The sequence below is a fragment of the Kocuria nitroreducens genome, from assembly GCF_042879195.1.
Lineage (GTDB): Bacteria > Actinomycetota > Actinomycetes > Actinomycetales > Micrococcaceae > Kocuria > Kocuria nitroreducens.
Window position 1 is genome coordinate 1 of sequence record NZ_JBHZTC010000003.1, and the last position, 57,671, is coordinate 57,671.

At 70.5% G+C, this 57,671-nt stretch carries 48 protein-coding genes and 2 pseudogenes (1 of these 50 running past the window's edge); 24 read left to right on the forward strand and 26 right to left on the reverse strand.

What is annotated here, in order from left to right; genetic code table 11:
- The 3 genes and pseudogenes from ACFYE1_RS02225 to ACFYE1_RS02235 form a co-directional block, all read right to left on the reverse strand.
- Positions 1-185 (reverse strand): annotated as a pseudogene (locus tag ACFYE1_RS02225) (hypothetical protein); the annotation flags it as partial.
- An 848-nt stretch (positions 186-1,033) separates the two neighbouring features.
- On the reverse strand, positions 1,034-2,143 hold the full coding sequence (locus ACFYE1_RS02230; protein WP_387739504.1) for an MFS transporter: 1,110 nt from the start codon (positions 2,141-2,143) through the stop codon (positions 1,034-1,036).
- A gap of 160 nt (positions 2,144-2,303) precedes the next feature.
- Positions 2,304-3,188 carry a dihydrodipicolinate synthase family protein gene (locus tag ACFYE1_RS02235; RefSeq protein ID WP_387739506.1) on the reverse strand — a complete coding sequence of 295 codons (885 nt, stop codon included), beginning with the start codon at positions 3,186-3,188 and terminating at the stop codon, positions 2,304-2,306.
- A gap of 138 nt (positions 3,189-3,326) precedes the next feature.
- On the opposite strand from ACFYE1_RS02235, the gene pdxR reads away from it, so the two are divergent.
- The gene (pdxR, locus tag ACFYE1_RS02240) at positions 3,327-4,763 is read left to right on the forward strand and encodes a MocR-like pyridoxine biosynthesis transcription factor PdxR (RefSeq protein WP_387739509.1); all 1,437 of its coding nucleotides are present in this window, start codon (positions 3,327-3,329) and stop codon (positions 4,761-4,763) included.
- Positions 4,764-5,365: 602 nt separating this feature from the next.
- Here pdxR and ACFYE1_RS02245 read toward each other — a convergent pair.
- A pseudogene (locus ACFYE1_RS02245) lies at positions 5,366-6,543 on the reverse strand (IS30 family transposase).
- A 799-nt stretch (positions 6,544-7,342) separates the two neighbouring features.
- Here ACFYE1_RS02245 and ACFYE1_RS02250 point away from each other — a divergent pair.
- The 3 genes from ACFYE1_RS02250 to ACFYE1_RS02260 all read left to right on the forward strand — a co-directional run bounded on the left by ACFYE1_RS02250 (position 7,343) and on the right by ACFYE1_RS02260 (position 10,530).
- Positions 7,343-7,687, forward strand: coding sequence for a hypothetical protein (locus tag ACFYE1_RS02250; RefSeq protein ID WP_387739511.1), 345 nt, complete (start codon positions 7,343-7,345; stop codon positions 7,685-7,687).
- A 1,748-nt stretch (positions 7,688-9,435) separates the two neighbouring features.
- Positions 9,436-9,858: a hypothetical protein gene (locus ACFYE1_RS02255; RefSeq protein WP_387739513.1), complete on the forward strand. Its 423-nt coding sequence runs from the start codon at positions 9,436-9,438 to the stop codon at positions 9,856-9,858.
- Positions 9,859-10,176: 318 nt separating this feature from the next.
- Positions 10,177-10,530 carry a nuclear transport factor 2 family protein gene (locus tag ACFYE1_RS02260; RefSeq protein WP_387739516.1) on the forward strand — a complete coding sequence of 118 codons (354 nt, stop codon included), beginning with the start codon at positions 10,177-10,179 and terminating at the stop codon, positions 10,528-10,530.
- Between the two features lie 72 nt (positions 10,531-10,602).
- Here ACFYE1_RS02260 and ACFYE1_RS02265 read toward each other — a convergent pair whose 3' ends face one another.
- The gene (locus tag ACFYE1_RS02265; protein WP_387739518.1) at positions 10,603-11,043 is read right to left on the reverse strand and encodes a nuclear transport factor 2 family protein; all 441 of its coding nucleotides are present in this window, start codon (positions 11,041-11,043) and stop codon (positions 10,603-10,605) included.
- Positions 11,044-11,874: 831 nt separating this feature from the next.
- On the opposite strand from ACFYE1_RS02265, the gene ACFYE1_RS02270 reads away from it, so the two are divergent.
- On the forward strand, positions 11,875-12,147 hold the full coding sequence (locus ACFYE1_RS02270) for an antibiotic biosynthesis monooxygenase (RefSeq protein WP_387739521.1): 273 nt from the start codon (positions 11,875-11,877) through the stop codon (positions 12,145-12,147).
- Between the two features lie 126 nt (positions 12,148-12,273).
- Here the strand turns inward: ACFYE1_RS02270 and dnaB are convergent, their stop codons facing one another.
- Positions 12,274-14,874, reverse strand: coding sequence for a replicative DNA helicase (dnaB, locus tag ACFYE1_RS02275; RefSeq protein WP_387739900.1), 2,601 nt, complete (start codon positions 14,872-14,874; stop codon positions 12,274-12,276).
- Positions 14,875-15,024: 150 nt separating this feature from the next.
- Between dnaB and ACFYE1_RS02280 the strand changes: the two genes are divergently transcribed.
- Together ACFYE1_RS02280 and ACFYE1_RS02285 are read left to right on the forward strand one after the other, a co-directional pair.
- Positions 15,025-16,455, forward strand: a complete 1,431-nt coding sequence (locus ACFYE1_RS02280) for an amidase family protein (protein WP_387739523.1) — start codon at positions 15,025-15,027, stop codon at positions 16,453-16,455.
- Between the two features lie 166 nt (positions 16,456-16,621).
- Positions 16,622-17,596 (forward strand): ABC transporter substrate-binding protein, encoded by a 975-nt coding sequence (locus ACFYE1_RS02285; protein WP_387739525.1) that lies wholly within the window; start codon positions 16,622-16,624, stop codon positions 17,594-17,596.
- Here the strand turns inward: ACFYE1_RS02285 and ACFYE1_RS02290 are convergent.
- Complete coding sequence (locus ACFYE1_RS02290) at positions 17,593-18,702, reverse strand: patatin-like phospholipase family protein (RefSeq protein WP_387739527.1); 1,110 nt, start codon at positions 18,700-18,702, stop codon at positions 17,593-17,595. The two genes, ACFYE1_RS02285 and ACFYE1_RS02290, sit on opposite strands and share 4 nt — an antisense overlap.
- A gap of 451 nt (positions 18,703-19,153) precedes the next feature.
- The gene (locus ACFYE1_RS02295) at positions 19,154-19,462 is read right to left on the reverse strand and encodes a hypothetical protein (protein ID WP_387739530.1); all 309 of its coding nucleotides are present in this window, start codon (positions 19,460-19,462) and stop codon (positions 19,154-19,156) included.
- 98 nt (positions 19,463-19,560) lie between these two features.
- On the opposite strand from ACFYE1_RS02295, the gene ACFYE1_RS02300 reads away from it, so the two are divergent.
- Positions 19,561-20,178 carry a class I SAM-dependent methyltransferase gene (locus ACFYE1_RS02300; protein WP_387739532.1) on the forward strand — a complete coding sequence of 206 codons (618 nt, stop codon included), beginning with the start codon at positions 19,561-19,563 and terminating at the stop codon, positions 20,176-20,178.
- A gap of 100 nt (positions 20,179-20,278) precedes the next feature.
- On the opposite strand, the gene rplI is transcribed toward ACFYE1_RS02300, so the two are convergent.
- The 5 genes from rplI to ACFYE1_RS02325 form a co-directional block, all read right to left on the reverse strand.
- A complete protein-coding gene (gene rplI, locus ACFYE1_RS02305; protein ID WP_298587300.1) occupies positions 20,279-20,728 on the reverse strand; it encodes a 50S ribosomal protein L9 in 450 nt (149 codons plus the stop codon).
- Between the two features lie 19 nt (positions 20,729-20,747).
- Positions 20,748-20,984: a 30S ribosomal protein S18 gene (gene rpsR, locus ACFYE1_RS02310; protein ID WP_017835048.1), complete on the reverse strand. Its 237-nt coding sequence runs from the start codon at positions 20,982-20,984 to the stop codon at positions 20,748-20,750.
- 78 nt (positions 20,985-21,062) lie between these two features.
- Positions 21,063-21,701, reverse strand: a complete 639-nt coding sequence (locus ACFYE1_RS02315; protein ID WP_387739535.1) for a single-stranded DNA-binding protein — start codon at positions 21,699-21,701, stop codon at positions 21,063-21,065.
- Between the two features lie 111 nt (positions 21,702-21,812).
- Positions 21,813-22,118, reverse strand: coding sequence for a 30S ribosomal protein S6 (gene rpsF / locus ACFYE1_RS02320; protein ID WP_058873271.1), 306 nt, complete (start codon positions 22,116-22,118; stop codon positions 21,813-21,815).
- Positions 22,119-22,304: 186 nt separating this feature from the next.
- Entirely contained in the window at positions 22,305-22,736 is a 432-nt protein-coding gene (locus ACFYE1_RS02325) for an NINE protein (protein WP_387739537.1), read from the reverse strand.
- A 251-nt stretch (positions 22,737-22,987) separates the two neighbouring features.
- Between ACFYE1_RS02325 and ACFYE1_RS02330 the strand changes: the two genes are divergently transcribed.
- The 4 genes from ACFYE1_RS02330 to ACFYE1_RS02345 are packed head-to-tail and all read left to right on the forward strand — an operon-like array spanning position 22,988 to position 29,455.
- Positions 22,988-24,016, forward strand: coding sequence for an extracellular solute-binding protein (locus tag ACFYE1_RS02330; protein WP_387739539.1), 1,029 nt, complete (start codon positions 22,988-22,990; stop codon positions 24,014-24,016).
- On the forward strand, positions 24,013-25,704 hold the full coding sequence (locus tag ACFYE1_RS02335) for an ABC transporter permease (protein WP_387739540.1): 1,692 nt from the start codon (positions 24,013-24,015) through the stop codon (positions 25,702-25,704). Before ACFYE1_RS02330 ends, ACFYE1_RS02335 begins: the two co-directional genes overlap by 4 nt.
- A complete protein-coding gene (locus ACFYE1_RS02340) occupies positions 25,701-26,885 on the forward strand; it encodes an ABC transporter ATP-binding protein (protein ID WP_387739542.1) in 1,185 nt (394 codons plus the stop codon). Before ACFYE1_RS02335 ends, ACFYE1_RS02340 begins: the two co-directional genes overlap by 4 nt.
- A 23-nt stretch (positions 26,886-26,908) precedes the next feature.
- Positions 26,909-29,455 carry an AMP-binding protein gene (locus ACFYE1_RS02345; protein WP_387739545.1) on the forward strand — a complete coding sequence of 849 codons (2,547 nt, stop codon included), beginning with the start codon at positions 26,909-26,911 and terminating at the stop codon, positions 29,453-29,455.
- On the opposite strand, the gene ACFYE1_RS02350 is transcribed toward ACFYE1_RS02345, so the two are convergent.
- The 5 genes from ACFYE1_RS02350 to ACFYE1_RS02370 form a co-directional block, all read right to left on the reverse strand.
- Complete coding sequence (locus ACFYE1_RS02350; protein ID WP_387739547.1) at positions 29,430-30,557, reverse strand: hypothetical protein; 1,128 nt, start codon at positions 30,555-30,557, stop codon at positions 29,430-29,432. The genes ACFYE1_RS02345 and ACFYE1_RS02350 overlap by 26 nt on opposite strands.
- A 114-nt stretch (positions 30,558-30,671) precedes the next feature.
- On the reverse strand, positions 30,672-31,688 hold the full coding sequence (locus ACFYE1_RS02355; RefSeq protein WP_387739550.1) for an ABC transporter permease subunit: 1,017 nt from the start codon (positions 31,686-31,688) through the stop codon (positions 30,672-30,674).
- On the reverse strand, positions 31,685-32,650 hold the full coding sequence (locus ACFYE1_RS02360; RefSeq protein ID WP_387739551.1) for an ABC transporter ATP-binding protein: 966 nt from the start codon (positions 32,648-32,650) through the stop codon (positions 31,685-31,687). The genes ACFYE1_RS02355 and ACFYE1_RS02360 overlap by 4 nt, the downstream gene beginning before the upstream one ends.
- Before the next feature lie 138 nt (positions 32,651-32,788).
- Positions 32,789-34,009, reverse strand: coding sequence for a glycosyltransferase 87 family protein (locus tag ACFYE1_RS02365; RefSeq protein WP_387739902.1), 1,221 nt, complete (start codon positions 34,007-34,009; stop codon positions 32,789-32,791).
- Positions 34,010-34,271: 262 nt separating this feature from the next.
- Positions 34,272-35,684 (reverse strand): CCA tRNA nucleotidyltransferase, encoded by a 1,413-nt coding sequence (locus ACFYE1_RS02370; protein ID WP_387739553.1) that lies wholly within the window; start codon positions 35,682-35,684, stop codon positions 34,272-34,274.
- Between the two features lie 125 nt (positions 35,685-35,809).
- Between ACFYE1_RS02370 and ACFYE1_RS02375 the strand changes: the two genes are divergently transcribed.
- From ACFYE1_RS02375 to ACFYE1_RS02400, 6 genes are all read left to right on the forward strand, one after another.
- Positions 35,810-36,310 (forward strand): NUDIX domain-containing protein, encoded by a 501-nt coding sequence (locus ACFYE1_RS02375; protein ID WP_387739555.1) that lies wholly within the window; start codon positions 35,810-35,812, stop codon positions 36,308-36,310.
- 82 nt (positions 36,311-36,392) lie between these two features.
- A complete protein-coding gene (murJ, locus tag ACFYE1_RS02380; RefSeq protein ID WP_387739903.1) occupies positions 36,393-38,015 on the forward strand; it encodes a murein biosynthesis integral membrane protein MurJ in 1,623 nt (540 codons plus the stop codon).
- Positions 38,016-38,168: 153 nt separating this feature from the next.
- On the forward strand, positions 38,169-39,611 hold the full coding sequence (locus ACFYE1_RS02385) for a hypothetical protein (protein ID WP_387739557.1): 1,443 nt from the start codon (positions 38,169-38,171) through the stop codon (positions 39,609-39,611).
- 132 nt (positions 39,612-39,743) lie between these two features.
- Positions 39,744-40,775, forward strand: a complete 1,032-nt coding sequence (gene trxB, locus ACFYE1_RS02390) for a thioredoxin-disulfide reductase (RefSeq protein ID WP_387739560.1) — start codon at positions 39,744-39,746, stop codon at positions 40,773-40,775.
- A gap of 135 nt (positions 40,776-40,910) precedes the next feature.
- Positions 40,911-41,246, forward strand: a complete 336-nt coding sequence (trxA, locus tag ACFYE1_RS02395; RefSeq protein WP_387739563.1) for a thioredoxin — start codon at positions 40,911-40,913, stop codon at positions 41,244-41,246.
- 115 nt (positions 41,247-41,361) lie between these two features.
- Positions 41,362-42,570 (forward strand): peptidoglycan-binding protein, encoded by a 1,209-nt coding sequence (locus ACFYE1_RS02400; RefSeq protein WP_387739565.1) that lies wholly within the window; start codon positions 41,362-41,364, stop codon positions 42,568-42,570.
- An 88-nt stretch (positions 42,571-42,658) separates the two neighbouring features.
- Here ACFYE1_RS02400 and ACFYE1_RS02405 read toward each other — a convergent pair whose 3' ends face one another.
- The 8 genes from ACFYE1_RS02405 to rpmH all read right to left on the reverse strand — a co-directional run bounded on the left by ACFYE1_RS02405 (position 42,659) and on the right by rpmH (position 49,197).
- On the reverse strand, positions 42,659-43,843 hold the full coding sequence (locus ACFYE1_RS02405; protein ID WP_387739568.1) for a ParB/RepB/Spo0J family partition protein: 1,185 nt from the start codon (positions 43,841-43,843) through the stop codon (positions 42,659-42,661).
- Between the two features lie 621 nt (positions 43,844-44,464).
- A complete protein-coding gene (locus tag ACFYE1_RS02410; protein WP_387739570.1) occupies positions 44,465-45,361 on the reverse strand; it encodes a ParA family protein in 897 nt (298 codons plus the stop codon).
- Between the two features lie 322 nt (positions 45,362-45,683).
- A complete protein-coding gene (gene rsmG, locus ACFYE1_RS02415; RefSeq protein ID WP_387739572.1) occupies positions 45,684-46,355 on the reverse strand; it encodes a 16S rRNA (guanine(527)-N(7))-methyltransferase RsmG in 672 nt (223 codons plus the stop codon).
- Positions 46,355-47,017, reverse strand: coding sequence for a Jag family protein (locus ACFYE1_RS02420; protein WP_387739574.1), 663 nt, complete (start codon positions 47,015-47,017; stop codon positions 46,355-46,357). Before ACFYE1_RS02420 ends, rsmG begins: the two co-directional genes overlap by 1 nt.
- A gap of 85 nt (positions 47,018-47,102) precedes the next feature.
- The gene (gene yidC, locus ACFYE1_RS02425) at positions 47,103-48,089 is read right to left on the reverse strand and encodes a membrane protein insertase YidC (protein ID WP_387739576.1); all 987 of its coding nucleotides are present in this window, start codon (positions 48,087-48,089) and stop codon (positions 47,103-47,105) included.
- On the reverse strand, positions 48,086-48,526 hold the full coding sequence (gene yidD / locus ACFYE1_RS02430) for a membrane protein insertion efficiency factor YidD (RefSeq protein ID WP_387739578.1): 441 nt from the start codon (positions 48,524-48,526) through the stop codon (positions 48,086-48,088). Before yidD ends, yidC begins: the two co-directional genes overlap by 4 nt.
- Positions 48,523-48,957: a ribonuclease P protein component gene (gene rnpA / locus ACFYE1_RS02435; protein ID WP_387739580.1), complete on the reverse strand. Its 435-nt coding sequence runs from the start codon at positions 48,955-48,957 to the stop codon at positions 48,523-48,525. Before rnpA ends, yidD begins: the two co-directional genes overlap by 4 nt.
- A gap of 102 nt (positions 48,958-49,059) precedes the next feature.
- Positions 49,060-49,197, reverse strand: coding sequence for a 50S ribosomal protein L34 (gene rpmH / locus ACFYE1_RS02440; protein WP_019181680.1), 138 nt, complete (start codon positions 49,195-49,197; stop codon positions 49,060-49,062).
- A gap of 656 nt (positions 49,198-49,853) precedes the next feature.
- On the opposite strand from rpmH, the gene dnaA reads away from it, so the two are divergent.
- From dnaA to gyrA, 6 genes are all read left to right on the forward strand, one after another.
- Entirely contained in the window at positions 49,854-51,437 is a 1,584-nt protein-coding gene (gene dnaA, locus ACFYE1_RS02445) for a chromosomal replication initiator protein DnaA (protein ID WP_387739906.1), read from the forward strand.
- A gap of 631 nt (positions 51,438-52,068) precedes the next feature.
- Complete coding sequence (dnaN, locus tag ACFYE1_RS02450; protein WP_387739582.1) at positions 52,069-53,193, forward strand: DNA polymerase III subunit beta; 1,125 nt, start codon at positions 52,069-52,071, stop codon at positions 53,191-53,193.
- Between the two features lie 36 nt (positions 53,194-53,229).
- The gene (gene recF, locus ACFYE1_RS02455; RefSeq protein WP_387739585.1) at positions 53,230-54,450 is read left to right on the forward strand and encodes a DNA replication/repair protein RecF; all 1,221 of its coding nucleotides are present in this window, start codon (positions 53,230-53,232) and stop codon (positions 54,448-54,450) included.
- Positions 54,447-55,112 carry a DUF721 domain-containing protein gene (locus ACFYE1_RS02460; RefSeq protein WP_387739588.1) on the forward strand — a complete coding sequence of 222 codons (666 nt, stop codon included), beginning with the start codon at positions 54,447-54,449 and terminating at the stop codon, positions 55,110-55,112. Before recF ends, ACFYE1_RS02460 begins: the two co-directional genes overlap by 4 nt.
- 349 nt (positions 55,113-55,461) lie before the next feature.
- Complete coding sequence (gene gyrB / locus ACFYE1_RS02465) at positions 55,462-57,549, forward strand: DNA topoisomerase (ATP-hydrolyzing) subunit B (RefSeq protein WP_387739590.1); 2,088 nt, start codon at positions 55,462-55,464, stop codon at positions 57,547-57,549.
- A gap of 90 nt (positions 57,550-57,639) precedes the next feature.
- Positions 57,640-57,671, forward strand: the beginning of a protein-coding gene (gene gyrA, locus ACFYE1_RS02470; RefSeq protein WP_387739592.1) for a DNA gyrase subunit A. It continues 2,662 nt past the right edge of the window; only the first 32 of its 2,694 coding nucleotides appear in the window; the start codon lies at positions 57,640-57,642; the stop codon falls past the right edge of the window.

Consider the following 57,671-nt stretch of genomic DNA (forward strand, 5'->3'; position numbering starts at 1 on the left):
ACGGTGGCTTCGCTGCCGTGGACGTCGACCATGACGTCGCCGGTGGTGCCGGAGCCGTTCAGGGTGCTCAGCGTGGCCTGGGTCGACCAGGAGTCGTGGCCGTGAGCCATCGCAGGGGTGGCCGTCATGGCCATCGCGCCCAGGGCCAGGGTGGGAACAGCAAGAAGACGCATTTTCGTGTTCATGTCAGTTTCCTTCATCGTGCAGTGTGCGCGCACCAATGTGCGTGTGGGGGGTTCATCACCGACCACCGCGTGGTTGGGTGGGACGGCCGAAAAACTAGCCAGCCATGTAATCAGCCGGCTTACTTCCGGGGGTGATGTCAACCGTAAGTACGATCACATTGCATCTATAACCGACACGCGGGCGAACGTGATGATTTTGTGGGGATGGAGCCGCTGAGGCCGACGAAGGTGTGGCCGCGGTCGGTAAGGCGAGTGAGAGCTTCATCGAGGCCGGGGATGTTCCGGGTCCGGGGTGGTTGCCGTGGGCGACGATGACGTCTCCGCCCACGGCCGGGCTTATTCCGGCGGTGACGGTCGCGGCGGGGTAGGTGGCTCCGGCCCCGGCGGTGACGCTGCACCCTGCTGGAATGACGCCCAGGGTGTGGTAGATCCGAGTTGCCACATCACTCAGGCGGGCTGTGCCGGATCAGTAGAACCCAGGACGCACGCCCGTGCGACCGGTGATGGCAACGACGCGTCAACACTGACCCCGTAGCGTCGGGCGCATTCGATAGCGGATTCCTGGCAAAGGCGTCCCTGGAGAGCGCCACGGGTCATGTCACCGCCATCTGCAAGCCCAGGCACCGGCGCCAGGGGCGCGACACTGCCGCACGGGACTGACGCACGATCAGGTGACATCCTGAGCTGACTTGATGGCCGCCAACCGGCCATATGTAAAGCGGTGCTGTACCTGACCATGTCCGTCGACCTCGGCTCAGGACCACCCGTGGGGCGATGGATAGGTGCGCGACGGTTGGTGAGAGGTACTTTGGCCAGCGGGAGCACCACCGAAGGGGTGGTTTCGATACTCAGGTGGTTGCTGGGGTGCGCTCGAGGCGACGGTCGATAATGGAGGCGGCTACTGCTACGGCGATGAGGGTCGCGGCCAGGGCCAGGGGCAGCTGTGCGGCGCCGGTGACGAGAACCCCGGCCAGTGCGGTGCCGGCAGAGCCTGCGGTGATCTTCAGCGCGCCGATCCACACGAATACCTGGCCGCGGGCTTGGCGGGGGGCGTACTCGCTGCGCGCTGCCAGGGTGGCCGCGAAGAAGTAGGAGTTGAGGATGCCGGCCACCGTGTAGGTGGCCAGGGCCAGGGTGAAGGTGGAGGCCAGGGTGGCGCCGATCAGGGCGGCACCCACGGTCACGGCCAGCCAGGTCATGAGTCGGTCCGCGTCCGCTGTGAAGGGGCGCACCATCACCCCGGCCGATCCGGCGAGGCCTCCCAGCCCGTAGGCGGCGGTGAGCAGCCCGGCGGCGGCGGCGTCGATGTGCAGCCTGTCGGTGGAGGCGACCGCGGCGATGGGCAACGCGGCCACGGACAGCGCGACGACCATGGTCAGGTAGAGCGTGCGGCGCAGCGGGCCGAAGGCCGCCATCATGCCCAGGGTGCGCCCGGGTGAGGGGACCTCGCCCGGGTGGGCGGCCGGTGCGGCGTAGGGCAGCAGCCGCACGAAGGCTGCGGCCATGACAACGGCAGCAGCGAGCACGAGCCCGGCGGCGGCGGGGTCGGCCCAGGCTGAGACGGCCGCGACGATGCTGGGGCCGATGGTTCCGGCGATGCCGTAGGTGGCCACGTCCCAGCCCTGGGCGCGGCGCTGACTGAGCCGGTCCTCCCCGGCAATGACGGGCAGGCGGCTGCTGATACCCCCGATGAGCAGCGGGCCGACCAGCCCGGAGGCGACCAGCAGCAGCCCGGGCACGATCGGGCTGGTGAGTGGGTAGAGCAGCACGGCCGCGGCCAGGGTGGCCCCGTGGAGGAGGCAGGCGGCGGCGATGACGGTGCGCCCGTCTTTGGCGGTGTCCAGGCGGCGGGCGAGAAACGGGCCCAGCAGGTGCGGGGCGGTGATGGCAGCACCCAGTAGACCGGCCAGCCAGCCCGGTGCTCCGCTGGTGGTCACGAGCAGCACGATGGCCAGCACCGCTCCCCCGTCGGCGGTGCGCGCCAGGGTCGCCGCGACGACGTAGCGAGGCAGGCCCTTGGCCGCAGGCGTTGCCGGTGCGCCTGGTTGGGCGGGGGGCGTCTCGGGTGGGGACGGCGGGACGGGCCCGGAGGTGGACGAACGGTGGCGGGGCACGTTCTCACCCGGCCAGTCCGGTGGTGTGCAGGGCCGCCTCCAGCTCGGTGCGGCCCTTTGCGGGCAGCCCGAGCAGCGGCAGGGGCAGGCTCGGGGGCTGCACCCATCCGAAGGTCTCGGCGATGGCGGCCACCACGGGCAGGCTGCCGTAGCGCCGGAACAGCGCCCAGATCGGCTCCAGGTCCTGGGACAGCGCCTGGGCCTGCTCCCGGTGACCGGCGACGGCGGCGTCCACGATGGCCTGGGCGGTGGCGGGGAACACCCCGCCGATCACCGAATACCAGCACTCGGCCCCGGCCAGCAGCGCTTCCGCGGCCGCCCAGTCGCCGCTGATGCCCACCGAGACGCTGCCGGGCAGGACCGAGCGGAGTGCGGTCACCCGGTGGCCCACCTCAGCGGCGGGGGGCGGGATCTTGATCCCGGTGATGTTCGGCAGCTGGGTGATGCGACTGTAGAGCTCATCGGTGAAGGTGAACCCGGTGGTGCCGGGATTGTCGTAGACGAGCACCGGCACCGACGCCGCGGAGGCGACATCGCGGTAGAGCCCGTAGACCTCCTCCTCGCTCAGGCGGTGATAGGAGACCGGGGCCAGCAGCAACCCGGCCGCACCCACCGCCTGAGCGTCCTGGGCATAGGCCAGCACCTCGCGGGTGCGCAACGCCCCGATCCCGGCGATCACCGGCGTTCCGGACGCGGCGGCGACCGCCACCTCCAGCACCGTGGACCGTTCGGCGCGGTCGAGGTAGGGGTAGAGCCCGGTCGAGCCCAGCACCCCGATGGAGTTCACCTCCGCCTCGACGATGCGCGAGATGAGACCGGTCAGGGCCGACTCGTCGACACCTTCCTCGGATACCGGGGTCAGGGGGAAGGCGCAGAGCCCTTCAAGCATGTGGATTCTCTCTTTCGCTCACCCCGGGCGGCACCATCACCACCAGATGCGGGGAAGTCTCGATCGGATGGAACCCATGGTGGCAAGCCGATTGGTCCTAACCTAGGTCCAAGAACGACTGGAAGAAGAGGACCAAGAATGGCTGTCGCCGAGCTGCCCATCACCCTGGACCGCAACAGTCCGACACCCCTGGCCGTCCAGGTGGCTGCTCAACTGCGCCGGGCGATCCTCGAGGGCACGGTGGGAGCACCACACCATCTGCCGTCCTCCCGCCGGCTCGCCGCCGAGCTGGGCGTCTCGCGCGGGGTGGTCGTGCGCGCCTACGAACAGCTCACCGGGGAGGGCTACCTCGAAGGCCACGGCGCGGGAGGCACCCGCGTGGCCGTGCGGGCCGACGTGCGGGCCGACGTTCGGGCCCCGGTGCGCACCACTCCACCGCGGCCCCGCGCAGAACCGTCCCGCCCGGTCATCGACCTCACTCCGGGGCGCCCCTCGGACACCCCTTTCGAGGACCGATCCTGGCGCACCGCCTGGCGCGACGCCCTGGCCAAGCCCGGCCACGTCGACCTGCCGCTGGCGCTGGGGACCGCCCGGTTGCGGGCCGCGATCGCCGGGCATCTCGCCACGGCCCGAGGGCTGGCCGTGGACGCCGAGGACATCGTCGTCACCGCCGGCACCAGTGACGCGCTGCAACTGATCGTCACCGCCCTGCGGACCCGCTCCCCCGCACCCCGGGTGCTGGTGGAGGACCCGGGGTACCCCACCGCCCGGCGGGTCCTCGCTGCCGCCGGCGCCCAGGTCGAGACCCTGCCCGTGGGCCCGGATGGGTTGCGCGCCGCTCAGCTCACCACCGTGGACCCTGCCCCGGATGCGGTGTTGATCACCCCCAGCCACCAGTACCCCCTGGGCGGGAGGATGCCGGTACAAGAACGACTGGCCCTGCTGAACTGGGCCGCCGAGCACCAGGTCCTGGTTCTCGAGGACGACTACGACAGCGAGTTCCGCCACCAACGGATGCCCCTGCCGGCCACCGCCTCCCTCCCCTCGGAGGCAGAGGTGGTCCTCCTCGGCTCCTTCTCGAAAACCCTGAGCCCCTGGCTGCGCTGCGGCTACCTCGCCGTCCGAGGAACCTCAGGGAACCTGCTGAAAGAGACCCGCACCGGGCTGGACACCCCGGTGTGTGGTGTCCTGCAGTCCGCGCTGGCCCACTACATCGACGACGGCGCACTGGCCCGGCACACCGCCAGGGCACGCCGGGCCTACGCCCACCGCCGCGCCCTGCTGCTGGACCGGCTCGCAGACCGGCCCGACCTCGAACTGGCCGCCCTGGAGGGAGGCCTGCACGCCGTTGTCCGCCTCCCTGCACCGGTCGACGCCGAGGATCTGGCAGCGACGGCACTGACCCACGGCGTCCGTGTCGTCCCCCTGACCCCCTACTACGCCCACCAGCCACCCGACAACGGGCTCGTCATCGGCTACGGCGCCCCATCAGACCTCCAACTCACCCACGCCCTGGACATCCTCCTCCAGCTGCTCGACACCACGGTCCCGCACCGCGGGCAGAACCGCACCTGACCGATGGATCAGATCATGCAGCCTTCCCGGCCCACCGACGTCGCCTCGGCGCCGGCCGTGTCCACATCATCAACGTGGTGGGGTTCCACGGACTCCCTGATGAGGCGGTGTGCGTGTCCACGAGCTGTCCCATGGAGGTGCCGAAGTGACCCTCAAAAGGTCCTGTCGGCCGCTTCACGGACCGACGCAGAGCGGGAGAACGTTCCCGTAGCCGACATCGTCTGTGCCATCCTGCCGCCATGACGGAGAACACCACGGTCAACGCGTCCCGGCCTGCCCTGGAGGACCAGCTGCGCGTACCGTTCTGGATCGTGCTCGCCGGAGTGGGCGCCGGTGCCATCTGGGCACTGGCCGGTGTAGGTGTCGGAGCCTGGGTCCGCGGGCGCCGAAGCCACCCCGGTCATCACCGGCGCACCTGCCGCTGACCTCCTGCCGGCGACTCGAGCCGGACCCCAGGGCTCAAGCGATCGGCAGCACTGGAGCCCTCGATTCTTCACGTCCACGATCCAATGGACGGTCATACCTGAACTTGGCTTCCACCCGCTCAGACGGCGGCGGTTGGGAGCTCCCGCATCCGCTGGTAGAGGGTGGCCCTGGCGGTTTCAGGGGATCGTTGCAACAGGAGGTTCTGGTGGGTTCGAGAGTAGCTTCTGAAGGGCTTGTGCTGGGGTGATGCCGTCGAGGGTTCTCCCCGGACGCTGGTTCAGTTCGGCAGCCACATCCAGGAGCCGGCCAGGGTCGTGGGCAGAGAGGTTGGTGCCCTTCGGGAAGTATTGCCGGAGGAGGCCGTTGGTGTTCTCGTTCGAGCCGCGCTGCCAGGGCGAATGGGGATCGCAGAAGTAGATCGCCATCTCGGTCGCCACAGTGATCTCTCGGTGCCTGGCCATCTCGGTTCCCTGGTCCCAGGTCAACGATCGCCGCAGGTGCGCGGGCAGGGTGCTGATCGTGGTGATGAGGCCGTCACGGACGTTCTCGGCGCTGTGTCCGTGCGGAAGATGGACAAGCATCACATAACGGGTGCTGCGTTCGACCAGGGTTCCGATCGCGGAGCCTGAGGCGGTTCCAATGATGAGGTCACCCAATGGCCGGCAACCGCACGATCCTTGGCCTCGGCGGGTCGTTCGCTGATCATGACCTTGTCGCGGATACGGCCTTTGGCGGTGAAGTGCTGGCCGCGGGGACGCCGGGCAGCGCGTCCGGTGCGCAGGTGGTGATGCAGGTCGGCTCGGAGTTGGCCACGGCCTTGAACGAACAGGGATTGATAGATCGTCTCGTGGGACACGTGCGTGTCCTCCCGGTCCGGGAACGCCCGGGAAAGGTCGTCGCTGATCTGCTGCGGGCTCCAATTCTTCACCAGACGCCTCTCGACGGCCGCGGCCAATGTCGGGTCCTGCAACTTGCCCGGCTTGGGTCTTCGGGCCCGCAGATCGCACCGTTTCTGGGCGGCATGCGGGCGGTAAACACCGGAGCTGTCTTGGCTGTTACGACGCAGCTCCCGAGAGATCGTGCTCGGTGCCCGCCCAAGCTCCCGGGCGATCTCCCGCACGCCGGCCCCGGCCAGGCGGAGGTCAGCTATGGCGAGACGGTCGTCCTGGCCGAGGAACCGGCCTGAGCGTGGCCGGTCGACAACCGGTATGCGACCGCCGGCTGCCTTGATCCACCGGTACCCCTGGCGCCTGTTCACCCCGACAGCCTCGCACGCACCCGAGGCCGAGTGTCCTTGGCGGATCAGATTCCAGAACAGCGCCTGACGTTCTCTTCCAGCTTGGCTTGCGGGCATGAGCAAGACTCCACATCGGGTAGGCGTTGCAACGGCCCCTTGAGGCCACCCATGGGTGGTGAGTCACTTCCCTGCCCCGATGAGGCAGAAGGGTCTGCTGTGCGAGGCATAGGGATACGGGTGGGCATCAGTGCATGGAGGGGTGCGTTGGCCTTGACGACGGCATGCTGACTCTACCCCGACCACACGACAGGTGCGGGCACGGTCAGGTCCGATTCAACGCTTCGGGAAGCATGGCGTAGCCGCCCAACTCCCAGGGCTTGCGTGCAGGTGTTTGTTCCCGGCAGCTCTTGTGTCGGCGGATCGGTCCGCTGAAGGCTCAGACTCCGAGGCAACCAGCGATACCGAGGAGCGTACATCTGTCGGTGTACCCGAGAGTTCAATCTACGGATGGATGAAGCACCCGCGAACAATGGCCACGATTACATCTACCAGACTTGGACATGAGGTCCGATGAACTCGGTAAATCGCAGGTCAAACAGGGCTTAAGTCATCTACATTCCTCTGGTGCAGGGAATACGCCTCATAGTGCCTCGTCAGGTCGTCGGCGAAGCATTTCACGGATGCTATTGGTCCAAACCAGCCTCGGGAAATTTCACCCGTATCGGTCACGCAGTCGCCACGTGTACAGGAGCTCACCATCATGCGCACTACCTACGTATTGAACAACGAGACCACGTCGGGACGTCGGAGGATGTCATGGACGAAGCTGGTACTGACAGCAACATCCTTGGCCTTGGCCTCTTCTGCCCTAGCCACCGCTCCGGCCATGGCCGCCACGTCGAAGGACGGGTGCACGGTGACCGCCAAGAAACCAGTGGTGAGTGCCGCATTCACCGCCGTCTGGGCTGATTATCCGATCCACGTGAAATGCAAGGGAGGGCGAACGGCCATCATCGAACAGGAACGGTATGAAGAGGATCCGGGCAAGGACGACTTCACTGGCGCCAGCCCCTTCCAGCACACCTTTTGGCCGTTCGACGGACACACGACGAAGAACAGCAACCATGCTCTTCATGACACGGATGGGGACGGTGGCGTTGAGATCTACCACAGGGTCAGATTCCGGGTGGACAAGGACGGCCGTCTCGGTGGTGCCTCAGCGTGGGACTACAGCCCCATCACCAAATACTCCCACTTCTGAGCACCCACCGCTGACGAGTTCGACGCGGAGTTGGATAGGAGATGCATCCAACACCTTTTGACAGACGCGTTGAAATCTACGCCGGGTCGCCAAAAGACGGCAACGGCGACACAGAAGAGAGCTCACCATGACCTGTGGTCCCTCCGGTTTCTGATCGGAGGGACCACAGGTTTTGTCGCGCAGTGACCTCCGTGGCGGGGCGGACTCGCTAACAATATGAAAACGACCTCTTTCTGCCGCTTGATGCGGTCGCAGAGTCGCGTCAGTCGGGACCGACGCACGATCAGTTGTCGTCGGCCAGTGCGGCAGTCTCGAAAGGTCTGATGCACGCGTGGATGACGGCCCATGGAGGTGCTTGGGTCGAAGGGTCGTCTCGGCACGCGATAACTGCCACAGGCGCACGAGAACGAGAACCGCCGGGATCACCAGACCGCCGAGCAGCAACACGCCGAAGGCATCCAGAACCTGAGTCATGACCAGCAGTGGGGCCGCGGGGACCAGCGAGATGATCGACAGTACGATCCCTGCGGTGCGTCTGCGTCCCGTGACCAGTTCCCGGCCCATGATCGATGTCGCAACGATCAACTGGACGATGATCAGGGCGGGGCAGCCCAGCAGGGTCAGGACCTCAAGTGCGGCGAAGCCGACCGTCAACCACCCCGTTCTTGCCAGGGCGTGATCAACACTCTCCCTCACCCTCGCCACCGCCGAATCCAACGTTGGAATGCGCGACGCCGACCCCGCCCAGTGCCGTGGTGGAGCCGTCAGCGGAGATCCCTCGGCTGGTCTGATTGCGCTCATCAAAGCTCTCCGGCCGGTTGAGGCGCACCGGGACCAACACGCACACCATCCCGATGGCCACGGCGATAGCCGACAAGATGGAGCCGACCGGGGACGGCCCATTGAGGGCGTCCGTGGGCGTCTGGGGCGGCCTAGGGGTCTCCTTCGACGTGTCCCGAGATCACATGTCGGGCAGTCAGCCAATCTTGACCAGAGCCCCCTGTCCGATAGCGGCAGATAGTTCCCAGCGCAGCGCACCACACCGGGCGTGCGATCGAGTCTTATGGCAGGTCGGGACGATCACCACGGGCTCACGCCCCCATGAAGTACCGCCCGCGGCACGGGAGCGATGAGCGGCTTCGAGAACCTGCCATAGCTTCGACTGCCCATGGACCCGGTACCCGTCAGGTGTGGGCTCTGCACCGCCCGCACACCCTCGACCTGCCGCCTGGACAGAACGAAGCAATGCACGTGCCTGTCTTGCACCCCAGCCGTCCGGCACCCCAGCCGTCCGGCACCCCAGCCGTCTTGCACCCCAGCCGTCTTGCAGCCCTAGGCTTGAGAAACGGCATCCGATGCCATGGGGCCGTAGGGGTTCTGTTTCCGAGCTGCGAGGCGTCTAATAGAAGCAGGCTTACCGTGTGGCGGTTAAGCAGCCAGCGGCCAGGCGGTAGGCCCCTGCTGGCAGATGCATGGGCGGTGCCCATCAGCAGTGTGCCCATCCCGCCCGGTGTGCGTCACAATGCGCCCAACGTCCGGCAGGGGTACGACATACACCATCGGGACGGGTGCTGAGGCGCCTCCATGACCAGGCGTGGAATGCGGCACGCCGTCACATTGCTCAGCCTGCTTCGATAGTCATCGGCGGAACGCCTATTCTGTAGCATCGCTGTCGGGTTCTCTCGAGCCCGTCGGTGCGGTCCAGCCCCGGGCCGCGACGATCTTTCCACTGTGAACAGGAAGAAGGCATGACCACCTCTGCCTCCGGGGCTCTGGCAGTCGAACTCCGCCCCTACAGCCCTGCCCATAGGGTCGCCACTTACTACCCCATGGTGGACACCCCCGCGGGTCGCTGGGCCGACGTCACCTGGGAGCTGCACCAATGTCTGGTGCCCATCACCTCCGCTCCCCTGGAACCGGCACGGTGGCTGGATCTGCGCAGCCCTGATCCCGACCACCCCTGCTACGCCCACCACCGCCCCTGGAGGGCGGAGCTGGCCGCCGGCTACGCCACAGCTCTGGACGCCTACAACGCCGAGGCCGCCGAGCAGTGCCTCTCACCCCAGGAGGCACAGCAGCTCCGAGACGCCACGGTCGTAGTCCCGGCCGCACAGCTCTCGGAGTGGGTGCTCGACGATCTCGAGGAGGAGACCTCTGACATCCACGGCTGAGCCGGCGCATCCATCGGGACCAGAGCACCAAGACCTCCACTCCTGCGCCGACCCTCCAGCCGCAGGCACGGGGGATTTCCGCATCGGCTGACACCTCATCCCCACCCGGGCCCGACGAGCTCGGTGTTCACCCCGGGCCGCTGGAGCAGGACCCGACCCGTCCCGACCGGCCCGGCTGGGCCCGCCCCGGGATGCCGGTGGTCCCCCGTGAGCCCGCACCGTCTCCCGCACAGGACCCGCCCCCAAGGCTCCGCCGAGACACCCTTACCTCCCAACCCCCTGTTTCGTTCCCCGTCCGAACAGAAAGCAGGCCCCACCATGGACCCCACGATCGCCGACATCGCCTCCGCCTTCGCCGGCCACGACTTCGACACCGCCATCCCGCACATGGCGGACGAGGTGACCTGGATTCTCGTCGGAGAGACACAGATCACCGGCAAGGACGCCGTGACGGCCGTGTGCGAGGCGACCACCGCCGAACTGCGCAGCACGACCACGGAGTTCACCCACTTCAGGACCGTGCTGGGCGATGGATGCGTGGTCGTCGACAGCACCGCGGAGTACATCGACCACGACGGGCAGAGATCGCTCGTGTCCTCCTGCGATCTTCTCGACTTCAGGGACGGGATGATCACGCGCATCCGCTCCTACAACATCGAGCTGACCCCGTGACGCCGATCGGGCCGACCGGTGACCGTGGCACCATGACCCAGGCTCTGCCCCGGAGCCCGGCGGACCGGAACGTCAGGCGGACGGCCTGACGGCGGTGTAGTGGGTGAGCTCGCACAGCCAGTGGCCGTCCCGCCGGACGAACACGTCCGTGGTCCACTCGTCGGCGTCGAACCGCCGGCCCAGATAATGGGCGGTGTTGGTGACCCGGGCGGTGAGGACCGCCGTGGTCCCCAGGTCCCGGACCCGGGTGGGGCCGACGACCTCCATGGCCGAGTGGGTCAGGTCGCCGGAGGCGACCAGGTCGAGGAACCTCTTCCCCGGGGAGATGCCCGTGTCGGAGACCATGACCCAGTCCGCCGTCACGAAGGCGGCGATGCGGGTCGCGTCGTTGGCGACGATGGCTTCCGCCCAGCTGCGGACCACCGCCAGCAGCTCCTCCTCCACCGCCTCGGCGGAGGACCCGGGAGCGAAGGACGAGGCGCCCGGAGGCTGGTGCGGGGAATTCGTGGCCATACCGCAGTGTCGCAGGCGCGGGGACTTGGGGACAGGCCCCGGGGACGTCGGCGAACCCGACACTGGGCCACACCGCCGGAGCAGGCGGTCAGCAGATCACTGGGGGTGTTCTCGTTGATGTGCCTGAGCCTGCCACGGAGCCGCCGGGCTGACCAGCCCCCTCAGCGTCGGCCGAGTCCCGCCATGGAATCGCCTTGTCACCCGTGCCGACGAGGATGTCGCCCGAGTCCTCTCTGCCCTCGCCCAGGAGCGGCCACTATGTGCGGATCAGGTTCACCCTGCAGGTGACCACTGCCCCGGACGAGGCTGGGCAGGACTGCAATCCCGGCAGCGGCCCCCTGCTGTGCGCCCTGGCCGGCATCGACCACGCGTGGCGTCGCAGCAGCCGACGTGAGAGCCCGGACTACACTCGGAGGCGTCGATGCCGGCACGGGACCTCTCGGCAGCTGCGACGGACCGTTCCAAGGGGCACCGTCCGATGATCGATCGCAATGAGCAAGACGCGGGACCGAGGTTGCGCTCAGGGGGCAGCCCGCAGGTCCCCAGGGTGAAGGGGAGAGCCCGGTGCAGGAATGCAGCGCGCTCTGCCGGGTGGTGCACGAGATGTCGGGCAACGCCTCGATGACCTGATCGTGCACCGGGCTCCCGAGGTTTGCTACGTCGATGTCCGCGAGGGCGGGGAACCAGATGCGGGCCGACTGCGGTCCTGGACGGAGCGGGCCAGCGCGCTGCCCGGCGGGAACAATGCAGCCCAGCGGCTGGTCGGGTCTGAGCCCTGGGTCCGTGCTTCTCGAGCCCGCCGGCAACCGTCCACTCGGAGGAGCAGAGACAATGATCGTCACCATCGCCAAGGTCGCCGACTTCGATCAGTTCCTGAGAACCTTCTCGACGATCGGCGTCGAGAAGAGGAAGGAGCACGGGTGCCGGGGCGCCCGTGTGTTCCGGGATCCCGATGACCACAACCGGGTGTGGGTCTTCTTCGACTGGAAGATCGAGGACTACGAGAGGTTCCTCGCCGATCCCGAGATCCCGGCCATCGCGCAGGAACTCGCCCTCTCCGAGCCACCCGTGAGAATCGACGCCTTCGCGCAGTACGACTCCTGACTCCCCCGTCTCGGCTGCCGAAGGGCGGTGGAACGGGTGACCAGGCGGAGCGGATCCGGGTTGCGCGGCGGTTGCTCAGTCGTGCCTGCAGTCCGACACCCACCGCGCAGCCGCACCGCGTGAGTGTCAGAGTCCTTCGTGCGCCATGTTCGCGAACCGGGAGTAGTGGCCCTGGAACGCCACGACGATCGTCTTGGTGGGGCCGTTGCGGTGCTTTGCCACGATCACGTCGGCCTCACCGGCGCGCGGCGACTCCTTGTCGTAGACGTCGTCGCGGTGCAGCAGGATCACCATGTCCGCGTCCTGCTCGATCGAGCCCGACTCGCGGAGGTCCGAGACCATCGGCTTCTTGTCCTGGCGCTGCTCGGACCCACGGTTCAGCTGCGACAGCGCGATGACCGGGACCTCGAGCTCCTTGGCCAGCAGCTTCAGGGCACGGGAGAACTCCGAGACCTCCTGCTGGCGGGACTCGACCTTCTTGCCGGAGCTCATGAGCTGGAGGTAGTCGAGCACCACGAGCTTGAGGTCGTGCTTCTGCTTGAGCCGGCGGCACTTCGCCCGGATCTCCATGAGGGACATGTTCGGCGAGTCGTCGATGAACAGCGGCGCGGAGTCCATCTTGCCCATCGTGGTGGCGATCTTGGCCCACTGCTCGTCCTGCAGTCTGCCCTTGCGCAGGTCCTGCATGTTGAGCGTGGCCTCGGCGGAGAGCAGGCGCATGGCGATCTCGTTGCGGCTCATCTCGAGGGAGAAGATCACTGTGGTCTGGTTGTGCTTGATCGCCGCGGAGCGCGCGACGTCGAGGGCCAGGGTCGAGTTGTGCGTGGGGATGAACGTCGAGCCGGCCAGGTACAGGTGCGAGGGGTGATCGATCTCGATGCACCGCACTGGCACCGACTCGATCGGCTCCACCGATGTGATGAAGCGTTGTGAGCGCTTCGGCGTCGAACGCGCGTCCCGCTCCTTGTGCATGATCTGTTTCCGACTCAGGCCGAACACCTGGTCAGCCGTCGAGAACGTCAGGAGATAGGCGGTGGATGAGGCCTCGTTTCGCCCGTTGACTCTCTTCTCGGCCCAGCCTGATCGGTACCCCAGCGAATGGACCAGTTCACGCACGTCCTCGGCCAGTCGCCGGTTCGTCACCGCGAACTGGATGCACCCCGCGTTGGTCACGGTACCGTCGGTGTCCAGCAATCCGGCGAGCAGTTCTCGGCGCTGGGTTTCGCCGGCTCGCAGGTAGGACATGGGGATGTGCTTGTTGCCGAGCACACCCAGCGCACGCAGGCGGCCCTGGAGGGAGGCTTTTTGCTGGTGGCAGGTCCTGCACCGCAGACCTCCGGTGCAGGAACCACCGCAGTCGATGCACGTAGCTCGTACCGTGGTCGCCAGCTCGCCCTTGAGCTTGCCGCCACAGGCTTTGGAGCATGTGCGGACGTTCCTGTTCGTGTGGGTGAAGGGCTGATCGCAGATTTCACACCGACCGTGCAGAACTCGCTCTTCCCGAGGCAGACCTATGGCGTGAGTCATCCCCGACACAGGATGTACCTCATGTCCCTCCGCAGAGACCCGCATGAGGATCTCGTCGTCGGCGCTGGTGATGCGTGCCGCCGCCGAGTGACCGTCACCGAGCCATGCGCCGAGTGTGTATGGTCCGACGACGAGATCCCGGGGAGCCAACTGCAACGCCTTGGCGTTCTTCACGCTGTGGTTGAGTCTGGCTTCCTTCGTGTTGCATCGCAATGTCGAGCGAATGTCAGCCGTCGTCCGGATCTCGGCGAACGCCTGCTGCTTCTTCGTCCGGTTGTCATCGGCGATCGTGGCCTGTGCCGATCTGCGGGACGAGCGCGTATCCGTCAGCCACTGGTGCTGTTCGTCCGCGACGATCTCGGAGCCGTCGTCGAAGCTCACCCGGTAGCAGGGCCGGTCGGTCATGACCTCGGTGGCCGCGACCACGCGGGACGGCGTGCCGTCGGCGGCGATGACCTCGTCTCCCACCTGGAGCTCGCCCATGGTGGTCCACCCGGCAGGCGTGGGGATCACGGTGTCCAGGGCGAGCGCCTTGCCCATGGCCGGCCTCGCCGCGATGACGATCATCTGGCCGCCCTGGAAGCCCTGGGTCAGCTCGTCGAGCTCGATGAAGCCGGTGGGCACGCCGCGCATGCCCTCGCCGCGGGAGCCGGCGGCCTCGATCTCATCGACCGTGGACTCGATGACCTCCTTGAGCACCGTGTAGTCCTCGGAGGAGCGCCGCTCGGCCACCTGGTAGATCTCGGCCTGGGCGGCGTTGACGATGTCGTCGACCTCGCCGTCCGAGCTGTAGCCGAGCTGCACGATCTTGGTGCCGGCCTCCACGAGCCGGCGCAGCACGCCGCGCTCGCGCACAATCTCGGCGTAGAAGCCCGCGTTGGCCGCCGTGGGCACGGAGGAGATGAGGGTGTGCAGGTACGCGGGACCGCCGACGCGCTCGATCTCGCCGCGCTTCGTGAGCTCGTCCGCGACCGTGATGGCGTCGGCCGGCTCGCCGCGCCCGTACAGGGAGATCACGGCCTCGTAGATGGACTCGTGGGCGGGCTTGTAGAAGTCGACGCCGCGCAGGACCTCCACCACGTCCGCGATCGCGTCCTTGGACAGCATCATCCCGCCGAGCACGGACTGCTCCGCGACGTTGTCCTGCGGCGGGGTCCGGCCGAACTCCCGGTCGCTCCCGGACGAGCGCTCCGACACCATCGACACCTGGTCCACCTCTCCCCGCGCACCCTGCGGACGGCACGGTGCGCACACGACGACGCCGCCCCGAGCTTCCGGGCAGCCCCTCCATTCTCGCACCGACCGCGGACACCGCTTGCCGCCCGGGCCCGTCCGTGGACACCATGGATCATGACGCTCACCACAGACCTCAGCGGCCCCTGTTCGTGGGACATCCGGACCACCCGGACGGAGCTGGCGGAGCGCCGGATCAGCCACGTGGAACACCTCGACGCCCTGCTGGAGCGGCTGCCCACAGCGCAGCGGCTGGGCGCGGTGATCAGCGCGGATCCGGAGCTGGCCCGGGCCCTCGCCCACTCGCTGGACCGCCGGGAGACGCGGGGCCCGCTGACGGGCGTCCCGCTGGCGGTCGAGGACGTCGTGGACGTCGCGGGGTTCCCCACCACGGGAGGGACGCGGGCGCTCGAACAGGATGTGGTGGAGCGGGACGCCCTCGGGGTGTCGCGGCTGCGTACGGCGGGCGCCCTGTTCGCCCTGAAGACCAATCTGCACGAGCTGTCCTTCGGCATCACCTCGAACAACGGCTCGTACGGACCGGTGCACCACCCCGCGGACCCGGCGCTGAGCCCCGGTGGCAGCAGCGGGGGTTCGGCGGTGGCCGTGGCGGTGGGCCTGGCCCCGGCGGCGGTCGCCGTGGACACCGGGGGCTCGGCCCGCATCCCCGCCGCCCTGTGCGGGATCGTGGGGTTCCGGCCCACGCTGGGCCGCTACCCGTCGTCGGGCCTTCTGCCGATCGCCCACTCGCGGGACACGATCGGCCCCATGGCCCGGACCGTGGACGACGTCGTGCTGCTGGACGCCCTGCTCGCGGGCGAGCACCCGCTCGGCGCGCCCCGCGCGCGGCACCTGGAGTTCGACGACGAGGGCCCCGGCCCGCTGCACGGCGTCCGGCTCGGCGTGCCCGAGCTGTTCCTCGAGGACCTGGAGCCGGGCGTGGACACGGTCTTCGGCGCGGCCCTGCGAGCACTGGAGGCGGCGGGCGCGGAACTCGTGGGCGTCGACGTCCGACCCGCCCGCGAGCTGGCCGCCACGGCGGGCATGACGATCGCCCTCCACGAGTTCCTGCCCGACCTCCAGGCCTATCTGGACGCGCGCGGCACGGGACACTCCCTCGACGAGGTGCGGGACGGGATCGGCAGCCCGGACGTGCGGCGGATCTGGGAGCTGGCAGAGGTGTTCCGCGCCGCCGACGACGAGTACCGGGCGGCCCAGGAGGAGCGCCGGCTCGCCCTTCGGCTGTACACCGGGGCGTTCCAGGCCCAAGGAGTGACGGCCCTGGTGCAGCCGACGTGCCCGTTGACGGCCCGGCCGATCGGCGACGACGAGACCGTGGAGCTCAACGGCCGGCGCGTGCCCACCTTAGACGCCTTCACCCGCCACTCCGACCTCGCCGGCATCATCGGCACGTCCGGGATCAGCATCCCCGCCGGGCGCACCGCGGAGGGCCTGCCGGTGGGCCTGGAGCTCGCGGCGGGACCAGGGGCGGACGCCGTGCTGCTCGACCTCGCCCGCACCGTGGAGGCGCTGCTGCGCGACCAGTGAACGGCCGGGCGTCTTTTGAGGGGACAGCGCAACGATTCACAGCCACAACCGTTGACGAATCCAACGGTTTGCCTCTACGGTGAGGGTACCGATGTGCGTGATGCATCTCACAGCTGAATCGCCGGTGCCGGACGCCGGCAGGACCGCCCCGAGGAAGAGGACCACCATGAAGCACCCGTTCGCCGGAGCAGCCGCCGTCGGAACCGTCCTGACGTTCGCCCTCACCGCCTGCGGCGGCGGGGGGACCACCGGTGGGGGCGGGAACAGCGAGGAGCTGCAGCCCCTCACCATCGGCGTCATCCCCATCGCGCCGTCCGCGCCCGTGCAGCTCGCCCTCGACGAGGGCATCTTCGAAGAGCACGGCCTGGACGTCACGATCGAGACCGCCCAGGGCGGCGCGGCCATGCTCCCGGCCGTCTCGGGCGGCTCCATGGACATCGGCGTGGGCAACCCCCTCTCGGTCATCCTCGCCAAGGACCAGGGTCTCGACATGACGATCCTCAGCGGCTTCAGCAGTTCGATGCCCGAGGGCGAGGACATCACCGGAGTCGCCGCCGGCCGGGACGCCGGCATCGCGTCCTGGGCCGACCTGGCCGGCAAGCGGGTCGCGGTGAACACGATCAACGGCCAGGGCGACCTGACCATCAAGGAGGCCGTGAGCCAGGACGGCGGCGACCCGGACGCCGTGAACTTCGTAGAGATGCCCTTCCAGGACATGCCGGCCCAGCTGGAGCGCGGCGAGATCGACGCCGCCTGGGTCCCGGAACCGTTCCTGACCCAGCTGATCAACGGTGAGCAGACCGAGCTGGTCGGCTACAACTACCAAGACACGGTTCCGGGCCTCGACACCATGGTCACCTTCAGCAGCACGGCGTTCACCGAGAAGAGCCCGGAGGTCCTCGAGAACTACAACGCCGCGATGGAGGAGGCGCTCCAGTTCGCGCAGGAGAACCCGGACCGGGTGCGCGAGACCATCGTGAGCTTCCTCAACATGCCGGAGGATGTCGCCACCGACCTGCGGCTGGAGGAGTTCGACGCGGAGGTGGACCGCGACGAGCTCGAGACGCTCGCCGAGCTGATGCTGAAGTACGACGTGATCGACAGCGAGGCGAACCTGGACGAGATCGTCCGGGCGGACTAGGCCTGCGGCCCCGGCCGCGCCGGCGGGAACTCGTCGGCGCGGTCGAGGGCCTCCTCGGTCATCCGCCGGCCGAGCTCGATGAGCTCCCCCGCACGGTGGAAGTCCAGCAGCCGCCCGGCGCTCTTCGGCACGGTGATGAGCAGATCGGGCGGATAACCGGCCAGCCGGTAGCGCAGCACCATGGACTGCAGCACCTCGAGGGAGAGCTGCATGACGTCGAGCGTGCGCAGCCCCGCTGGCAGGGCACCGAACTCCTCCTGGGCGAGCTCCTCCGCGGCACCCTCGGCGGCGTCCACGAGTGCGTCCTGGACGGCGTCCGGGGCGGCGTCCTGCACGAGGGCCTCGACGGCGTCCGCCGGGGTCGCCCCGTCGGGGCGCGGGAACCGGGACGAGGCGCCGCGACCGCGCGCCTCCGCGAAGCGTTCCAGGACGCTGCGCGTCAGTTCGCGGTCCAGCACGTGCGAGGCGCTGCGCCGGAACCGCTCCGACCACTCCTCGGCGGGCCGCACGGCGGCCGTCTCGTGGGCGGGGACCCTGCCCTCCCCGGACTGCTGGCCACCGGAGAGGGAGACCGCCACCGTCACGTCCGCGCGGGTGGCGACGGTCGCGGCGATGGGCACGGGGTTCATGATCCCCCCGTCGGCGAGCAGCCGGCCGTTGAGCATGACCGGAGTGATGATGCTGGGCAGGGCGATCGACGCGCGGACGGCCACGTCCACCGGGCCCTCCTGGAACCAGACCTCCTTGCGGGCGAGCAGGTCCGTCGCCACCGCCGTGAAGGGAATGGGCAGGTCCTCGATGAGCCTGCCGTCGAGCAGCTCGCGCACCTTCGCCATGATCTTCTCCGCACGGATCACGCCGGGCGCCGAGGGGGACGGGTCCAGCAGCCGCAGCACGTCGCGCTGGCTCAGGCCCTGCACCCACTGCGCGTACGCCTCCAGCTGCCCGGCGGCGTGGAGCCCGCCCACGAGCGCTCCCATCGAGCTCCCCGCGACGGTCACGATGTCGTAGCCGCGCTCCTCGAGCACCTCGATCACGCCCATGTGGGCGTAGCCGCGGGCGCCGCCGCTGCCCAGCGCCAGGGCCACGCGCGTGCGTGGGGACATCTGCCGCTCCTCTCCCGCAGGGCCCGGCCAGGGGACCGGCCGGATGCCTCGAGCCTAGCCCGCCGCCCGCGGACGACGACGCCCGGACCGGCTCGCGGAGGACGGAAGACCCTACCAGCCGGCGGAGTTTTCCACCCTGTGGACAAGCCGTGGAAAACGCCGTGGCGGGCTGTGCACAGGTTGGGGAGAACTCTGTGGAAAGTTATGCACAGGTGTTCTCAAGGATGCCTCTGACCTGCGGGAATATCGGTGCACACCCTGTGCAGGGCGGACCCGGACCCCACGGGTGTCGTCCACAGCGCCGTGTTTCCCGCCTCGTGCTGCGGCCCACGTCGGAGGTCTGTCGGTCAGGAGCAGCAGAGGCGCTGCGGCGCGGGCGGCGGCCGTCGCCGATGCCTCCGGGAACCGTGGATCCGGGTCCCGGACCCGGGACGTCAGCCGGAACGGGCGGTCAGGCGACCGACGCGATCAGCGCCAGCCACAGCAGCGGGTGGCAGATCACCGACAGGCCGAGCAGCACGAGGAACCGGACCCGGTCGGACGAGAACCCGATGGCGCCCCCGAGGGCCACCACCGCCGTCACGGTCGCCCCCGCCGTCGCCGCGACGAAGCCCATCACGAAGAACGCCATGGAGGTTTCGGCTCCTGCGGAGTTCCCGCCCAGGAACGCCACGACAAAAGCCAGTACGGTGAAGAGAAGGCACCCCACGCCGAACCAGTACAGGGCGGACGGTGAGACGCGGGAGATCAGGGACGGCATGGTCCCATTGTCCCCCGGACAGCTCGACGCCACCGCCGCACCGCCCCACGAGTGCCTGCACGCCCGACCCACGCACCCGACCCACCCAGGAGATCCCCGTGGACGACAACCAGCGCATGTGGGAGGACCGGTACGCCTCCGGGGCGTCCTCCCCCGACGGCGCCCAGCCGCACCCGGAGGTCGCCGCCCTCCTGGACCGGACGGCCGGGGAGCGCGAGGGCGGGCCGCCGACCGCACTCGACCTCGGCGCGGGCTCCGGCCGCCACACCCTGGCCCTGGCGGTGGCCGGCTACGACCCCACCGCCGTGGACTTCTCCCCCAGCGCCGTGCGGACCATCACCGGCGCCCTGGCGGAGCGCGGCCTGCCGGGCCGCGCCCTGGTGACCGACCTGCGGACCTGGACCCCCGAGCAGGAGCAGCGCTCCGGACCCGACGCCGTGCCTCCGCGGTTCGACCTGATCGTGGCCGTGTACTTCCAGCACGACCTGACCCTGCTGCGCCACGCCGCCGAGTGGCTCGTCCCCGGCGGCCGGCTGCTGTGGATCACGCACGCCCCCGGCAGCGTCGAGGGCCCGCCACCGACCGTTCCCCGCCCGACCCTGGAGCAGACCGTCGCCGTGCTCGAGGGCAAGGGACTGGACCTGGTGCGCGCCCGGCAGGTGCGCACCACCGAGACCGCGCTGGACGTCGTCCTCGAGGCCGTCCGGCCCCGCTGACCGGTCCCGGCCGCCCCGCGGAGGTCCCCGGGAAGGCAGAGAAGGCCCCCGCGGCGAACCGCGGGGGCCTTCTCCGTGCCGGCCGGACGGGAGGAACCGATCAGGCGGGGACGACCTCGAACTCGACGTTCGCGTTGACGTCCTCGTGCAGTCGCACGGAGGCCTGGTACACACCGGTGGTCTTGATGTGCTGGTTGAGCTCGACCTTGCGCTTGTCCACGGCGCCGAGGCCGGCGGCCTCGACGGCCTTGGCGACGTCCTCGGCCTTGACGGTGCCGAAGAGGCGACCCTCGGAGCCGGCCTTGACCGGGATGGTCACGGTGGCGGAGGTCAGCTTCTGGGCCAGGGCCTGGGCGTCCTCGAGCGAGGCGACCTCGCGCGCGGCGCGGGCGGCCTTGATGCTCTCGATCTGCTTCTCGCCGCCGCGCGACCACGGGGTCGCGAAGCCGCGCGGGAAGAGGTAGTTGCGGGCGTACCCGTTCTTGACCTCGACCACGTCACCGGCAGCGCCGAGCCCCGTGACCTCGGTCGTCAGGATGATCTTTGCCATGAGTGTCTGTCCTCTCTGATCAGCGGCCGGCGCCGGAGTAGGGCAGCAGCGCGACCTCGCGGGCGTTCTTGATCGCCAGGGCGATCTTGCGCTGCTCCTGCACGGTCACACCGGTGACACGGCGGGCGCGGATCTTGCCGCGATCGGAGATGAACTTGCGCAGCAGCGCAACGTCCTTGTAGTCGATCTCGGTGACTTTGGCAGCCTTGAGCGGGTTCTGCTTTGGTTTGGGCTTACGGAGTTCAGCCTTGGCCATCGTGGTGCTCCTTGTTCTTCGAGTGGAGCCCGCGGCTGGTCACCGCGGGATGGGGTGGATGGGAAAAGTGCGGAAGGTCTAGAACGGCGGTTCGTCGTCCTGGCCGCTGCCCCAGTCGTAGTTGCCGCCGGAGGACTGGCTCCAGGGGTCGCTCTGGGGTGCGGCCTGCGGAGCGGACGGGCGTCCGCCGCCGGAGCGGCCGCCCTGGCCGAAGCCACCGCCCTGCTGACCGCCGCCGAACCCGGAGTCGCCCCCGAATCCACCGCCGGCCGGGGCACCGGCGCCGAAGCCGCCGCTCTGCTGACCGCCGCCCTGCTGACCGAAGCCGCTGCCACCGCCCTGCCCGCCGGAGCGGGCGTTGCGGTTCACCTTCGCGGACGCGTAGCGCAGCGAAGGACCGACCTCGTCGACGTCGAGCTCGGTGACGGTGCGCCGCTCGCCTTCCTTGGTCTCGTAGGACCGCGACTTGAGCCGACCCTGGACGATGACGCGCATGCCCTTCTGCAGGGACTCTGCCACGTTCTCGGCCGCCTCGCGCCACACGGAGCAGCGCAGGAACAGGGTCTCCCCGTCCTTCCACTCGTTGGACTGGCGGTCGAAGGTGCGGGGCGTGGACGCAACGGTGAAGTTGGCCACGGCCGCACCCGACGGGGTGAAGCGCAGCTCGGGGTCAGCGGTCAGGTTGCCGATTACGGTGATGACGGTGTCACCAGCCATGTGGACCTCCCGGGTCGAGGATGTTCGCGGTCGTGCGGGACGTGCTGGGATCTCTGAAGCATCTCACCGGGGGCCCGGTGGAGGCGCCCTCGGTGATCAGATGTGAAGTCCCTACTCGGCGGAGATCTTCTGCTCTTCCGGGCGGATGATCTTGGTGCGCATGATGGCCTCGTTGAGGTTCAGGACGCGGTCGAGCTCCTGGGTGGTCTGCGGGGTCGCGGTGAAGCGGACGACCGCGTAGATGCCCTCGGTCTTCTTCTGGATCTCGTAGGCGAGGCGACGACGGCCCCAGATGTCGACGTTGTCGACGGTCCCGTTGTCCTTGGTGACGACGTCGAGGAACTTCTTGAGAGTCGGCTCCACGGCACGATCCTCGACCTCGGGGTTGATGATCACCATCAGTTCGTACTCACGCATGTTCGAACCCACCTCCTTCGGGCTGAGCGGCTGCGGTCCTTCCGCAGCAGGAGGTTCTGTAGCGTCGTCCGCGCGCCGGCGCCGCACGTCGGGCGGCGGGCACACAGACCTCACAACACTACTACATCCGCGGGCCTGCGCGGAACGGGGCGCTCGGCGGACCGGGGCGCCGGCGCACCGGAGCGCTCAGTACCGGTGCGCGCTGCGGGCGATCGAGGCGTTCACGAGGGCCGTGCGGAACGGCATGGTGAAGACGTCCAGGAACATCAGCAGCACCCACGGGATCAGGAACAGGATCCCGACGCCGACCCCCGCCAGGGACCAGCCGAGGCCGCCGAGGAACAGGTAGATCAGGCCCCAGATCGGCTGGCGCAGATAGAACTTGTGGATGCCCAGCCAGCCCAGGAAGAGCCACAGGAGGTAGGCGAGGACCACGGACTTCCCGCCCACCACGTTGACCACGGGCGGTCCGGGGTGCGGAGCGCCGCTCCCGCCCCCGCCGAACGGCTGCCCGTGCGGCTGCCCGTACGACTGTCCGAAGGGCGCCCGGGAGTACCCGGCGCGGCCGGGGTCGTTGTTCAGCGGGACGGGGCGGTAGTACTCGGGCTCGGGAGCCACGGGAGGTCCTTTCGGGGCGGACGGGATCTCGGGCGGCCGTCCGCGGAGGACGACCCGACCGGTGCAACGGTCCCCCGGCGAGCGCTATTCCGGGGCGCGGAGCGCCACGGGGGCTCGGCCGGGGCCGGTGGTGGCGGCGGCGGCGAGGGGTCCCGGGCCGACGCGAGGGCCGTTGCGATTAGGATACGCTTTTCTTGTCAAATGATCGCCGCGCGGTCTCCCGATGTCCGCGCCCTCAGGAAGAGGCTCCGATGCGTCGTCGTTCCCTGTACGCCACCACCGGCATCCTGACCGCGCTGACGGTGGTGGTCACGGGCTGCGGCACGCTCGGCCTGGGCGAGCAGCCCGCCGACCTGCAGATCTACTCGGCACGGCACTACGACCTCGAGGGCGCGTTCGGCGAGTTCACCGACGAGACCGGCATCAGCGTCGAGTTCATCACCGGCGACGACGCCGAGCTCCTCGAGCGGCTCAAGGCCGAGGGGGACGACAGCCCGGCGGACGTGTTCATGACCGTGGACGCGGGCAACCTCTGGAACGCCGCCCGCCAGGACGAGCTGGCCGCACTGGACTCCGCGGCCCTGGAGGAGGCGGTCCCGGAGGACCTGCGCGATCCCCAGGGCCGGTGGTACGGCCTGGCGATGCGAGCGCGCACCGTGACCTACAACCCGGACAACGTCGACACCGCCGAGTTCGACACCGCGGAGACCTACGCGGGGCTGGCCGACCCGAAGTGGCAGGGCCGGCTGTGCATGCGGGACGCCACCTCGGCCTACACCCAGTCCCTCGTGGCGAGCCTGATCGACCTGCACGGCCGGGAGCGGGCGCTCGAGATCGTCGAGGGCTGGGTCGACAACGACGTGCAGATCATGAGCAACGACATCCTGCTGCTCGAGGCGATCGATGCGGGCACGTGCGACGTGGGGATCAACAACCACTACTACCTGGCACGCACCCTCGAGGAGAACCCCGACCTGAACGTCGACCTCTTCTGGGCCAGCCAGGACGGCGCCGGCACGCACGTGAACATCTCGGGGGCCGGCGTGGTCGAAGGCTCCGACAGCGCGGAGGACGCCCAGCGGCTCGTCGAGTGGCTCGCGACCGACGGCCAGAACGCGTTCGTGGACGCCAACCACGAGTTCCCGGTCAACCCCGCGGCGGAGCCCGCGCCCTCGATCGCGGCCTTCGGCGAGTTCGAGCGGATGCCCCTGAACGCCGAGGCCTACGGGGACCTCAACGCGGAGGCCGTCGACCTGCTGGCCGAAGCCGGATACCAGTGACCGAACCCGCCGTCCTCGCGGACACGAGGACACCGGCCCGCCGGCCGCGCCGGGCCCCCGGTTCCGGGCGCCCGGCGTGGTCGGTGCTCGTCGTCCTCGTCGCGGTGGTGGTGGCCACCCCGGTGCTGGCGGTGGTCGTGGACGGTCTGGGCAGCCTGGGCACCACCACCCCGCCGCGCGGGCTGGGCCGGATGGTGCTCACCACGCTGCTGCTGATGCTGGGCGTGGGCGCGGGCACCCTCGTGGTGGGCGGCGGGCTCGCGTGGCTCGTGACCGCCTTCCGCTTTCCCCTGCGGGACGTCCTGGTCTGGCTGCTGGTGCTGCCGCTGGCCATGCCGGCCTACATCCTCGGCTTCGTGTTCCTGTCCGTCTTCGACGTGGCCGGGCCGGTGCAGGGGGCCCTGCGCTCCGTCCTGGGACCGGACGTGTGGGTGCCCGAGGTCCGCTCGCTGCCGGCCGCGGTGCTCGTGATGTCCCTGACGCTCTATCCGTACGTCTACCTCCTGGCACGCTCCGCGCTGGTCGAGCAGACGACCGGGACCTACGACGCCGCGCGGACCCTGGGCGCCGGCCGGGGACGCGCGCTCCGGAAGGTCCTCGTCCCCCTGGCCCGGCCCTCCCTCGCGGCGGGACTGGCGCTCGTGATGATGGAGACGCTCACCGACTTCGCCACGGTGCAGTACTTCAACGTGCAGACGGTCTCCGTGGGCGTCTACCTGGTGTGGAAGGGCACCTTCGACTTCCACTCCGCCACCCAGTTGGCCGTGCTCGTGCTGCTGTTCGCCGTGGCCGTGCTGACCGGCGAGCGGCTGCTCCGGGGCCGGGCCCGGTTCCACCAGCGGGGCGGCCGCGGCCAGGGCCTGCAGCCGCGGCGGCTCACCGGCTGGCGCGCGTGGGGCGCCACGCTGCTGGCCCTCGCCGCCCTCTCCGCCGGGTTCATCGTGCCCGTGCTGCAGCTGCTCGTGTGGGCCGTCGGTGAGGCCCTCGGCAACCCCGACTCGCTCTCGGACCCGCGCTTCGCACAGTACCTCGGCAACAGCCTCGTGGTCGCCGGGATCGCCGCCGTGGCCTGCGTGGCGCTCTCGCTCGCCGTCGCGCACGGGGTGCGGATGGGCGGCGGCCGGGTCGTGGCCTCCGCGGCGCAGCTCACGACCTTCGGCTACGCCGTTCCCGGTGCCGTCGTGGGCATCGGCGTCCTCATCGCCTTCGCGGGGCTGGACACCGCGCTCGAACGGGCGGGCGTGCCCGGGGGCACGGGGCTGCTGGTGACGGGCTCGGTGCTCGGCATCCTCTACGCCTACGTGATCCGCTTCCTCGCCCCGGCCTACCAGGCGGTGGACGCGAGCCTGGCCAAGATCTCCCCCACCGTCACCTTCTCCGCGCAGAGCCTGGGGGCGTCCCCGCTGCGGGTCCTCACCCGGGTGCACCTGCCCATCGCTCGCCCGGGGGTCGCCACGGCCCTCGTCCTCGTGGTGATCGACGCCGTCAAGGAGCTGCCCATCGTGCTGCTCCTGCGCCCGTTCGGATTCACCACGGCGTCCGTGTGGGTCTACGAGCTGGCGCGCGAGAACTTCTGGGAGAAGGCGGCCCTGCCGGCGCTCGTGATCGTGGCGGCGGCGGTCGTGCCCGTGTTCTTCCTCGTCCGCCAGGCCCACCGTGCGGACCGCCACGGAGAGGTGCCCCGATGACCGTGCAGACCACGAGCACGCAGACCGCCTCCGGCAGCGGCGGGACCGTGCCCGCCCTGGTCCTGGACGGGCTGAGCAAGCACTACGGCACCTCCGTCGGAGTGAGCGGACTGGCGCTGACGGTCCCCCCGGGCGAGCTGGTGACGCTCATCGGCCCCTCCGGCTGCGGCAAGTCGACCACGCTGCGCCTCGTGGCGGGTCTCGAGCGGCCGGACGAGGGCACGATCCGCATCGCCGGGGACGTGGTGGCGGACCGGCGCCGGTTCCAGGAGCCCGAGCGGCGGCGGGTGGGCCTGGTCTTCCAGGACCACGCCCTGTTCCCGCACCTGACGGTCGCGAAGAACGTGGCCTTCGGCCTGGACCGGCTCCCGCGGGCCGAACGGCGGGCCCGCGTGGGGGAGGTCCTCGAGCTCGTGCGGCTGGGACACCTCGCGCACCGCTACCCCCACGAGCTCTCCGGCGGCGAGCAGCAGCGCGTGGCCCTGGCGCGGGCGCTGGCCCCCCGTCCCGCCGTCGTGCTCCTCGACGAGCCGTTCTCCAGCCTGGACGAGTCGCTGCGCGCGCAGGTGCGCCGGGACACCGTGGCCACGCTGCGCGAGACCGGCACCACCGCCGTGCTGGTCACCCACGACCAGACCGAAGCGCTCTCGGTCGGCCACCGCGTGGTGGTCATGCACGACGGGGTGATCGAGCAGTCCGACACCCCGGAGAGAGTCTTCGAGCAGCCCGCCACCCGCTTTGTGGCGTCCTTCATGGGGGACGCGGACTTCCTGCCCGCACGCGTCCACCGCGCCCTGCTCACCTGTGAGATCGGCATCGTCTCCACCGTGCCGGGATGGGCGGACAGCGACGTCGACGTCGACGTCGTGCTGCGGCCCCACGAGGTGGCGCTGGCGCCGGACCCCGCCTCCCCGGCGCAGGTCAGCGCGGTCGAGTACCACGGTGCGTTCGTGCTGCACCACGTCCGGCTGGCCTCCGGCCGCACGCTGCGCTCCTGGCAGCCGCACAACGTGCGCCACCCGGTGGGGACCCCGGTGGCGGTGACCGTCACGGCCGGGACCACGCCCACGCTGCTCGTCGACGACCGGGCCGTCACCGCCCCGCCACCGCGGTCCCCCGACGGCACGTCGAACCGGCGATCCCGCATGTCGGACGAATTAGGTAAGACTTTCCTAAGCTAACGATCTTCTCTAACCTGGTGCAGGTGACCACCCCACCTGACCTCGCCCGGGTCGCCTTCGCCGCCGATCTCGCCCGCCACGGGGAGCGCCCCGCCGTCCTCACGGGCGAGCGCGTCCTGAGCTACCGGGAACTGGCCGAACGCGTCGGCGACGTGGCCGCGCGCCTGGGAACGGAGCGCCGGCTGGCCGTGCTCGCCGCGTCCAACGACGTCGACTCCCTCGTGGCCTACCTCGCGGCCCTCACGGCCGGCCACCCGGTCCTGCTCGTCCCGGCGGACAAGCCGGCCGCCGTCGAGTCGCTCGTGGCCGCCTACGACCCCGACGTCCTGCTGCGCAGCGGTGGGGACGGGACGCCCGTCCTGGACGAGCGGCGTCCCGGCACCCGGCACGAGCTGCACCCGGACCTCGCCCTGCTGCTGAGCACGTCCGGCTCGACCGGCTCGCCGAAGCTCGTGCGGCTCTCGCACGAGAACCTGGCGTCCAACGCCGAGGCGATCGCCGAGTACCTGGGCATCGGTCCCGACGACCGCGCCGCGACCACGCTGCCGATGAGCTACTGCTACGGGCTGTCGGTGCTCAACAGCCACCTCTTGCGGGGCGCCGGTCTGGTGCTGACGGACCTCTCGGTGGTCGACCCCTGTTTCTGGGACCTGATCCGCGCCCACCGCGCCACGTCCTTCGCGGCCGTGCCCTACACCTTCGACCTGCTCGAGCGCGTCGGCTTCGAGGAGATGGAGCTCCCCCACCTGCGCTACGTCACCCAGGCGGGCGGGCGGCTCGCGCCGGAGAAGGTCCGCCGGTGGACCGGAGTCGGCCAGCGGGCCGGCTGGGACCTGTTCGTGATGTACGGGGCCACGGAGGCCACGTCCCGGATGGCGTACCTGCCCCCGGAGAGGGCGGCCGGGCGCGCCGGGACGATCGGGGTGCCGATCCCGGGCGGGGCGTTCCGCATCGACCCCGTGGACGGGCTGCCGGACGGGGAGCTCGTGTACAGCGGACCCAACGTCATGCTCGGCTACGCGGAGCACCCCGGGGACCTCGCGCTCGGGCGGACGGTGGAGGATCTGCGCACCGGGGACCTCGCCCGCCGCCACGCCGACGGGCTCTACGAGGTCGTGGGACGGCGGAGCCGGTTCGTCAAGATCGTCGGGCTGCGCGTGGACCTCGGGCAGGTGGAGCGGATCCTCGCCGAGCTCGGCGTGACGGCGGCCTCCGCCGGATCCGACGAGCGGCTGGTCGTGGCCGTCGAGGGCGAGCAGGACACGTCCCTGCTCGCCAAGCTCGTGGCCGAGAGCATCGGCCTGCCGCGCCCGGCCGTCGAGATGCACGCGGTCGGGCAGCTGCCCCGTCTGGGCACCGGCAAGGTGGACTACCCGGCCGTCGCCGCCCTCGGCGCCGCCCGCCCCGCCGCGGCACCGCCGGAGCCCCGGGCGGAGGGTCCCGAGGACGTCCGGCGGATCCTCGCCGAGGTGCTCGACCGTCCCGACGGCGGCGACGACGACACGTTCGTGTCCCTGGAGGGGGACTCGCTGTCCTACGTGGCGGCGTCCGTGCGGCTGGAGCAGGCGCTGGGGCACCTCCCGCCGGACTGGCACCTCACCCCCGTCCGCGACCTGGTGGCGGGGGCCGCCCGCGGGCCGCGGCGGCGGCTCGTCTCGTTCCTGGAGACCGGCATCGTGCTCCGGGCGGTGGCCATCGTGTGCATCGTGACCACGCACGTGGAGCTGTTCACCTTCCAGACCGCCCACGTGCTCTTCGCCGTGGCGGGGTACAACTTCGCCCGGTTCCAGCTCCACGGGGAGCGGCGGCCGAGGCTGCGCCGCCAGCTGCGCAGCCTCGGCCGGATCGTGGTGCCCTCCGTGGCGTTCATCGCCGTCGCCCACCTGCTCACCGACGACTACACGGTGGCCAACGTCCTGCTGCTCAACGGCATCGTGGGGCCGCAGCACCTGACGAGCCAGTGGCACTTCTGGTTCGTCGAGATGCTCGTCTACGTCCTCGTGGCCGTCACCGCGCTCATGGCGCTGCCCTGGGCCGACCGGGCCGAGCGTGCCGCCCCCTGGCTTTTCCCGCTCGCCCTGCTCGCGGTCGGGCTGGTCAGCCGGTACGACATCGTGGACCCGGGGCTGCCCAAGCCCGCGCCGGTGTTCTGGATCTTCGTCCTGGGCTGGGCGGCCGCACGGTCGCGGACGGTCCTGCAACGGTCCCTCGTCACCGTCCTGGTCCTCCTCACCGTGCCGGGCTACTTCGACAGCACGCTCCGGGAGGCCACCCTGGTCGCGGGGATCCTGCTGCTGCTGTGGGTGCCGACTCTGCCGGTGCCCGTGGGCCTGCGCCGGGTCGCGGCCCGGCTGGCCGGCGCGTCCCTGTACGTCTACCTCACGCACTGGCTGGTCTACCCCCCGCTGGTGCCGGTGAGCCCGGTCCTGGCCGTGGTCGCCTCCCTCGCCGCTGGAGTGGCCTACTGGGTGCTGGCCGAGCGCGTGCTGGGCGGACTCCGGCGCGCGCCGGCGCGCACGGTGGTGCCCGCCGAGGAGGCGCCGCTCACGGCTGCTCCAGGCCCACGCTGATCTCCGCGCTCTGCCCCGTGGAGCGCACGGTGGCCCGGACGGGGAACTCGACCCGCTCCGTGACGGTCTCCCCGTCCTCCTCGTAGCTCAGCCGCGCCTCCGCGGGCCGGTGCGGATCCGCCGTCCAGCGCAGCGGGTCCTCCGGGTCAGGGACCAGGACCAGGGCGGGCCGGGAGACCAGCCGCCACCGGACGCCGGTGATCTCCGGATCCGGTGCCCCGGTCGCCGTCGCGGACGGAACGAGGGGCTCCTGCGGCGCCGCCCAGCGCCGGGACGAGGGGCACCCCTCAGGGGCCAGCTCCTCCGACGCGGTGCAGCCCTCCAGCCACTCCTCGATCCGGTCGTCGACCTCCTGCCACATCCGCGGCGAGGGCTCGATCCGCAGCGTCACCGTGGCCGTCCGCGGCTCCCGGAACGCCACGGTGTGCGGCTCCAGGGGCGGGTCCGCCGCGTAGTAGGAGTTCCCCGGCACGCCGATCGCGTAGTCCCCGGGCAGCGCCTCGAAGCGCCAGGTGCCGCCGGGTCCCTCGGGGTCGGGCACCCGCTCGTCCGGGTCCGGGCGGACGGTCTCCCCGTTGACGGAGAGCTCGTCGAGGGGGGCGGGCAGGTGGATCGAGAGGGGGGCCGCGTCCGGGGAGTCGAGCTGCCACTGGTCGTTGAACGGACCGCTGCGCCGCACCTGGTGCACCGGGTAGACGTGGATCTCCTCACGGTCCCGGGCGCCGTCCGGCCCGTCCCACCACACGCGCGCCCGGATCTCGGCGCGGCTTCCGCTGCGCTCCACGCCCAGGATCTCGTGACCGCTGATCCGGCCCGCGGCGTTGCGGTACACGCGGTTCGAGAAGATGCTCAAACTCGGGTCCGCCACGACGGCGTCGGTGCGGGACAGCAGCTGCCGCGAGCGCCCGTTCTCGAGCCCGCTGAGCCACGTGGCCACGGGGTCCTGCGGCTCCCGGTCGACGAAGACCCAGTTGACCAGGGAGCTGAACACGGTCACGAGCACCACGACGACCGTCAGCCAGTGCAGCAGCGTCCGCCGCAGGCCCCGGGCGTCGACCGCGGAGAGGGCCTCGCCGGCCTCCCGCTCCCGTGACACCGACACCGCAGCTCCCGTCCCCCTGGGTCCGCCCGGCGCTCGCGCCGGACGGTGCGGACCGCGTCCCGGCCCACCAGCTCACATCGTAGGGCCGGCGCCGTGGCCGGGGCGGGAGGAGCGCTAGAGCGCGCGTCTCCTCGTGGCCAGGACGCCGGCCGCCACGAGCACCAGGCCCCAGGCGCCGTAGACGAGGGCGGACTCCACGTGGTTCAGCGCGGCGTCCGAGGGCTGGTACATCGACGTCAGCTGCGCGCCCGCCGCGGCCGGGGAGTACGGCTTGACGTCGTCGAGCCACTCGAAGGAGAGCGCGAAGAGCACGATCTCCAGGACCATGAGCAGCACCACGAGCACCACGATGCCCCAGGTGGTGGACTTCAGCAGGGCGCCCAGGCCGAAGCCGAGCCACGAGGTGATCGTGTAGAAGACGCCCACCGCCAGGATGTTGAGCAGCACGGCCTCCTGCAGCAGGTCGTACCCCAGGTCCCCGCCGGCCAGGATCGGCTGGACGAGCAGGTGGGACAGCAGGGCGCTCAGCACTCCGAACGCGAACGTGACCGCCGAGAGCACCACGGTCTTGGCGAGCATCACCGGGGTGCGCCGCGGTACGGCGGTCATGGTGGTCTGGATGGAGCGGGTGGAGTACTCCGAGCCGATCGCCAGCACGGCGAGCGCCCCGAGGAGCAGCACGACCAGCTGCAGGCCGCCGTTGGCGCTGGACATGGCCATGAACTCGCCGAAGCCCATGCCCTCCGGCAGGGACAGGCCCGAGCCTTCCGTCATCTGCTGCTCGGACTGGGCCAGGAACTCGTCCTTCTGCTGCTGGACGTCCTCCTCGGTGAGCCCGAGCTCCTCGGGGCTCCGGCCGTCCAGCATCGCGTCGACCTGCTCCTGGGCGGCCTGCTCATTGAAGTCGATGAAGGTCAGCGCGCTCGAGGACGAGAGGGCGGCGAAGCCGAGGGAGAGCAGCAGGGCGATGCCGAGCAGGATCCAGTGCGAGCGCAGGGAGCGGAACTTGATCCACTCCGAGCGCAGGACCCGGCCGAAGCCCAGCCGCACCCGGGACGCGGGGTCGGACGGTCCGGTGCGGTCCGCGGCGCCGGTCTGCGGGCGGGGGTCGGTCGAGGTGCTGGTGCTCATGCTCGGTCTCCGGTTCGTGCGTCGGCGCCCGCCCAGGGCGCCGGATCGGTCGGTGCGGGAGCGCCGCCGGAGCGGTACTCGACCTCGTGCTGGGTCATGGCCATGTACACGTCCTCGAGGGACTCCGTGAGGGGGGTGAGCTCGTGGACCAGCACCCCGTGGGAGAGCGCGGCCTCGGCGATGCGCCGTGGCTCCGGCCCCGTGACCAGGAGCCCGTCGTCGTCGAACTCCGTGATGCCGGCGTCCGTGCCCTGCAGGGCACGGCGCAGGGCCTCCCGGTCGGTGGTGCGCAGCCGGGTGCGCGTGCGGCCCCCGGCGAGGATCTGCTGGATGGGCGCGTCCGCGAGAATCCTGCCCCGGCCGATCACGACGAGGTGGTCGGCGGTCTGGGCCATCTCCGACATGAGGTGGGAGGACAGGAAGACGGTGCGGCCCTCCGAGGCGAGGTACTTGGCGAGGTGGCGCACCCACACCACGCCCTCGGGATCCAGACCGTTGACGGGCTCGTCGAGGATCACGGTGTGCGGGTCGCCGATCAGCGCCGCGGCGATGCCGAGGCGCTGGCCCATGCCGAGGGAGAACCCTCCCACCCGCTTGTCGGCGGCTGCTCCGAGCCCGGTGAGGTCCACGACCTCCTGGACGCGGGACTTCGCGATGCCGTGGGTCGCGGCGAGCGCGGAGAGGTGCGCGCGCGCGGTGCGCCGGGGGTGGACGGCCTTTGCGTCCAGCAGCACCCCGACCTCCGCGAGCGGCGCCCGGTGCTGGGCGTACGGCCTGCCGTTGACGCGGGTGTGGCCCCGGGTCGCGGACTCGAGCCCGACGACGAGGCGCATCGTGGTCGACTTGCCGGCCCCGTTGGGCCCCAGGAACCCGGTGACCCTGCCGGGGCGGACGGTGAAGCTGACGTCGTCCACCGCCGTCTTGCCGCCGTAAGTCTTCGTCAGGTTCTCGATCTCGATCACCGGCGCTCCTCCCGAGCACTCGTCGTTCTTCTCCGTCCTCAACCTACGGGAGAGCCCGCGCCGGACGGCACCACCGTCAGGATGAGCCCGTCCGGGCGTGGCGCCGCAGGCCTCCCCCTCCCGGCGGAGCCGGGACGCTCAGCCGGGCTCGGACATGCCGATCCGTCGCGCCTGCCCGCCCCGCAGGACGTCGACGGCGACCGCGACCACGAGGAGTCCGAGGAGCAGCACGCGCACCGCGGCGAGCAGGTCCTGCGCGTCCCAGCCGATCAGGCCCAGCCCCGGCAGCACCGGCCAGGCCGGCTCGGGCAGCACCAGGGTGGTCCACCACAGGACCTCGACGAGCTGCCAGGCGGCGAACTCGAGCCAGTTGCGCCGGCTGAGCACCACGAGGGGGGCAAGCCACAGCACGTGGACCATCGAGTAGCGGGGGCCGGCGAGCACGAGAACGGCCAGCAGCAGGAACGCGATCTGGACGACGCTGGGCTCCTGCCGGGTGAGCAGGGTCAGCACGAGCACCGCCACGAACCCCAGCACGAGGGCCAGGATCACCCACTGCCCCGTGCCCGCCGGGTCCGCCCCCGTGCGCGCCCGCTCCATCCGCGCCCAGACGCCCCACGGGGAGGAGTCCTCCACGGGCCCGTCCCACGGCGTGCCGAGCTGCCGGGCCCACCGGTCCCGGGCCGAGAACAGGAACGGAGCGTTGACCAACGCCCAGGTGAGCGCCGTCCCGGCCAGGACCACCGCCAAGTCCCGGAACTGCCGGTACCGCACGGCCAGGAGCAGCACGGCCAGGAGGACCACCAGGGGGAACAAAGCCACGGACGCCGCGAGACCCAGGAGGATCCCCGCCGGCACGGGGCTGCCCCGGACGTGGAGCAGCAGCGCCAGCATCATGAGCAGCACGGCCCACAGGTCCCACGTGCCGAAGCCCACCAGGACTGCCACCGGCGCGAGCGCCAGCACGAACGCGTCCGCCCCGCGCCGTCCGGAGAGCGCGGAGACCACGGCCACCGTGCCGATCCACGCCAGGGCCAGCAGCAGCACGGACAGGTCGGCGAACACGCCCCGGTCCGCGTCCGCGCCGAACAGGACGGAGAGCCGGGCCGAGAGCCAGCCGACTGCCGTGGTGATCATCCCCACCAGAGCGGGCTGGTCGCCCGCGGATCCGCCCGTGAAGAACCCGCCCGCCCCGGCGGGCTCGCCGGTCGCGATCTCGGTGGCGCACAGCGCGGGCAGGCTCTCCGCGGCGCCCCACCCGGGCACCCGGCAGGGCAGCCGCAGCAGCCAGGCCGTCATGACCGCGTAGAGGCTCAGGCCGATCAGCAGGGCCCGGTGGCCACCCCGGGACCCGCCCACCGGGCTCAAGGGCCCTCCCGCCGTCCGGGCAGCACGTCCGCGGCGACGCGGACCACCGGGGACCCGGCGACGGTCACGCCCCGAACCGGGGCGGCACCCGGCACCACCCCGTCGCAACATATGTCTCGACAGGCATGTACCTCGACGTGTGGTGCCGGGAAGGGCGTCACGACGCCGGCGCGCGCCCTCGGCGCGGCACGGTGCACCGCCGGACGCCCTGGGAGCGGCACCGTGTCCCGGTCCGCCGTGCCGACCCGGGTGCTCACAGCGTGTCCGCAGCCCAGTGCCGCAGCCGCCGCTCGGCCTCCTCCGCCCCCAGTTCCCCCTCGTCCAGGCGCAGGTCCAGGAGGAACTTGTACGCCCGCCCCACCGCGGGCCCCGGCGGAATGCCGAGCACCGCCATGATCTGCTCGCCGTCCAGCTCGGGCCGCACGGCGTCGAGCTGCTCGCGCGCGGAGAGCTCCTCGATCCGCGCCTCGAGGTCGTCGTAGGCGGCGGCCAGCCGGGCCACCTTCCGCCGGTTCCGGGACGTCACGTCCGCCCGCGTGAGCCGGTGCAGCCGCTCGAGGCACTCCCCCGCGTCCCGGACGTAGCGGCGCACCGCGGAGTCGGTCCACTCTGCGTCCCCGTAGCCGTAGAAGCGCATGTGCAGCTCCACGAGCCGGCCCACGGTCCTGATCGTGTCGTTGTCGAAGCGCAGTGCCCGCATCCGCTTGGCGGTGAGCTTCGCGCCCACCACCTCGTGGTGCCGGAAGCTCACGGCGCCGGAGTCCTCGAACCGCCGGGTCGCGGGCTTGCCGACGTCGTGCATGAGCGCGGCGAAGCGCAGCGCGAAGTCGGGGCCGGGCACGGGACCGTCCGGCCCGGTCTCCAGGGCCGCCGCCTGCTCCATGACGGTCAGGGAGTGCTGGTAGACATCCTTGTGCCGGTGGTGCTCGTCCGTCTCGAGCTGGAGCGCGGGCACCTCGGGCAGCACGACCTCGGCGAGCCCCGTGCTCACCAGGAGGTCGACGCCCCGGCGGGGCCGGCGCCCGCGGACCAGCTTGACGAGCTCCTCCCGGACGCGCTCGGCCGAGACGATCGCGATCCGCTCCGCCATGCCCGTCATGGCGGCGCGCACCTCGGGCGCCACCTCGACGTCGAGCTGGGACGCGAAGCGCGCGGCGCGCATCATGCGCAGGGGGTCGTCCGAGAAGGAGTCCTCCGGGGCGCCCGGGGTGCGCAGCGCCCGGGCGTGCAGGTCCTTGATCCCGCCGTGCGGGTCCACGAGCTCCAGGCCGGGCAGCCGCAGTGCCATGGCGTTGATGGTGAAGTCCCGGCGGAAGAGGTCGTCCTCGAGCGAGTCGCCGAAGGCCACCTGCGGCTTGCGGGAGTCGGCGTCGTAGGCCTCGGCCCGGTACGTGGTCACCTCCAGCTGGACGTCGCCGCGGCGCATCCCGATGGTCCCGAAGGCGCGGCCGATCTCCCACACCGCGTCCGCCCACCCCGTGACCACGGCCAGCGTCTCGTCGGGCGTCGCATCGGTGGTGAAGTCCAGGTCCAGGGCCGGCCGGCCGAGGAAGAGGTCCCGCACGGGACCGCCCACGAGGGAGAGCTCGTGGCCGGCGGCGGAGAACCGCCGCCCCAGGTCGAGGGCGGCGGGGTGGATCGCGTGGGCGTCGGGGAGCTGCGTCATGGTGCCGCCCATTGTTCCAGACCCCGGGGCGCGGACCCGGCCGCGGCGGCCGCGGCGGAACCGGCCGCCGGAGCCCCTCCCCGCGCTCCGGCGGGAGCCCGGACGATTGTGGCAAGGTAGGTGACATGGCTTTCCCCGTACCCAGCGCACCGAAGAAGCGGCCCACCGCGCCGGCCGCTGCGCTGCCCACGGTCGAGGAAGTCTCCGCCGGGGGGATCGTCGTCGACCTCGGCACGCCGTCCCACCCGGTGGCCATCATCGCCCGGATCAACCGCGGCGGACGCCTCGAGTGGTGCCTGCCCAAGGGCCACCCCGAGGGCGAGGAGAGCAACGAGGAAGCCGCGATCCGCGAGATCGAGGAGGAGACCGGCATCGCCGGGAAGGTGCTGAGCCCGCTGGGCAGTATCGACTACTGGTTCACGGTCTCCGGCCACCGCGTGCACAAGACGGTGCACCACTTCCTGCTGCGCGCCACGGGCGGTCACCTCACCACGGACAACGACCCCGACCACGAGGCGGTGGACGTCGCCTGGGTGGACATCGACGACCTCGGCCGGAAGCTGTCCTTCCCCAACGAACGGCGCATCGCCGACATCGCCCGTGAATACATCATCCACCAGCTCTGAGACCGCGGAGACCGCCGGGGCGGCCGGGACGGGCACCCCGGCGGCCCCGGCCCGCCGCTCGGGGGCCGCCTCCAGCGCCATCATGGCCTCGGGCACGCTCGTCTCCCGCGCGCTGGGGTTCGTCAAGACGGTCCTGATCACGGTGGCCATCGGCTCCGTCACGACCGTCTCCGACGTCTTCGAGCTCGCGAACACGATGCCGAACCTGATCTACGTCCTCGTGGCGGGCGGCATCTTCAACGCCGTCCTGGTGCCCCAGATCATCAAGGCCTCCAAGACCGCCGACGACGGCGGGGCCGACTACATCTCCCGTCTGCTCACCCTCGCCGTGCTCGCCCTGCTGGGCGTGACGGCGGTCGTGGTGCTGCTGGCGGGACCCATCGTGCGGACCATGGGCACCGACTGGACCGAGGCGCAGCTCTCGCTCGGGCTGACGTTCGCGCTGTTCACCTTCCCGCAGATCTTCTTCTACGGCCTCTACACCGTGGTGGGGCAGGTCCTGAACGCCCGCGGGGCCTTCGGCTGGTACATGTGGGCGCCGGTGGTCAACAACGTGGTGGCCATCGCGGCGCTGCTCGTGTTCATCCAGCAGTTCGGGGCCTACGCCGGGACGGCTCACACCCTCGAAAACTGGTCCCCGGCCAAGACCTTCTGGCTGGCGGCCATGGCCACGGTGGGCGTCGCCACCCAGGCTCTCGTGCTGTTCTGGCCGCTGCGCCGGCTCGGCCTGGGGCTGCGGCCGAGGTTCGGCTGGCGCGGCATCGGTCTCTCCACCGCGGCACGGCTCGCGGGCTGGACCCTCGCCACCGGGGTCCTCGCCAACCTGGCGTTCCTGACCCTGACCAAGGTCGCGGCGATCCCCACCGGCTACCGCCCGGAGTACCTCGCCATGGACCCGCCGCAGCAGATCGCGGGCGTGGCGGCCCTCAATCAGGCCTCGATGCTGTACTCCCTGCCGCACGGGGTGATCGGGCTGTCCATCGCCACGGTGCTGTTCAACCGGATGGCGGCGGCCTCGACCGACGGGGACCGGGCCGGCATGGTCGCGTCCCTGTCCTCGAGCCTGCGCATCACCGGCGTGGCCACGGTCTTCGCCACCGTCGCCCTCGTGGTCTTCGCCGGTCCCCTCGGCATGCTCTTCAGCGGCGGCGTCCCCTCCGCGGGGGCCGTGGTCGGCCAGGTGGTCACGGTGATCGCGATCGGCGCGCCCTTCATGTCGGTCTCCTTCATGCTCGGCCGGGCGTTCTACGCGCAGGAGGACGCCCGCACCCCGTTCCTGGTGCAGGTCGGCGTCGCCCTCTTCACCGTGGTCTCGGCCCTGCTGATCTGGTCCTTCGTGCCGCCGGACCTCATCGTCTTCGCGGTCGCCGGGTGTTACGCGGCCCAGAACGTCCTGAGCGCACTGATCTACCACGTGGTCCTGGTCCGCCGGATCGGGGACTACGACGTGGCCCGGATCGTGGACTCCCACGCCCGGATCCTCGTGGCGTCCCTGCTCGCCGGCGGTGTGGGCGCCGTGGCCCTGTTCCTGCTCGGCGGCTACGACCCCGCCGGCTTCCCCTGGACCAACCAGCTGACCGCGATCGCGACCGTCGCCGTGGGCGGGACCGTCATGGGCATCGCCTACCTGGGCGCCCTGAAGCTCTGCCGCGTCCGGGAGCTCGACAGTCTCGTGCGACCGCTCCTCGCCCGGCTCGGCCGCTGACCGTGTGACGAGGATCTCGGCCCCGGGACACCGGGACCGGTAAAGTACTGACTGGTCGGTGACGTGGGTCAGGAACACCCCTTCTGCCCCGCCGGCCACCCCCACCCCGAATTCCGGCCCCTCCGCGAATTCCCGACCCCCCAGGGAGCCAACGTGCCCGCACCGATGAAGCTCGGTTCCGTCCTCGGCGGCCGCTACAAGGTCGTCACCGACGTGCTGGCCACCGCCGAGGGCGACCACGTGCTCGAGGGACAGGACCAGGTCCTCGGCCGCCGCGTGTCGATCCTGCTGCCCGCAGAGCGGCACACGTCGCTGCTGGTGGAGAACGCCCGCTCCATGGCCAACGGCAGCATCGGCGCCCCCTTCCAGATCCTGGATCTGGGCCAGGCGGAGGCGCACACCTACCTCGTGACCTCGCACACCCCGGCCGCGGACATGCTCGACTCCCTGCTCGTGGAGCCGGACGACGTCGAGGACGAGTCCCTCAGCGACGACATCTTCGGCGCCTCGCGCGGCAGCGGCGCCGGGTCCTACGTGTACGACGAGCCGGAGCCCACCAGCCCGAGCCCCGTGGTCGCGACGGAGGCCTCCGACGACCTGGGCGGCGCGGCCCCCCAGCCCAAGGTCACCCGGTGGCGGGACGACGACTCGTACGACGACGCCGCCCCCGCCCCCTCGGTGCGCACCCGGCTCGGCCGGCCCGTCCGGGTCAGCGCCACCTCGACCCGATCGACCCTCTTCGACCGTGCGGCGGCGAGCGGCACGGCGGCCTCGGCCGTCCGCACGGCCGGGACGGACATCGACCCGGGCTACGACGGGGACAACCGCTACGACAGCTACGACGCCTACGAGGACGGGCGCCCGGACACGGCCCACGGGCCGGAGGAGGCCGCCGCGGCCGCACCGCCGCGGAAGGAGGAGACCGCGGACCGGCCCCGGACAGGCGGGCGGGGCCTGCTGCTGCTCCTGGTCCTGCTGCTGGCCCTGCTCATCGGTGCCGTGGTGTTCAGCTTCGACCGGCTGGGCGGGCTGTTCGCCGGGTCGGAGAGCCCGGAGCCCGCCGTGAGCGCACCCGCCGAGGAGCCGGCCGACGAGGAGCAGGTGCAGGCGAGCGCCGAGCCGGAGGCCCCGGCCGCCGCCCCGGAGCCCCGCGCCGTCACCCGGGTGGTGCCCACCGACCCGGGCTTCATGGCCGATCAGGACGCGCAGCTGGGCCAGACCGTCGACGGCAACCCGTCCACCTACTGGATCAGCTACGGGTTCTCCGACCAGAAGTTCGGCAACCAGACGCCGAGCGTGGGCCTCGCGGTGCAGCTCGAGGAGCCCGCGCCCGTGGAGACGCTGAGGCTCGACCAGTCGGCCGGCTCGGGCGGGATGTTCGACGTGTACGTCAACGACGCCCCCACCCTGGACGGCGCCGACCAGGTGGCCTCCGGCTCCTTCACAGGCCCGGAGATCACCGTTCCGCTCTCCGCGGCGGCCCAGGCCGGGGAGCACGAGTACGTGATCGTGAACTGGACGCAGCTGCCGCAGCTGACGAACCCCATCGCCGGGTTCAACTACGGCCTGCGGGTCGGTGAGATCCGGCTCGACTGAGGCCTTCCCTCCCCCGCCGGGCCCGGCACGACAGGGAAGGAACCGGAATATCCGCCGCGCGCGCCCCGTTGTGCCAGTGGTCCCTGCGGTCGGCGTGCCCGGCCGCTCCCTGTACGGAAGGTCTGCAGAACAGTGAGCCCTGACTTCGGTCCCGTGATCAACGCCTTGAACCTCGTTCCCGCCACCGGCGAGCCGACGGCCACCGCGGACGACGAGACCGTCCACGAGGTGATCATCGTGGGATCCGGCCCCGCCGGGTACACCGCGGCCGTCTACGCAGCGCGCGCCAACCTCCACCCCATCGTGTTCGCCGGGTCTGTGACCGCGGGCGGCGAGCTGATGAACACGACCGAGGTGGAGAACTACCCGGGGTTCATCGACGGCATCCAGGGCCCGGAGCTGATGTCCAACATGCAGCAGCAGGCAGAGCGTTTCGGCGCCGACATCCGCTACGAGGACGTCGTGGCCCTCGAGCTCGAGGGCGAGATCAAGACCGTGACCCTCGAGGACGGCTCCGTGCACCGCACCCACGCCGTGATCCTCGCGACCGGCTCCGCGTACCGGGAGCTCGGCCTGCCGGACGAGAAGCGGCTCTCCGGCCACGGGGTGAGCTGGTGCGCCACCTGCGACGGCTTCTTCTTCAAGGAGCAGCACATCGCGGTGGTGGGCGGTGGCGACTCCGCCCTCGAGGAGGCCACGTTCCTGTCCCGCTTCGCCTCCAAGGTCACGATCATCCACCGGCGGGACAGCTTCCGCGCGTCCGAGATCATGCAGCAGCGCGCCTTCGACGACCCCAAGATCGAGGTTCTGTGGAACGCCGAGGTCGTGGGCATCAACGGTGAGGCGAAGGTCAGCTCCGTCACCGTCCGCGACACGGAGTCCAGGCAGACCGCGGAGCTGCCTGTGACGGGCCTGTTCGTCGCCATCGGCTCCGACCCGCGCACCGCCCTGGTCGAGGACCAGCTCGAGCTCACCGTGGACGGCACCATCGCGGTGGACGGCCGCAGCTCCACCACGAGCCTCGCTGGGGTCTTCGCGGCGGGCGACGTCGTGGACGCCACCTACCGCCAGGCCATCACGGCGGCGGGCTCCGGGTGCGTCGCCGCCGTCGACACCGAGCACTACCTCGCCGCCCTGCACGACCGCTCGGTCCTGCACAGCTGAGCCGTCCCGGTCGAGGCGTCCACCGGCGCCCTGACCGGCATGGGCCATAATCGAACCGGACCCGCCTCTCGCACGAGCTGCACCCAGAGCGCGCCGGCACGCTGTGAGCGTGCCGGCGCCAGGACAAGGAGAAACATGAGCGCCGCCAAGAACGTCACCGACGCCGACTTCCGCACCGAGGTGCTCGAGTCGGACAAGCCCGTCATCGTCGACTTCTGGGCCGAGTGGTGCGGCCCCTGCCGCATGGTCGGCCCCGTCCTCGACGCGATCGCAGCCGAGCACGCCGAGGCCATCGAGGTCGTCAAGCTCAACGTGGACGAGAACCCCGCCGTGGCGTCCCAGTACGGCATCACGTCGATCCCGGCCATCTACCTCTTCTCCGGCGGTGAGGTGGTCAAGAAGGCCATCGGTGCCAAGCCGAAGAGCGCCCTGGAGAAGGAGTTCGCCGACTACCTCGTCGCCGGGAACTGATCGGTCCCACCGACATCCGTGACACTTCGGGCTCGTCCGCCCCTCCCCCGGCCGGGGAGGGGCGGACGAGTCGCTGTCCTGGCACCCGCCGAACCCTTCGACCCGTGGGACACCCGTGAACAACGACGACACCGAACCGATGCTGCGCCGGACCATGACGAGCCGGCGGGTGGTGAGCCTGCGGGAGCGTCTGCTCCGTGCCGGCGTCACCGTGGCCTATCTCGCGCCGCAGGACGTCAACAACCCCTCCTACTTCGACGACCACGTCGACGCCGCCGTCCGCGCCTTCCAGCAGGAGCGCGGGCTCATCGTCGACGGCCTCGTGGGCCCCGAGACCGACCGGTGCCTCAACGAGGCGCAGTACTCCCTCGGCGACCGACCGCTCTACGTCGACGAGGACCGTCCTATCCGGGGCGACGATGTCAGCATGCTCCAGCACAACCTTTCTCGGTTGGGTTTTTACTACGGTCATCTCAACGGGGTGTTCGGCAGCAGCACGCACCACGCCGTCATGGAGCTCCAGCAGAGCCTGGGGCTCGGGGCCACCGGAGTAGTGGATCGCGAGACCATCGCCGCTCTCGCCCGGATCAACAAGAACATCACCTCCTCGAAGGCCTTCTCGTTGCGCGAGTACCATCGCCTGGAACGCGCCACCTCTGCTCTGCGCGGCCGCTCCGTGGTGCTCGTCCCGTCCGGGGCGGCCGGCCAGCAGCCCCCGGCGGCGGCGGCACCGGACTTCCGCGACCGCGCCGACGAGGTGACCCGCGACGTCGCCCTCCGGGCCTTCGAGCTGCTGCACGAGATCGGTGCGGATCCGGCGATCGTCTCCTCCGGACGGGAACTCCGCGACCGCCTCGGAGAGCCCGTGCGGACGGTCGGCTCCGCCCACGAGGTCGTCGCCGGGGACGGGACGGACTCCGTGGTGGTCACCCTGCACTGCGACTGGAACTCATCCCCCGCAGCGGGCGGGATGGCCTCGTACTTCTGGGGCGAGCAGGACCGCTCTGAGATCTACTCCCCCATCGGCGAACGGGCCGCGGTGCTCGTGCTCAAGGAGATGGTCGCCCGGACCGGGGCGCTGGATCTCGGCACCCACGCCCGCCAGTGGGACGTGCTGCGGTCACAGGACGCGCCGACCATCTGGCTCGACCTTGGCTATCTCTCCAGCCCGGCCGACCGCGCCGCCCTGGCGGATCCTGAGCACCGGAACCACTTGGCCGAGGCCGTCGTCTTCGGTCTGCAACGCATGTTCCTGCTCGCCGAGGACGACGTCCCCACGGGCACCATGAGCGTCGACGACGTCGCCGAGTACAACGAACGCTGAGCCGGCCCGGCGCGCCTCGTCCGTCCCCTCAGTCGAAAGCCCCGGTGTTTCACGTGAAACACCGGGGCTTTCTCACTCAGGAGCTGGGCTACGTCCGATCCATTCCGGGGTCGAGCACCTCGATGATCCGGTTCAGGTCCTCCACCGTGGCGAACTCGATGGTCATCCTTCCCTTCCGGGCGCCCAGGGCGATCCGGACGCTGGTGTCCAGCCGGTCGGAAAAGGCTTCAGCGATGTAGTCCAGGCGCTCCTTGTTGCGCCCGGCCGGAGCCGTGGACCGCTGCGGTGTGCGCGGCCCCGCCTCCGTCAACTGGACGGCCTCCTCCGTGGCGCGCACCGAGAGCCCCTCCGCCACGATCCGCTGGGCGAGGCGCTCCATCTCGGCGGGATCGGCGAGGGAGAGCAAGGCGCGTGCGTGCCCCGAGGACAGCACCCCGGCAGCCACGCGGCGCTGGACCAGCGGTGGCAGCCGGAGCAGGCGGATGGTGTTGCTGATCTGCGGACGCGAACGGCCGATGCGGCGGGAGAGCTCTTCCTGGGTGGCGCCGAACTCCTCCAGGAGCTGCTGGTACGCGGCCGCCTCCTCCAGCGGGTTCAGCTGGCTGCGGTGCAGGTTCTCGAGCAGAGCATCCCGCAGGAGGTCGTCGTCCGCAGTCTCCCGGACGATCGCCGGGACGGTGGGAAGCCCAGCCTGCTGGGAGGCGCGCCACCGGCGCTCGCCCATGACCAGCTCGAAGGCCTCGTCGCCGTTCTCGCGGGTCGGCCGCACCACGATCGGTTGCAGCACCCCCAGCTCGCCGATCGAGTACGCCAGTTCCGCCAGCTCCTCCTCGTCGAAGATCTGGCGCGGCTGCTTGCGGTTGGGATGGATGGACGCCACCGGGATGTCGGCGAAGGTGGCGCCAGGCACGGCAGCCAGTTCCTGGACGGCGGGGTTCGTTTCACGTGAAACGTCGCCATCCGGAGTGGCTGCCGCCTCCGGCGGAGCGTCGACCGGCGTCCGGTGGCGTCCCGGCGTACTGTTCGGGCGCTGGTCCTTGGCGGCAGCACCGTCCTCCGCGGAGGTCTTGCCAGGCGCGGACGACGGGGTTTCACGTGAAACTGTTTCCTCCTCCTGGGCAGCCACGGTTGTGGTGCTTGCCGGCCGGTCGTCGAGGGAGGACGACTCGCCGCCCTCCGGTGCGGTGGTCGAGGGCAGGAAGAACATGTCGGACGGCCGGCTGACGAGAGTCGTGTTGCGCAACGCCTCACCCATGTCCATGCGTGCTTTCATGGCCTTCTGCCGCGCCGCGGGGCTGACGCTCCTGGCTCGTCCAGCAGCGCCCGGCCGCTTCGAGACGTCCGCCGTCGAGGTGGAGTTCGACGCACCAGCGGCTTCGGTGGTCTCGTCGTCGTCTCCAGGGTCGGTCTCGGACGCGTCGCGCGCCGAAGCGTCGTCCCGAGGCTGCGGTGTGGCAGGCTCGCTCGACGACCCACTGTCCGTCGGCTCGGTCGACGGAGACGTCATCGGGGGTTCGGGGCCGGTGCCGGACGGCGCTGTTTCACGTGAAACAGGAGGTGTCGTCGCCGTCGCACGTGCTGATTCGTCGGCATTGCCCGTCGGCGCGGTGACGGATACAGTGCCGACACGCGGGTCGTGCTTCGCCGGTGCGTCCGTGGCAGGTGCACTCGGAATGAGCGCCCCCAGTCCTCGGCCCAGACCACGTCGTCGTTCGCTCACGGTGTTCCTCTCCCTCGCCCGGCAATCCGGACAATTCTAGCCGAGCCGTGCATTCCGACGTGCCGTTTCACGTGGAACGGTGCGTCCCGTTCGCGACGCCGTGACCGGGGACGGCACGGCGCCCGCCTCCGGGAGGAGGCGGGCGCCGGGTGGGGGAGGAGGCGGGGAGGCTCCTCAGCGCCGGGCGCGCTGGGCGATCTCGGCCGCCGCTTCCAGGTAAGACAGCGCGCCGGTGGAGCTGGGATCGTAGCTGATGACGCTCTGCTGGTAGCTCGGCGCCTCGGAGATCCGCACCGAACGGGGGATCATGGTCTCCAGGACCTCGGCGGGGAAGTGGTTGCGCACCTCCTCGGCCACTTGCGAGGCGAGATTGGTGCGGCCGTCGTACATGGTCAGCAGAATGGTCGAGACCAACAGCTCTGGATTCAGGTGCTTCTGGATCATCTCGATGTTCTTGAGCAGCTGACTGAGTCCCTCGAGCGCGTAGTACTCGCACTGAATGGGGATCAGCACCTCGGTGGCCGCCACGAACGCGTTGAGCGTCAGCAGCCCGAGACTCGGCGGGCAGTCGATGAAGACGTAGTCGAGGCGCTCCAGCCCATCGGCCTCGCGCTGCTTCCCGTACGCTTCGAGCGCCCGGCGCAGCCGGTGCTCCCGCGCCACCATGGACACGAGTTCGATCTCCGCGCCGGCCAGGTCGATGGTGGCCGGGACGACCCAGAGATTGTCCGACTCGCCGGACGGCTTCACGGCGTCGGCGATGGGCATCTCGTCGATGAGCACGTCGTACGTGCTGTCGACCTCGGAGTGGTGCTCCACGCCGAGGGCCGTCGACGCGTTGCCCTGGGGATCGTTGTCGATCACCAGCACGTTCTGCCCCTGCCGGGCCAGAGCCACAGCGATGTTGACCGACGTGCTCGTCTTCCCCACGCCGCCCTTCTGGTTGCTGATCGTGAAGATCCGCGTTGCGGCGGGCTTCTCCAGCTGGACCTTCTTCAGCCTGGCGCGTCGCCTGGTCTCCTCCACGAGCTTCCTCCCCAGCGGCGTGTCCTCCGCCATCGTTGTGGTCATCTTGGGCAGCTGTCCGTCCGTTTCACGTGAAACACGAGTACCCCGGTCCGGAACAACCTTGATCGACTGATCAAGCGGATCGGGGGGGAACTCGGCATCGAAGCCCTGCGGACTTCCCGCGCCGTCGTCGATCGGCATCTGACTGCGCACCTTCCCGGTTCGTCTCGAACTCGTTCCGTCGGAGCACGCCTCCCGTCGGAGAGGGGTGCCTGAGGTCGCACCGCAGGTCAGATCGCCGTCGGCCGGAAGCCGACTCGGCGCACCGCCCGTGGCACACTCCTCCCAGCCTACCGTCGACGCCGCGCGCACCGGACGGCCGTGCTCAGAGGCGGACCCGGACCACCGTGGTGGGCTCATCGAGCAGTTCTCGGCCGGCCGCGACGATCTCCGTGGAGCGGGCGCCCAGGCGGTCCAGCTTCTTTTGCGCCTTGCCCACCTCGTCCGCCGCGGACCGTCCCTTGAGGGCGAGGAGCTCGCCGGAGCCCCCCAACAGGGGCAGGGTGAGGTCCACGAGACCCACCAGGGCAGAGACCGCCCGGGCGGTGACCACGTCCACCTCGCCGACCTCGTCCTGGGCCTGCTCCGCCCGACCCCGCAGCACGCGCACGTTCGTGAGACCGAGGTCGGCCACGACCTCGTCCAGCCACTGAACCCGCCGCTCCAGCGGCTCGATGAGGGTGATCCGCAGGTCGGGGCGCGCCAGGGCGAGGCAGAGCCCCGGCAGGCCCGCGCCCGACCCGACGTCCGCCACCCGGGCGTCGGCCGCGATGAGCTCCTCCACCACGGCGCAGTTGAGCACGTGGCGGCTCCACAGCCGGGGCACCTCGCGGGGACCGATGAGCCCCCGGACGATGCCCGAGGACGCCAGATGCCCCACGTAGCGCTCCACCAGGGGAAACTGCTCGCCGAACAGGCGCTCGGCGGCGTGCCGTTCCCGCCCGTCCGGGACCGGGCGGTGCTGCGGGGCGGGGGAGGGGCGCTGCTCCTCGGACATCAGCCCTGCGGAACGGACACGACGATGTGCCGTGCCGCCCCTTCGCCCTCCGACTCGCTGACGAGACCCTGCTCGGCGACCACGTCGTGCACGATCTTGCGCTCGTAGGCGGAGAGGGGGTCGAGGTGCACGCGCTCCCCGGTCTCCTGGGCCTCGCGCACGGCCGCGAGCGCCAGGTCCTGCAGCTGACCCGCCCGGCGGAGGCGGTGGCCGCCGATGTCGAGCACCAGGCGCGAGCGGCGGTCGGTGGCGGCGAGGACGGCGAGCCGCAGGAGCTCCTGGAGCGCCTCCAGGACCTCCCCGTCCTCGCCGACCAGCACCGAGAGGCCCTCGTCGTCGTCGCCGTCGGCCACGACCGACAGGTAGGTGCGGCCGTCGCGGACCTCGATGTCGATGTCGCCGTCCAGGTCCGCCGTGTCCAGCAGCTCCTCGAGGTAGTCGGCCGCGATCTCTCCCTCCTGCTCGAGCGGGTCGGCCGTGGCGCCGTCCTCGCCGTCGTGGTGTCCCGGGGATTCCTGCTCGGACTCCGGGCGGTCGGCACCCGGGGACCCGGGCCGCTGCAGGACGGGGGGCTCCGTCCCGTCGCCGCGCTCCGCGTCCTCGCGCGGCGCGGCGGGCTGCACGCCGTCGGCGTCCTGGGTGGTCTGCCGGATGTCGGTCATGTCGTCTCCTGGGGCCGTGGAAGCACGGGGCCGGGCGCGCCGGCCCCGTGCGGGGAGGTGGTCGAGCCGGTCCGACCGGCCGCGGTCATCGCGCCTGTTTCCGCTTCGCCTGCTGCCTCTGGCGCTTCTTGCCGACCGGCTGCTGACGCTGCCCGGCGGCGGCGCGGGCACGCTGCTCCTCGATGTCGGCGTCGTGCTCCTCCTGGGTCTTGCCGAGTGGGGGCAGGCCCTTGGCGGCGCGGCGGTCGTTGAGCTCCTGCTCGGCCTGCGACCCGGGGGTCGGGTTGTTGCGGATGACCCACCACTGCTGGCCCATGGACCAGACGTTGGAGACCGTCCAGTAGATGAGGACGCCGATGGGGAAGTTGATGCCGCCGATCGCGAAGACCAGGGGGAACAGGTACAGCATCATCTGCTGCTGGCGGTACATGGGGGAGGCCTTGGCGGCTTCGCTCATGTTCTTGGCCGTCAGCTGCTTCTGGGTGAAGAACTGCGAGGCGGACATCGCGATGATCATCACGACCGCCAGGAGGATCGTGGCCACGTGGTTGCCGTCGCCCGGGTTGAGCAGCGTCGAGAACAGCGGGGCCCCGAAGAACGTGGCCTCGTTGAAGGACGCCACGGTGGCCGCGTTCAGGACGTGCACACCCTCGCCGGCGGCCGCCGACCTGGGCACTCCGTTGAGGACCTGGAACAGCCCGAAGAAGATCGGCATCTGCACCAGGATGGGCAGGCAGGCGGAGAACGGGTTGGAGCCGTGGCTCTTGTACAGCTCCATCTGCTCCTGAGCCATGGCCTGCCGGGACAGCTGGTCCTTCTTGCCCTTGTACTTGGCCTGGAGCTTGGCCATCTCCGGCTGCAACTCCTGCATGCCGCGCATGGACTTGATCTGCTTGAGGAACAGCGGGATGGTCAGCGTGCGCATGACCAGGGTCAGGCCCACGATGCACAGCACCCAGGTGATGCCCGCGGCGGGATCCATCCCGATGGCCGTGAGCATCTCGTGGAACACCCACAGCACGGCGGAGACGACCCACCTGAAGGGGAAGAGGATCATTTCGAACAGGTTCATGGGGAAGGCTCTCCTTGGGCCGCGGGACCGGTGCCCCCGGCGGGGTGGTGCTGGTGGCGCTCGGCAAGGGTGGGATGGTTCAGCAGGACGATCCGGGGAAGGGACGCGAAGTCGGGGAAGACCCGGCCCCCGTCCGGGACCCTGTCGATCCCACCCGCCGCCCAGGGGTGGCAGCGGAGGAGCCTGCGGACGCTGAGGCCCAGGCCTCGCACGGCGCCGTGCACCGTGACGGACTCGAGGGCGTAGGCCGAGCAGGAGGGGAAGTACCGGCACACGTCTCCGTACAGGGGGGAGACGATGGTCCGGTAGAGCTTGAGGCCCGCGATGAGCGCGTTTTGGGGCAGGAACCACAGGACCTGCCACGCCGACGCCGGCCGGACGAACTCGTGGGGAGCCGCAACGAGGAGGTCCTCGGGCGCGGGAGCGTGGTCGCTCATGACTCCGGCTCCTCCCGTGCGGGTCGTCGGTCCTCTGCGGCGGTCGTCGTCATACCAGCGGTCGTCGTCGTGCCGGCGGTCCCGGGAGCCCCGGCCCGCGCGGACGCCGTCCGCCATGCCTTCGCGTAGTCGGCGGCCAGCTCCGCCCAGTCCGCGCGGGAGGCGGGAGGCAGCGCGCGCACCACGACGTCATAACCGTACGGGGCCTCCCTGACCGTGGTCTGGGCGAGCTCCCGGAGGCGTCGCTTCACCCTGTTGCGGCGCACGGCGTTGCCCACGGCCTTCGAGACGACGAAGCCGAACCGGGCCGGCCGCTCCTCATCGGTGGGGCGCACATATACGACGACGTTCCGGCGCCCGTTGCGGGCGCCGGAACGCGTGGTGGCCGAGAACTGGACCGAGGTCCGGATCCGGTGCTGTTCAGGCAGCACGGTCCCGCTCCTGCGCGGCCGGTGGCTCGAGCGGCTCGGGCACGGCGCCGACCGCCCGTCGCGGGGCGGTCGTCGGGAGCGCCGGCGCCGACACGGACCGGCTCAGGCGGAGAGCTCGGTGCGGCCCTTGCTGCGGCGGGCGGCGAGGATGGCGCGGCCGGCGCGGGTGCGCATCCGGGCGCGGAAGCCGTGCTTCTTGGCGCGACGGCGGTTATTCGGCTGAAAAGTCCGCTTGCTCACTGGTTACTCCAAAGGCGTCAGGGTGTGCGCCCGTCATCGTGCTCGTCCGCACCGGTTCGGCGCGGGCGAGGGGACGGTCACAGCGGTGCTGGTGGATGCGTCCGAGCATGCGGATGGGCATGACAGTGGACACAAAAGACTACTTCACCCTAGACAACAGGCAGAAGGCGGTCAAATTAGCGACGCACGGCCACGGGACCCGGCGCCACCGGTGGCGGATCGGGCCGTCCGGGGCGGAAGCGGATCGAGCGGGATCGAGTGCCGGATCGAGCACCGGGATGCCCGGCGCCGCTGTGCAGTGCAGATCCTACCCACAGCTGTGCACGGATCTTCATCACATCCTGTGGAAAACCGGTCCGGTCGGACCCGCGGAACGACGCGGATCAGGGCCCGAACTACATGTCTGTAGTTCCCGGAGCGCCCGGAAATCGGCTATGAAGTGGTCTGACGCATGTTCTAGGCTGGCACTCGCGGCTGGCCCCCGACAGCTTTTCCACCGTTGTGAACAACGCTGTGGACAAGTTCCCCGCCGAGGGGCCGGGACGAACTGTCCACCGCCTCGTCATCTCGACGACACCTCGACGACAGCAGGAGTACGCGTGGGCACGCAGGACAATCAGGCGCTCAGTGCGCAGTGGGCCGAATGCGTGCAGTACATGTACGAGGACCCCATGACCACGGGGCGCTACCGGGGGTTCATCTCCCTGGCCCAGCCCCAGGGCCTCATCGGCACCACGCTGCTCGTCGCGGTCCCGAACGAGCTCACCCGCGAGTTCTTCCAGAACCAGATGGCGTCCGTGCTCCGGTCCTCCGTGGGCCGCGCCTTCAGCCCCGAGACGCTCGTGGCGTTCGTGGTGGACGCGGACCTCGAGACCGCTCCCGCACCGGAGGCCGGGGCCTCGACGCCCACCGCGGCCCTGCCCCCGCTCGGCGAGCTCGAGGCGGAGCGCAACCGCACCGACCTGCCCGCGCGGGTCGACCACGCCGACACCGCCGACGCGGTGGAGGTCGACCGGCGGACGACCGGTCTCGACCAGCAGCCCAGGGGGCTCATGGCTCCGCCCCCGGAACCGGCACCCCGCTCCGGTCTGGGCGCCGTCGACCGCACCCTGCCGCCGCCGCGGGACCCGCAGGCCGCGCCGCCGCGCCGCCCCGTCCAGGACACCGGCACCGCTCCCGCCGTGGTGGGGGAGTGGGACAGCTCCGCGCGGCTCAATCCCAAGTACGTCTTCGACTCCTTCGTGATCGGCCAGTCCAACCGGTTCGCCCACGCCGCGGCGTTCGCGGTGGCCGAGACCCCGGCCAAGGCCTACAACCCTCTGTTCATCTACGGGGAGTCCGGGCTGGGCAAGACGCACCTGCTGCACGCGATCGGTCACTACGCCAAGCGTCTCTACCCCCAGGTGCGGGTCCGCTACGTGAACTCGGAGGAGTTCACCAACGACTTCATCAACTCGATCCGCGACGACGAGGGCTCCTCCTTCAAGGAGATCTACCGCAACGTGGACATGCTCCTGATCGACGACATCCAGTTCCTCGCGGGCAAGGAGCACACGCAGGAGGAGTTCTTCCACACCTTCAACGCGCTGCACAACCACGAGAAGCAGATCGTGATCACCTCCGACATGCCGCCCAAGCAGCTCACCGGCTTCGCCGAGCGCATGCGCTCCCGCTTCGAGTGGGGCCTGATCACCGACGTGCAGCCCCCCGAGCTCGAGACGCGCATCGCGATCCTGCGCAAGAAGGCCACCAGCGAGGGCATGGACGCCCCCGACGACGTGCTCGAGTACATCGCCTCCCACATCTCCACCAACATCCGCGAGCTCGAGGGCGCCCTGATCCGGGTCACCGCGTTCGCCTCGCTGAACAAGCAGTCGGTGGACCTGCCGCTGGCCGAGCTGGTGCTCAAGGACCTCATCACCGACGACGGCGCGCAGGAGATCACCGCGGCCTCGATCCTGGCCCAGACCGCGGTCTACTTCGACATCAGCCTCGAGGAGCTCAAGAGCAAGTCCCGCACCCGGACGCTGGTCACCGCGCGGCAGATCGCGATGTACCTGCTGCGCGAGCTCACCGACATGTCCCTGCCCAAGATCGGTCAGGAGCTGGGCGGCCGCGACCACACCACGGTGATGCACGCCGACCGCAAGATCCGGACGCTGATGGCCGAGCGCCGGCAGATCTTCAACCAGGTCACGGAGCTCACCAACCGGATCAAGCAGCAGCAGCGCGAGGGCTGAGCCCGACCCCACCTCTCCTCGAGGGGCCCGGCGGAGCACCGCCGGGCCCCTTTTCGTGTCGTCCGTCCACAGGGTTCCTCGCGGGATCCCGGGCCCGGCGGCACTCTCCTGCACAGGATCGCCGCGCTTGTGGAGCGCCTGTGCACAGAACAGAACCCACACCTGTGGATAAAATTGTGGAATTCCCGGCCCAACCGGTGGAGAACCTTGGCACAACTCGGTGGAGGGCTGTGGAACCCCCGGAACCACGCGGATTCCGTCCACCGGCAGCAGGCGCTTCGGTGGAGCGCGAACCACAGGAACTCAACAGGCCCGGACCGCCCAGAACCTGGCCGAGAGGCAGTTATCCACAGATTCCACAGCGGTTATTAACACTCCTATCCTTAAAGAGACATCTGGCCAAACAACAAGAATCCTCGAGCTCCCACCTCGTCCGGGACCCTCCGGACGCCCGCACCACGAGATCGCCGCCATGGGACGGCCGAATGGCCGTCCCGTCAGACGGACCGATACGATGCAGAGGGCGGAGACCCGGCCCGCACCGCCTGCACCTCGCGGCGCAGCCGGCGCCGGGACCCGTCAGGACCGTGGCTTCGCCGTCCTTGCTCAGACTGAAAGGCAGCAACCTCTCGTGAAGTTCTCCGTCGAACGCGATGTTCTCGCCGAGGCCGTCACCTGGACCGCTCGGTCCCTCTCTCCCCGGCCTCCGGTCCCCGTGCTGTCCGGTTTGCTCATCCGTGCGGAGGGCGGTTCCCTGTCCATCGCGAGCTTCGACTACGAGATCTCGGCGCGGCTGTCGATCAGCGCCGACGTCCAGGAGGAGGGCACCACCCTCGTCTCCGGCCGTCTGCTCGCGGACATCTGCCGCTCCCTGCCGTCCGCCCCGGTGGAGGTGCATGCCGACGAGGGCAAGGTGACGCTGACCTGCCGGTCCTCGCGCTTCAACCTCGCGGCCATGCCGGTCGGCGACTACCCCGAGCTCCCCGCGCTGCCGGACGTCTCCGGCGTGGTAGCCGGTGACGAGTTCGCCCACGCCGTGGCGCAGGTCAACATCGCCGCGAGCAGGGACGACACGCTGCCGATCCTCACGGGCGTCCGCGTGGAGATCGAGGGCGAGAAGATGACGCTGCTCGCCACCGACCGCTACCGGCTCGCGATGCGCGAGCTCACCTGGCGGCCCAGCAACCAGGACATCTCCACGGCCGCGCTGATCAAGGCCCGCACCCTCAACGACATCGCCAAGACCCTCGGCCCGGCCGGTGACATCAACATCGCGCTGTCCGACTCCGCGGAGCTCGTCGGCTTCGAGTCCGGCGGCCGCCGCACCACCAGCCTGCTCATCGACGGCGAGTACCCCAAGATCCGGTCGCTGTTCCCCGAGCACACCCCCATCACCGCGGCCGTGCGGACCACCGAGCTCGTCGAGGCCGTCCGGCGCGTCTCGCTCGTGGCCGAGCGCAACACTCCCGTGCGCCTGGCCTTCACCCAGGGGCAGGTGGCCCTGGACGCCGGGACCGGCGAGGACGCCCAGGCCTCGGAGGTCCTCGACGCCCACCTCACGGGCGACGACATCACCGTCGCCTTCAACCCGACGTACCTGTCCGAGGGGCTGCACGCCTTCGCCTCCGACTACGTCCGGTTCTCCTTCACCGCCCCGCCCAAGCCGGCCGTGCTCTCCGCGCAGGCCGAGCCCGAGGGCGAGGACAAGGACGACTACAAGTACCTGCTGATGCCGGTGCGGCTCCCCAGCCAGTGACCGGCCGGCCCGGAACCGGAAGCTGCTGATCCCGGCGTGTTCGTCGACCACCTCTCCCTGCTCGACTACCGGACGTATGCCCACCTGGACATACGTCTCGCCCCCGGGACCACCGTGTTCCTGGGGCCGAACGGCGTGGGCAAGACGAACATCGTCGAGGCCCTGGACTACACGGCCGGCCTCTCCTCGCACCGTGTGTCCTCCGACGGTCCGCTGATCCGCTTCGGCGCCGAGCGCGCGATCGTCCGCGTCCGGGTGCGGCGGGGCGCCCAGCAGACCGTCCTGGAGCTCGAGCTCAACGACGGCCGCGCCAACCGGGTGCGCATCAACCGGGCCACGCCGGTGCGGGCCCGGGACGCCCTCGGCATCGTGCGCACCGTCCTGTTCTCGCCGGAGGACCTGGCCCTGGTGAAGGGCGACCCCTCCCACCGCCGGCGTTTCCTCGACGACCTCGCGAAATCCATGCGACCGGTACTCGCCGGCACGTTGGCCGACTACGAAAAGGTGCTCAGGCAGCGCAACGCGCTGCTGAAGTCGGCCCGCCGGAGCGGCCGGTTCACGGACACCCACCGGTCGACCCTGGCGGCGTGGAACGACCAGTTCGCCCGCGCCGGGGCCGGGATCCTGCACGCACGCCTGCAGCTCATCGACGCCCTGGCGCCCCAGGTCGCGACCGCCTACGGGCAGCTCACGGACGGGAGCAAGGAGACCACCCTGCGCTACATGTCCTCGGTGCTGCCCGAGAGCGCGGCCGGGGACGCCGAACGGCTGCGCGGGTTCACGCGCGCGGACCTGCACCAGCTGATCCTGGACGCGTGCGAGACCTCGGAGCAGCGGGAGCTCGAGCGGGGGCTGACCCTCGTGGGTCCGCACCGGGACGAGCTCGAGCTGCTGCTCGGCGCGGCCCCGGCCCGGGGCTACGCCTCGCACGGCGAGACCTGGTCCTACGCCCTCGCGCTCCGGCTCGGCTCCTGGTACGTGCACCTCGCGGACGACCCCTCGGAGGGCGCGGCGCCGGTCCTCGTCCTGGACGACGTGTTCGCGGAGCTCGACGCCCGCCGCCGCAGCCGGCTCGCCGCGATCGTGGCCTCCGCGGAGCAGGTGCTCGTAACCGCCGCGGTCGAGGAGGACCTGCCGGCCGAGCTCGTCGCCGGTCCGCACGACGTGGTGCGGGTGGGTCCCGGCACGGCCGTTCGGGACGACGAGCAAGTGCCCGCCGGCACCGGCCCGGAGCCGGGGGAGGCGGCGCCGTCGTGAGCGGGCCGCAGCGCGAGGACGACCCTCTGCCCGATGGGGAGCCCCCGGAACCTCCCGCCCCCGAGGTGAACGTCGTGCGGATCGAGGACGAGATCGACGCGCCGGCCGCACTGCTCACCAGGATGCGCCACGCCGCGGAGGCACGCGGGGACGGGCGGCTCTACGGGGCGGCCGCGCGGCGCAACCTCAAGGGCTTCGGCGCCGCGATGGAATCGGCCACGGCCTCGGCCGCCGAGCGCCTCGGCCGCCGGGGCAACGACGTGGATCCGCGGGCCCTCGGCGGATACTCCGGGGCGGGGCGCTCCGCCCGCGACCCCCGGGGCGTCGGCTCGGTGCTGGACGGGCTCGTGTCCGGCCGCGGCTGGAAGGCGCCGGTCGCCGTGGGCTCGGTGCTCGCCCGCTGGGACGACCTCGTGGGCCCGGGCATCGCCGGGCACTGCCGGCCGGAGAGCTTCGACGAGACCGTGGTGCGGGTTCGGTGCGACTCGACCGCCTACGCCGCGAACCTGCGGCTCATGGTCCCGCAGCTGCTGCGCATGTTCGACGAGCACCTGGGGGAGGGCATCGTCACCCGGATCGAGATCCTCGGTCCCGCGGCCCCGAGCTGGAAGCGCGGCCGCCGCTCCGTGCAGGGCCGCGGTCCCCGTGACACCTACGGGTGAGGCCGGCGGCCCGGACCGCTGAGCGGCCTCGTGGCGCGTTGCGACCCCCCTGGGGTGTCCCGGGGGTGGCGGACCGGAGGAAAAGTGGTCCTGAGGCCCTTTCCAGGCCGCTCAGAGCGATCTGGGGGCACCCCGAGGCCGCGGTTTTCCGATAGAATCGGTTCCAGACAGCAATCGACGGACCGGGCCCCCACGGCCGATCGCGGAACCCCGCCCGCGGCGCGGGCACCCGGAGACGTCGACCCGTTCCGACCCTGCACGAGCCGATGAGCCGTCGAACGTCTCATCGGCGTTGTCTTGTGCCGTCCGGAGCGGGACCGGTGTGCCCAACAGGAGGAGCCAGGAACCCGTGGCAACAGAGGACCCGCAGAAGCGCGAGTACGGTGCCGGTGACATCACCGTCCTGGAAGGTCTCGAGGCCGTCCGGAAGCGGCCCGGCATGTACATCGGCTCGACCGGCCCGCGGGGGCTCCACCACCTCGTGTACGAGGTCGTGGACAACTCGGTCGACGAGGCCCTGGCAGGCTACTGCGACCACATCGAGATCACCCTCCAGGCCGACGGCGGCGTCAAGGTCGTGGACAACGGCCGCGGCATCCCGGTGGACATCCACCCGACGGAGGGCCGGCCCACCGTCGAGGTCGTCATGACGATTTTGCACGCCGGCGGCAAGTTCGGCGGCGGCGGCTACGCCGTCTCCGGCGGGCTGCACGGCGTGGGCATCTCCGTGGTCAACGCGCTGTCCCGGCGCGTCGAGACCGAGGTGCGGCGCCAGGGCCGCGTCTGGCGGATGGTCTTCGCCGACGGCGGCATGCCGCAGGGCGAGCTGGTCCAGGGGGAGGAGACCTCGGAGACCGGCACCACCCAGGTGTTCTACCCGGACCCCGGGATCTTCGAGACCGTCGACTTCGACTTCGAGACGCTGCGGGCCCGCTTCCAGCAGATGGCGTTCCTCAACAAGGGCCTGCGGATCACCCTGACGGACGAGCGGGCCCCGGAGGAGTCGGGCGAGGAGATCGCCGGCTCCGCCTCTGACCGCACCGCCGTCCACGCGGACGCCGAGCCGGTCGAGGGCCGCGACGGCGGCACTGACGTCGCCCGGCTCAACCACGAGGACGAGGACGGCGCCGGTCACCGCCGCGTCGTCTACAAGTACGACCACGGCCTGCTGGACTACGTGACGTTCCTGAACACGTCCAAGAAGGCCGACCTCGTCCACGACGACGTCATCGCGCTCGAGTCCGAGGACACGGAGCGGAAGATGTCCCTTGAGCTCGCCATGCAGTGGACCACGGCCTACACCGAGTCGGTGCACACGTACGCGAACACGATCAACACCCACGAGGGCGGCACCCACGAGGAGGGCTTCCGCTCGGCGATGACGTCCCTCGTGAACCGCTACGCGCGGGAGAACAAGCTGCTCCGGGACAAGGACGAGAACCTCACCGGCGACGACGTCCGCGAGGGCCTCACGGCCGTCATCTCCATCAAGCTCGCCGAGCCCCAGTTCGAGGGCCAGACGAAGACCAAGCTCGGCAACTCCGAGGCGAAGACCTTCGTCCAGCGCGAGGTGAACAACCGGTTCGGCGACTGGCTCGAGCGCAACCCGGCGGCCGCGCGGGAGATCATCCGCAAGGCCATCAACGCCTCGCAGGCCCGGCTCGCGGCCCGCAAGGCGCGCGAGACCACCCGGCGCAAGGGCCTGCTCGAGTCGGGCGGGATGCCCGGCAAGCTCAAGGACTGCTCGTCCAAGGACCCGTCCCTGTCCGAGATCTACATCGTGGAGGGCGACTCCGCGGGCGGCTCGGCGGTGCAGGGCCGGGACCCCGCGCACCAGGCGATCCTGCCGCTGCGCGGCAAGATCCTCAACGTGGAGCGCGCGCGGCTGGACCGGGCGCTGTCCAACACCGAGGTGCAGTCGATGATCACCGCGTTCGGCGCGGGCATCGGCGACGACTTCGACATCGAGAAGGCCCGCTACCACAAGATCGTGCTGATGGCCGACGCCGACGTGGACGGCCAGCACATCACCACGCTGCTGCTGACGCTGCTGTTCCGGTTCATGCGCCCGCTCATCGAGCACGGCTTCGTCTACCTGGCCCAGCCGCCGCTGTACCGGATCAAGTGGTCCAACGCCCCGCACGACTACGTCTACACGGACACCGAGCGGGACGAGGCGCTGGCGCGCGGGTTCGCCAACAACCAGCGCATCCCCAAGGACAACGGCATCCAGCGCTACAAGGGCCTCGGCGAGATGGACTACACCGAGCTGTGGGACACCACGATGGACCCCGACCACCGCACCCTGCTGCAGGTGACCATGGAGGACGCGGCCGCCGCGGACCAGATCTTCTCCGTGCTCATGGGCGAGGACGTCGAGTCCCGCCGCGAGTTCATCCAGCAGAACGCCAAGGACATCCGGTTCCTCGACATCTGATCCGCGATATATGTCCCGCCCGGCATGCGATGGCCGAGGGTGGGATTTGTGCAGGACACCGAGGACCAGCAGACAGAACGGAAAGACCGCATGAGTGACGAGACCCAGGACGGACAGACCCC

What these genes read in the sequence shown, in the direction of transcription:
- ACFYE1_RS02235 (WP_387739506.1), bottom strand. Translation starts at nt 3,188, where the DNA reads ATGCTTGAAGGGCTCTGCGCCTTCCCCCTGACCCCGGTATCCGAGGAA.
- pdxR (WP_387739509.1), top strand. Translation starts at nt 3,327, where the DNA reads ATGGCTGTCGCCGAGCTGCCCATCACCCTGGACCGCAACAGTCCGACA.
- ACFYE1_RS02255 (WP_387739513.1), top strand. Translation starts at nt 9,436, where the DNA reads ATGACCACCTCTGCCTCCGGGGCTCTGGCAGTCGAACTCCGCCCCTAC.
- ACFYE1_RS02260 (WP_387739516.1), top strand. Translation starts at nt 10,177, where the DNA reads ATGGACCCCACGATCGCCGACATCGCCTCCGCCTTCGCCGGCCACGAC.
- ACFYE1_RS02265 (WP_387739518.1), bottom strand. Translation starts at nt 11,043, where the DNA reads ATGGCCACGAATTCCCCGCACCAGCCTCCGGGCGCCTCGTCCTTCGCT.
- ACFYE1_RS02270 (WP_387739521.1), top strand. Translation starts at nt 11,875, where the DNA reads ATGATCGTCACCATCGCCAAGGTCGCCGACTTCGATCAGTTCCTGAGA.
- dnaB (WP_387739900.1), bottom strand. Translation starts at nt 14,874, where the DNA reads ATGGTGTCGGAGCGCTCGTCCGGGAGCGACCGGGAGTTCGGCCGGACC.
- ACFYE1_RS02280 (WP_387739523.1), top strand. Translation starts at nt 15,025, where the DNA reads ATGACGCTCACCACAGACCTCAGCGGCCCCTGTTCGTGGGACATCCGG.
- ACFYE1_RS02285 (WP_387739525.1), top strand. Translation starts at nt 16,622, where the DNA reads ATGAAGCACCCGTTCGCCGGAGCAGCCGCCGTCGGAACCGTCCTGACG.
- ACFYE1_RS02290 (WP_387739527.1), bottom strand. Translation starts at nt 18,702, where the DNA reads ATGTCCCCACGCACGCGCGTGGCCCTGGCGCTGGGCAGCGGCGGCGCC.
- ACFYE1_RS02295 (WP_387739530.1), bottom strand. Translation starts at nt 19,462, where the DNA reads ATGCCGTCCCTGATCTCCCGCGTCTCACCGTCCGCCCTGTACTGGTTC.
- rplI (WP_298587300.1), bottom strand. Translation starts at nt 20,728, where the DNA reads ATGGCAAAGATCATCCTGACGACCGAGGTCACGGGGCTCGGCGCTGCC.
- rpsR (WP_017835048.1), bottom strand. Translation starts at nt 20,984, where the DNA reads ATGGCCAAGGCTGAACTCCGTAAGCCCAAACCAAAGCAGAACCCGCTC.
- ACFYE1_RS02315 (WP_387739535.1), bottom strand. Translation starts at nt 21,701, where the DNA reads ATGGCTGGTGACACCGTCATCACCGTAATCGGCAACCTGACCGCTGAC.
- rpsF (WP_058873271.1), bottom strand. Translation starts at nt 22,118, where the DNA reads ATGCGTGAGTACGAACTGATGGTGATCATCAACCCCGAGGTCGAGGAT.
- ACFYE1_RS02330 (WP_387739539.1), top strand. Translation starts at nt 22,988, where the DNA reads ATGCGTCGTCGTTCCCTGTACGCCACCACCGGCATCCTGACCGCGCTG.
- ACFYE1_RS02340 (WP_387739542.1), top strand. Translation starts at nt 25,701, where the DNA reads ATGACCGTGCAGACCACGAGCACGCAGACCGCCTCCGGCAGCGGCGGG.
- ACFYE1_RS02355 (WP_387739550.1), bottom strand. Translation starts at nt 31,688, where the DNA reads ATGAGCACCAGCACCTCGACCGACCCCCGCCCGCAGACCGGCGCCGCG.
- ACFYE1_RS02370 (WP_387739553.1), bottom strand. Translation starts at nt 35,684, where the DNA reads ATGACGCAGCTCCCCGACGCCCACGCGATCCACCCCGCCGCCCTCGAC.
- ACFYE1_RS02375 (WP_387739555.1), top strand. Translation starts at nt 35,810, where the DNA reads ATGGCTTTCCCCGTACCCAGCGCACCGAAGAAGCGGCCCACCGCGCCG.
- murJ (WP_387739903.1), top strand. Translation starts at nt 36,393, where the DNA reads ATGGCCTCGGGCACGCTCGTCTCCCGCGCGCTGGGGTTCGTCAAGACG.
- trxA (WP_387739563.1), top strand. Translation starts at nt 40,911, where the DNA reads ATGAGCGCCGCCAAGAACGTCACCGACGCCGACTTCCGCACCGAGGTG.
- ACFYE1_RS02405 (WP_387739568.1), bottom strand. Translation starts at nt 43,843, where the DNA reads ATGAAAGCACGCATGGACATGGGTGAGGCGTTGCGCAACACGACTCTC.
- ACFYE1_RS02410 (WP_387739570.1), bottom strand. Translation starts at nt 45,361, where the DNA reads ATGACCACAACGATGGCGGAGGACACGCCGCTGGGGAGGAAGCTCGTG.
- rsmG (WP_387739572.1), bottom strand. Translation starts at nt 46,355, where the DNA reads ATGTCCGAGGAGCAGCGCCCCTCCCCCGCCCCGCAGCACCGCCCGGTC.
- ACFYE1_RS02420 (WP_387739574.1), bottom strand. Translation starts at nt 47,017, where the DNA reads ATGACCGACATCCGGCAGACCACCCAGGACGCCGACGGCGTGCAGCCC.
- yidC (WP_387739576.1), bottom strand. Translation starts at nt 48,089, where the DNA reads ATGAACCTGTTCGAAATGATCCTCTTCCCCTTCAGGTGGGTCGTCTCC.
- yidD (WP_387739578.1), bottom strand. Translation starts at nt 48,526, where the DNA reads ATGAGCGACCACGCTCCCGCGCCCGAGGACCTCCTCGTTGCGGCTCCC.
- dnaA (WP_387739906.1), top strand. Translation starts at nt 49,854, where the DNA reads ATGTACGAGGACCCCATGACCACGGGGCGCTACCGGGGGTTCATCTCC.